The sequence below is a fragment of the Rhizobium sp. N122 genome, assembly GCF_002211295.1.
Taxonomy (GTDB): Bacteria; Pseudomonadota; Alphaproteobacteria; order Rhizobiales; family Rhizobiaceae; genus Rhizobium.
In genome coordinates this window covers 224,850-281,742 of the sequence record NZ_LOKU01000023.1, presented here as the reverse complement: position 1 = coordinate 281,742, position 56,893 = coordinate 224,850, and the positions used below count along the sequence as shown (strand labels likewise).

Below are 56,893 nucleotides of genomic sequence, written 5' to 3'. Positions count from 1 at the left end.
TAGTCGAGCGCATAACCGAGCCCGATCGCCTGGACGATCGGCGGCGTGCCGGCCTCGAAGCGATGCGGCGGATCGTTGTAGGTGACCGCATCCTCGGCCACCTCGAAAATCATCTCGCCGCCGCCCTGGAAGGGGCGCATCTGTGAAAGCCGCTCCTTCTTGCCGTAGAGCACGCCGATGCCGGAAGGCCCGTAAAGCTTGTGGCCGGTCATCACGTACCAGTCGCAATCGATGTCCTGCACATCCACAGGCAGATGCACCGCACCCTGGCTGCCGTCGATCAAGACCGGAATGCCACGCTCATGCGCAATGCGGCAGACCTCCTTGACGGGAACGATCGTGCCGAGCGCATTCGACATATGGGTGATGGCGACGAGCTTGGTGCGCTCCGTCAAGCTTTTCTCGAAATCCTCGATATGGAAGGCGCCCTCGTCGTCCACCGGCACCCAGACAAGCTTGGCGCCCTGCCGCTCGCGAATGAAGTGCCAAGGCACGATGTTGGAGTGGTGCTCCATGATCGTCAGGACGATCTCGTCACCTTCTCCGATCTCAGGCATGCCCCAGCCATAGGCGACGGTGTTGATCGCTTCCGTCGAATTCTTGGTGAAGACGATGTCGTTGACCGAAGGGGCGTTGAGGAAACGGCGAACCTTCTCGCGCGCCGCCTCATAAGCATCGGTCGCGGCATTGGACAGATAATGCAGGCCGCGATGCACATTGGCATATTCGTGGCTATACGCATGCGAGATGGCGTCGATCACCACCTGCGGCTTCTGTGCCGAAGCGCCGTTGTCGAGATAGACCAGTGGCTTGCCGTGCACCTTCTCCGCCAGGATCGGAAAATCCCGGCGGATAGCTTCGACATCGTATGGCGTGGCCGGCACGATCTTGTCCATTGCTATATCCGATCAGGCGTGCTTTTCGAGCCAGGCCGAAATCACGCCTTCCAGCGCCTCGACCAGGGCCTCGTCTTCCAGTTCCTCGACGATCTCGGCGACGAAAGCGTTGACGAGCATCGCCCGCGCCTTGTTCTCCGGAATGCCGCGCGCCATCAGGTAATAGAGATGGTTGGCGTCGATATCGGTCACCGTCGCGCCATGGCCGCACTGCACGTCGTCGGCGAAGATCTCGAGTTCGGGCTTGACCGAGAATTCGGCATCGTCGGACATCAGCAGCGTGTTGCAGGCCATCTTGGCGTCGGTCTTCTGCGCATCCGGCGCCACCCGGATCATGCCCTGGAAAACACCTTTGGCACGGTCGAAGACGACGTTGCGGATCACTTCGGTCGAGCCGGTGTGCGGCACGTCGTGGCCGAGCACCATCGTCACGTCGGTATGGCTGTCTGCGCCAAGCAGGTTGATGCCGCGCAGCGTCAGGTCGGCACCTTCGCCCGTTACCTTGATATGCAGCTCCTGGCGCACCAGCTTGCCGCCGGCATTGATGACGAACAGGCGAAGTTTGGCGTCAGCACCGAGATCGATGCGGACCTGGCCGAGATGCGTATCCTCGGCCCCATGCTGCTGCAGGATGATCCAGGTCAGCTCGGCGCCCTCGCCGATTGTGATGTCGCTGACATGGGACACCAGCGCCGCATCGCCGGTCACTGCGCGGTGACGCTCGATGACGGTCGCCTTGACACCGGCGCCGAAGGCAACAGGAAGGCGAGTATGCGCCTGCCCGCCGGCATGAAGGAACTGAATTTCGAGCGGAGCCTCGAGCTCGGTCGCGGCGGGCACGTCGACGACATAGCCGTCGCGCACGAAGCTGCCGTTGATGCGGCCGACTGCGTCGTCGCTGCCGAGCGCATCGAGCCCGTCGGCGGCCGAGCCATCAAGCAACCGTTGTGAATAGGCCGAAATGCCGAGGCCGTCGGCGACGGCCTTCTGGTTGGCATGCCCCTGGATCACCGCCAGGGCCGTCGAGCCGGCAACCAGCGGCTCAAGCGCGTCGGAACCGGCGTCACCGATCTGCGGCGGCAGGGTGCGCAGCAGATTTTTCAGATCGGTGTAATGCCAGGCCTCGATGCGGCGCGTCGGCAGGCCGGCCTTCTTCAGGTCGTCGAGAAGCCGGTCGCGCAGCGCTGTCACCGCGCCATTGCCCGGCAGATCGCCGATCTGCTGGTTGAAGGCCTCGATCAGCGCCGTTTCGGCCGCGGTCAGGCGGCTCGTCGTCTGCATGTTCATGGACGTCGTCCTTTCCACCCGAACTCAGGCCGCCGCGCCGATGATATCGGCATAGCCGTTGGCCTCAAGCTCATGCGCCAGCGTCTTGTCGCCCGACTTGATCACCTGGCCCTTGTAGAGCACGTGGACGGTATCCGGCACGATGTAGTCGAGCAGGCGCTGATAGTGGGTGATGACCACGACGGCGCGATCCGGCGAACGCAACGCATTGACGCCGTCGGCAACGATCTTCAGCGCGTCGATGTCGAGGCCGGAATCGGTTTCGTCGAGCACGCAGAGCTTCGGCTCCAGCAGCGCCATCTGCAGGATTTCGGCGCGCTTCTTCTCGCCGCCGGAGAAGCCGACATTAAGCGGCCGCTTCAGCATCTCGGTGTTGATCTGCAGTTTGCCGGCGGCATCCTTGACCCGGCGCATGAAGTCAGGCGTCGTCAACTCGTCCTCGCCGCGCGCCTTGCGCTGCTCGTTCATCGCCACCTTCAGGAATTGCATGGTGGCGACACCCGGGATCTCGACCGGATACTGGAAGGCGAGGAAGACGCCCTTGGCGGCGCGTTCGGCCGGATCGAGTTCGAGAATGCTCTCGCCATTGAAGAGAATGTCGCCCTCGGTGACTTCGTAGTCGCTGCGGCCGGACAGCACATAGGAAAGCGTCGACTTGCCGGAGCCGTTCGGCCCCATGATCGCGGCAACTTCGCCGGCCTTCACCGTCAGGTTCAGTCCACGGATGATCTCGGTGCCGTCTTCGGCAATGCGGGCATGAAGGTTTCTGATTTCAAGCATCTTTGTCTTTCCTGTTATCCGGCGGATTTCAAGGACCCGCCCAATTGACCGTTCGCACCGGTCTAGATCCGTCATCCTCGGGCTAGTCCCGAGGATCTAAGCCCTCAATTATAATCGCTCCACTCCCGCGTATTCGGATGCGGTCGATAGACATTCTCAATTTCATCAATCCGCTCGTAGAGGTCTATCCAGGTTGGATTGAGCTCCTCTATGAGCTTGATTTTCCATTCACGCAGGTAGCGCTTCAGAGACTTCTCTCGCTGGATCGCCAACACGATATTCGGATGGTACTCAAACCAGACGAGATTTTTTGCTTTGTACCTCTGCGTGAAACCCTTCTGGATTTCGTTGCGGTGCTCCCATATGCGACCGTGCAGATCACTGGTGACGCCGGTGTAGATCACGCCCCGCGGTTTATCGGACATCATATAGACGAAACCAGTCATCCTTGTCCTCTGGCCGCAGCAGATCCTCGGGACAAGCCCGAGGATGACGGAGGTTGTGTTAGCCGACACTCCCCTCAAGCGAAATGCTGATCAGCTTCTGAGCCTCGACGGCGAATTCCATCGGCAGCTCCTGCAACACTTCCTTGACGAAGCCGTTGACGATGAGCGCGATCGCCGCCTCGGTCGGGATGCCGCGCTGCAGGCAGTAGAACAACTGGTCCTCGGAGATCTTCGAGGTCGTCGCTTCGTGCTCGAACTGCGCCGTCGAATTCTTCGCCTCGATGTAAGGCACGGTATGAGCGCCGCACTTGTCGCCGATCAAGAGCGAATCGCACTGGGTGAAGTTGCGTGCGTTCGATGCCTTGCGGTGGGCCGAGACCTGGCCGCGATAGGTGTTGTTGGAAACACCGGCAGCGATGCCCTTGGAGACGATGCGGCTCGACGTGTTCTTGCCGAGATGGATCATCTTGGTGCCGCTGTCGATCTGCTGATGGCCGTTCGACACGGCGATAGAATAGAACTCGCCTCTGGAGTCGTCGCCGCGCAGGATGCAGGACGGATATTTCCAGGTGATCGCCGAGCCGGTTTCGACCTGCGTCCACGAGATCTTCGACCGATCGCCGCGGCAGTCGCCGCGCTTGGTGACGAAGTTGTAGATGCCGCCCTTGCCTTCCTTATCGCCCGGGTACCAGTTCTGGACGGTGGAATATTTGATCTCGGCATCGTCGAGCGCCACGAGCTCGACCACGGCGGCATGCAGCTGGTTTTCGTCGCGCTGCGGCGCCGTGCAGCCTTCGAGATAGGAGACGTAAGCACCCTCTTCCGCGATGATCAGCGTGCGCTCGAACTGGCCGGTGCCCTTCTCATTGATGCGGAAATAGGTGGAAAGCTCCATCGGGCAGCGAACGCCCTTCGGCACGAAGACGAAGGAACCGTCGGTAAAGACCGCCGAATTCAGCGTCGCGTAATAATTATCCGAGGTCGGCACGACCGAGCCGAGATATTTCCGCACGAGATCGGGATATTCGCGGATCGCTTCCGAGATCGACATGAAGATCACGCCGGCCTTCTTCAGCTCCGCCTTGAAGGTGGTGACGACCGAGACGCTGTCGAAAACAGCGTCGACGGCAATCTTCGGTTTCTCGACGCCGGCCAGGATCTCCTGCTCACGCAGCGGGATGCCAAGCTTCTCATAGACCTTCAACAGCTCTGGATCGACCTCGTCGAGCGACTTCGGACCCGGCGTGCTCTTCGGCGCGGCGTAATAATAGATGTCGTTGAAATCGATCTTCGGATAGTCGACGCGCGCCCAGGTCGGCTCTTCCAGCGTCAGCCAGCGGCGATAGGCCTCGAGGCGCCATTCCAGCATCCATTCCGGCTCCTGCTTCTTGGCCGAAATGAAGCGGATAATGTCCTCGGACAGGCCTTTCGGCGCCTTGTCCATTTCGATGACGGTCTCGAAACCGTATTTGTACTGGTCGACATCGATCAGGCGAACCTGGTCGATCGTTTCCTGCACGGCAGCCATTTCGTTCTCCAATCTCGCCGGATACAAGGTCCGGCAGCTTGTAACGTACGGGCAATTCCTTGCCCTTGAGATCGGGCAAATTCTTGCCCTTGATATCGGGCAAATTCTTGCCCTTGATGTAAGAGGCCAAAAGGGACTTTTCAGCCCGGTTGGCAAGCAGAAATTTGCGTTTCCGCAAGTTTATGAGGCGGTCAGGCCGCCTCGCCCGCCGACCTGCGCCGGCAGGCGATCTTTGCAAAAGCGGCAATCGCCCGGTCGATATCCTCTTCCGTCGTCGAAAAGCCGAGCGAGATGCGCAAGCCCCCGAGCTTGGCGTCGCGGCCCATCGCCGTCAGCACATGGCTCTCGCCGAGCCGGCCGGACGAGCAGGCTGAGCCTGCCGAAAGCGCCACGCCTTCGAGATCGAAGGCGATCTGCCCGGTCTCGGCCTTCAGCCCCGGCAGGGTGAAGAAGATCGTATTGGCGACCCGCTCGCCGCCCTCGCCGTGGATCACCACATCGGTTGCCGCCTGACGCATGCCGGCTTCCAGCCGCTCGCGCAGCGCGCCGATCGCCGCATTGCGCGCCTCGACTTCGTCGGCCGCAGCCTCAGCCGCCGCGCCGAAGCCGATCAGCGCCAGTGAATTCTGTGTCCCCGAGCGGTGACCCCGCTCCTGCCCGCCGCCCTGGATCAGGGGCCGCGGCATCAGCGCTTCGCCGCGGGCAATCAGCGCCCCGGCGCCCTTCGGCCCGCCGATCTTGTGCGAGGAAACGATCATGAAATCGGCGCCGATCTTGCCGATATCGAGCCCGATGCGGCCGGCCGCCTGAACGGCGTCGACGACGAAGAGGCCGCCATGAGCATGGACGATCTTGGCTGCCGCCTCCACGGGCTGGACGATGCCCGTCTCATTGTTGACGAGCATAATGGCAACCATCGGCAGGCCGGCGGCCTTGTCATGCGCATTAAGCAGTCCATCAAGCGCATCGAGATTGACGATGCCGGCTGAAGTGACCGGAATCTCGGTCATCTTCTCCCTGGCGAAACGGCCGCCTTCGCGCACCGCCGGATGCTCGATTGCCGAAAAATAGAGGCGGCCGAGCTGAAGCGGCGTGCGGCCCATACGGAAATCCGGCGTCAGCACCAGATTGGCGGCCTCGGTTGCGCCGCTGGTAAAGATCACATTGCCGGCGTCGGTGCCGACCAGCGCCGCCACTTTGCGCCGTGCACATTCGATTGCGGCGCGGGCGGCACGGCCTTCGCCGTGAACGGAATTCGGATTGCCGAAAATGTCGATGGCGCGCATGATCGCCTCGCGGGCTGCGGGGTGCAGCGGCGCTGTGGCATTCCAGTCGAGATAAAGGCGTGGCGGCGCCATGATCTTCAGTCCTGCGCTTGACGAGCTTGCTTCAGCACCCGCGGCTCATTTTTCTTGAAATTTCCGCCGGGCTTGCCTTATGACACATTCACGATGCGTGGATCGCCATGCAAGTTTCGAATTGTTCTAAACTGCGTTTTAGAAAAGCTGACAACACTAGTCAAGTCATGTTGTCGTCCGACGCAGCGCGAACGCGAAATAAAACCCGGAGTACCAATGCCCGAAGTTATTTTCAACGGCCCAGCCGGCCGTCTTGAAGGCCGCTACCAGCCCTCCAAGGAAAAAAGCGCTCCCATCGCCCTGATTCTGCATCCGCATCCGCAGTTCGGCGGCACGATGAACAATCAGATCGTCTACCAGCTCTTCTACATGTTCCAGAAGCGTGGGTTCACGACGCTGCGCTTCAATTTCCGGGGCATCGGCCGCAGCCAGGGCGAATTCGACCACGGCGCCGGCGAACTTTCGGATGCCGCCTCGGCGCTCGATTGGGTGCAGAGCCTGCATCCTGATTCGAAGACCTGTTGGGTCGCCGGTTATTCCTTCGGCTCCTGGATCGGCATGCAGCTTCTGATGCGCCGGCCGGAGATCGAAGGCTTCATGTCGATCGCCCCGCAGCCGAATACCTACGACTTCTCCTTCCTGGCGCCCTGCCCCTCTTCCGGCCTGATCATCAACGGCGAGGCCGACAAGGTGGCGCCGGAAAAGGATGTGAACGGCCTTGTGGAGAAGCTGAAGACCCAGAAGGGCATTCTTATCACCCACCGCACGGTTTCCAATGCCAACCACTTTTTCAACGGCCAGGTGGAAACGCTGATGGGCGAATGCGAGGACTATCTCGACCGCCGCTTGAACGGCGAACTGGTGCCGGAGCCGGCCGCCAAGCGGATTCGCTGACGCCTTAGCGCTCACATCTATCTCATGCGGCGCGATCCGGGCCGCATGGGTCGATTGTCCCGAAACAGATCATCTACCGTGTTGCAATACATATTGCAGTGCGGTAGGTTCCTCGCGATCCTAACTAAAGCGAGGTCCGCAATGACCAAGTCGTTCGGGGAAGTCCTGGATAAGTATAGGGGTATTGGTCCGGGGTTCGACTTTCTTCGAATTGGGCTCGCCTTTTCTATCGTATTGACCCATTCCTTTTTGCTGACGAGGAATGATGCCTTCATCAGGGGCTCGGTATTCTGGTTCACTGAATACGCTCTTGTTCCGATGTTTTTCGCGTTGAGCGGATTTCTGATCGCCGGCAGCGCCCAGCGCCTGAGTCTGCGAAATTTCCTGATCAATCGCGGCTTGCGCATTGTCCCGGCACTGGCCGTCGATATCGTCGTTTGCTCGCTGATCATCGGGCCGATCGTCACGATCGTCTATCACGCCGACTATTTTACCGATCCGCGATTTTTCAAATACTTCCTGAATATCGTCGGCTGGATCCATTACGAGCTGCCTGGTGTTTTCCAGGACAATCCCAGCCAGCGTGTCAACGGCGCTCTCTGGACGGTTCCCTGGGAAATCTTCTGCTACATCATCATGTCGTTCCTGATGATCACCGCCATCGTGAAGACGCGCTACAAGCTGCTCGCCGTGACGGCCGCCTATATCGTCCTCGGCCTGATCGTGCAGAAGATGCCCTATCTGTTCCCAGGCTCGATCAAGCCGATCGCGCGCTTCCTGTTCATGAGCCGGGGCTCGCAGCTGATAACAGCGTTCATGATGGGCATCGTCGCCTTTCAGTTCAAAGCGGTCATTCCGCATTCCCGCTGGCTATTCGCCGCCGCCTGCCTGATCTGCATCACCGCCATTCTCACCCTCGACAGCCGCGCGGTGGAGTCGGTGATCAACCGGCCGATCGTCATCACTTCCCTTGTTTATATCACCGTCTTCATCGGTCTGTCGGAAGTGCCGATCCCATCCTTCTTCAGGAAAGGCGATTATTCCTACGGCGTCTATCTCTACCATGATCCCTTCTTGCAGATCTGGATCAGCGCGTTCCCCTCGGTGTTTCTCTTTCCGAAATATGGAGCGCTGGCGCTCTATCTCGTCGGCCTGCCCTCGGCCCTCGCCGTCGCGGTGCTGTCCTGGCACTTCATCGAGAAGCCGATCCTCGGCCTTCGCAAGAAGTTCTCGTTCATCGCCCAGGTCAGGGGCGTCGAGGACGGCAAGCAGGTTGGACGCGGATCCAATGTCCGGCCGATTGCCGCAAAGAGTTAGGGCTTTGCCAGTCGCATATCAGCGGTGAGCCGCGGTGCCTTCAAGATGTTCGTTGCGCTCATGGCCTTGCGAGCACACCGCCGCTGACGGGAGCGGCAACTCCGGTCGTGCCGGGAAACGTCAACGGCAGCCCGTCCAGTGAGCGGACGGCGAGATAGGCCCAGGCCTCTGCCTCCATCGCATCGCCATCGAAGTCGGCCTGCTCGGCGGTCAATACCTTCGAGCCCAGCGCTTCGGCCATCGCCGAAAACTCCGCCATCAACGTGACGTTCAGCCGCCCGCCGCCGCAGACGATATAGACAGATGGGATCTCGGGCAGAAAACCGGCGGATTTGATAATCGACGCGGCGGCGACATGCGCCAGCGTCCGGGCACCGTCTTCAAGGCTCGCCTCGCCATGATGAAGCGGCGCGAAGTCGCCGCGATCGAGCGAGCGGCGGACATTGCCGCGGAAGAACGGGTTATCAAGATAACGCTCCGCCAAGGCGACCACGACCTTGCCGCGTCCGGCAATCTCGCCGCCGGGATCATAGGTTCTGCCGGTCTGCATCTCCACCCACTGGTCGATCAGCGTATTGCCCGGGCCGCTGTCGAAGGCCGATATCCGCCCGTCGGTGCCGATGAAGGTCAGATTGGAGATGCCGCCGATATTGACGAAACAGACAGCCTGCCCGGCCTGCTGGAATTTTCCTGCCAGTGCGGCGTGATAGGCCGGCACCAGCGGCGCGCCCTGGCCGCCGTGGACCATATCGTTGGCGCGCATGTCGTAGACCACCGGCATGCCGGTTCGGCGCGCCAATTCCTCGCCGTCGCCGATCTGGATCGTCAGCCCCTCATCGGGTCGATGCAGCACCGTCTGGCCATGGAAGCCAAGAACGTCGACGGCATCGGCAGCAAACCCGAAACGTTCCAGGAATACCGTAACGGCAATTGCATGCCGTCGGGTCAACTCAAGCTCGATATCGCGAAGTTCACCGGGGCGGCAGTGCCTGTCAGTCAGCGGCCGCGCCAGTTCCAGCGCCCGTTTCAGCCGCCCCCGGAAATCGGCATCATAAGGCACGCCGATGAAAGGCCCGCGTTCGATGAAGCCGCGGCCGTCGGTCCTAATAAGCGCGACGTCGATTCCATCCATCGACGTGCCGCTCATCAGGCCGATCGCGGTTCTGATGACGTCCATGAGGCTTGCCTCCCATGCGATTCCCGGATGCACTTTCCTAAAAACAGTGCTAAACGCGCCGCGACAGATCAACAACAACGAACTTGCGCGAGCCCCATCGGTCAAGCGCAGACACCAAGAGACGAAAGCCATGTCCGAGTTCAAGTCCGATTTCCTCCGCACGCTGAAAGAGCGTGGCTTCATTCATCAGGTCTCCGATGAACGTGGCCTCGACGACCTGTTCGCCAAGGAAACCGTGACAGCTTATATCGGCTTCGATCCAACGGCGCCCAGCCTGCACGCCGGCTCGCTGATCCAGATCATGATGCTGCACTGGATGCAGAAGACCGGTCATCGCGCCATCTCGCTGATGGGCGGCGGCACCGGTATGGTCGGCGATCCCTCTTTCAAGGAAGAGGCCCGCCAGCTCATGACCGTGGATACGATCGAAGGCAACATCGCCTCGATCAAGCGTGTGTTCTCCAGTTACCTGAACTACGGCGACGGTCCGAAAGACGCGCTGATGATCAACAACGCCGAATGGCTGCGCTCGCTGAACTATCTCGAATTCCTCCGCGATGTCGGCAAGCACTTCTCGGTCAATCGCATGCTGTCCTTCGACAGCGTGAAAACGCGCCTCGACCGCGAGCAGTCGCTGTCGTTCCTGGAATTCAACTACATGATCCTCCAGGCCTACGACTTCGTCGAGATCGCCAAACGCTACGACTGCCGCCTGCAGATGGGCGGTTCGGACCAATGGGGCAACATCGTCAACGGCATCGATCTCGGTCACCGTATGGGGACACAGCAGCTCTACGCGCTGACCTCGCCGCTGCTGACGACATCGTCGGGCGCCAAAATGGGCAAGTCGGCGACGGGCGCGATCTGGCTGAACGCCGATATGCTGTCGGCCTACGATTTCTGGCAGTACTGGCGCAACACCGAGGACGCCGACGTCTCGCGCTTCCTGAAGCTCTACACGACGCTGCCGATGGATGAAATCGCCCGTCTTTCGGCACTCGGCGGTTCGGAGATCAACGAGGTCAAGAAGATCCTGGCAACCGAAGTCACCGCGATCCTGCACGGCCGTCCGGCCGCTGAGCAGGCGGCGGAAACGGCGCGCAAGACCTTCGAGGAAGGCGGGCTCTCCGAAAACCTGCCTTCGGTCGACATCCCAGCCTCAGAGCTCGACGCCGGCATCGGCCTTCTGTCGCTGATCGTGCGCGCCGGCCTCGCCTCATCGAACGGTGAAGCCCGCCGTCACGTCCAGGGCGGCGCGGTCCGCATCAACGACGAGGCAGTCAGCGACGAACGCAAGATGATCGGCAGCGACGAGATCACTGCCGACGGCATCATCAAGCTCTCACTCGGCAAGAAGAAACACATCCTGATCCGCCGCGCGGCGTAGGCGGGGTGGCAGCCGAACAACGACCAAAGCCGGCGGTTCAGCCGGCTTCTCGATTTTGTTGAGTGAGGCATCTGGCAACGTCAGTTTTCCGCGAGCCTCACCGATCGCGGTGGATTAGCCTCTCATTGTAGATGCTGAACAGCTTGACAATGACTCGAAGGAAAATACTGTCGTCTTTGACGTCAACGCCATCCAATTTCATCTCACGAGCAAGCAGTCCGAGTTTAACTCTGCTCTTTTCGCAGTTCTCCGTTTCCGGATAGCTGCGGAATTCGTTGTCGACAAAGCCATACAGGAATTCCGACTCGACTTGGTTTGTAAAGAATATGGCACTGGCGAGGTTCTCAGGATCGCCTTGAAGGGACGCCGCTTCTGTGGCTGGGACCGGGAGCCCGATGCTAAGTCCGGCAGCACTTTATTCTCGCTGACTCGATCGATTGGAGGATGCGGAAGGTTCTCTTGTTGTGCTGGTGCAAGGCTGACCCAACGTCTTCCACGAAACTCTCGGCGTATAGAAGTTTTGGGCCGCAAGAGGCTCAGATTACTCAACACCAGGCCGAGATATCGTATCCGTTCGTTCGACTTCCTGGAATACATAGGGCGGTGGATTGACGTCTGGAGCGGGTGTAATGCGTGACCACCAGCTGATCGAGAAGATCGGCGCGGTCACGGTAGCATCCAGCGGAACCATCAGCATATGGTCGGAACGGAGGCTCTGCAATGGCTTCAGTCGCTCGCCCTTTTCCGCCGAATAGGAAAGCTGCTGGCCGGTCGCGACCGCAATCACGGCGGCGGACGCAAAAGAGATTGTCCGGGCGCACAGCATGGCATTCTCCCCCGGCCGTCGTTCCGGCCGAAACCTATATTACATCAGAATACGCTAAAATGTTCCGGCAATAATGACGAAATTGCCTGCCGTAGTTTGCGGGCAGCCGCACGACAACCGCGGCTTTATCGGAACCTTTTCCGTCCGTCGGGATTTGCGACCAATTGGATTGGAGCGCCGGCATGATCAACGACCTCTGGTATAAGAACGCCGTCATCTACTGCCTGTCCGTCGAGACCTTCATGGATGCGAATGGTGACGGCGTGGGCGATTTTCAGGGGCTGATGCGACGCCTCGACTATCTCTCCGGCCTTGGCGTCACGGCGATCTGGCTGATGCCCTTCCAGACCTCGCCCGGCCGCGACGATGGCTATGATGTTTCCGACTATTACAATGTCGACCCGCGTTACGGTTCGCTCGGCGATTTCGTCGAATTCACCCATGGCGCCAAGCAGCGCGGTATCCGGGTGCTGATCGATCTGGTGATCAACCATACATCCAAGGACCATCCCTGGTTCCAGGATGCCAGGCGCGACCCGCAGTCACGCTATCGCGACTGGTACGTCTGGGCCGACAAGAAGCCTGCGAATGCCGATCAGGGCATGGTCTTCCCCGGCGTCCAGAAGACCACCTGGACCCATGACGAAAAGGCCAAGGCGTATTATTTTCACCGCTTCTACGACCACCAACCCGATCTCAACACCTCGAACCCTCAGGTACAGGCCGAAATACTCAAGATCATGGGCTTCTGGATCCAGCTCGGCGTCTCCGGCTTCCGGATGGATGCCGCTCCCTTCATCATCGCGACGAAAGGCGCAGACGTTGCCAAGCCGGTCGAGCAGTTCGACATGCTGCGGAAATTTCGCGAATTTCTGCAATGGCGCCTGGGCGATTCCATCATTCTCGCCGAGGCCAATATCCTGCCGAAGGACAATTTCGAATATTTCGGCGACGACGGCGACCGCATGCAGATGATGTTCAATTTCCAGGTCAATCAGGCGCTGTTTTACGCGCTCGCCAGCGCCGATACGCGGCCGCTGAAGACGGCGATGGAGACGATGAAACCGCGCCCGGCGACCGCCCAATGGGGCCTGTTTCTGCGCAACCATGATGAATTGGATCTCGGCCGGCTGTCGGAAAAGCAGCGCGACGCGGTCTTTGCCGCCTTCGGACCCGAAAAGGACATGCAGCTCTATGACCGCGGCATTCGCCGTCGCCTGGCGCCAATGCTCGGCGGCGACCGGCGCAGGATCGAGATGGCCTACAGCCTGCTGTTCTCGCTGCCGGGAACGCCGGTCATCCGCTACGGCGACGAGATCGGCATGGGCGACGATCTGGCCTTGCCGGAGCGCAATTGCGCCCGCACGCCGATGCAGTGGTCGACGGAACCGGAAGGCGGTTTCACCAAAAGCAGAAAGCCTGTCGCACCCGTCATCAAGGACGGCCCCTATGGCTTTGAGCATGTCAATGTCGCGGCGCAACGGCGCGATCCCAATTCACTGCTGAACTGGACCGAGCGGATGATCCGGATGCGCAAGGAAGCCCCGGAAATCGGCTGGGGCGATTACTCCGTAGTCGACACCGGTGACGACGGCGTGCTGGCGCTTCGTTACGACTGGCGCGGCAATTCCGTGTTGATCCTGCACAATCTGCATGCGCAGCCGGCGGAAGTGACTTTCGATCCGGACAGAGGCGAAGATGGCCGACAACTGATCGACATCGCCGATGGCGCCAGCAGCGAGGCCGACGAGAAAGGCTGCCACACCATCGTGCTCGATGCCTATGGCTATCGCTGGTACCGCGTCGGCGGCCTCGACTATCTCCTCAAGCGCAAGGAGATTTAGGTTGTGCCTACTGGAATTCGAAGATCTGCCGGAAGACACCCGGCGCGATGATCGACAGCGGATTGATCTGCAGGTTCGGCTGGTCGAACTTGCCGGTCAGTTTGAAGGTGATGCCGATCAGGCCGCGGTCGCTGCCATTGCCGAGGATGACGCCGATCAGCGGCAGTTCGGCAAACAGCCGGTTGAGGCCGTAGGCCGGCATGAAGGTGCCGGTCATGTCCATATTGCCCTTGCGGTCACGCACGACGCCCTGGAAGGTTGCGCCGATCTGGTCGCCGCGCAGCACGCCATTCTCGATGCCGACCATGCCACCCCGCGACACGACGCGGGCAAAGCCGCGCTGGAAGCGCTGCGACGAGGTGTCGATGTCGCGCTTGACGGCTTCGTTGAGGCTGCGCTGCTCGCTTCCGACAGGCGTCGAGACGATCGACTGCAATCGTTGTTCGTTGACGATCGAGAAGCGGCGCACGTCGAGCGAGCCGTCCCAGCCGCCCTGTGCCGAAAGCCGGATCGCCAGATTGAGCAGACCGCCCTGCATGTGCTGGTAGAGATCGGCGAAACGCGAGACTGCGCCGGCATCGCCGCTGGTGATGTTGATGACGCCACCGTCCTTCATCTGGCTGACCACGGCCTCGCCGCTGTCGGTCACAGCGGAAAAGTTCAACGCCTGCAGCTTGTCGCCGCGCAGTGACACCTGCGCCTGGAAATTGCCGATCTTCTCATCGTTGAAGCCGATGACGTTTTTCAGCCTGGCGCGCACCGATACCCCAGTGTCGCCGGCATCCCCGTCATCATCGCCATCGCCCGAGCCCGATTTCAACCGCGCGATCACAGGCCGCGCATCGGCGCTGTCGCCGGAGACCGAGACATCGAAATTCCCCTTGCTGCGTTTCACCGACAGGGCGAAATCGTCAAGCGAGGAGAGTTTGACGCTGTCGAAATCGGCCGAGATCAGCCCGCCTTTGCCGATGTTCATCGATCCGTTGGCGCCGAAACCGTCACCCTTCAGCCGGAAGTTCTTGATCTGGGTATTGTCGGCCGGGCCAGATGTTTCAAATTCCGCCGAAGCTGTAATGCCGCTGCCCTTCGACCAGCCGATCCACGGCAGGTCGAGTTGCGACCGGGTGAGGTCGAGCTGAACGTCCTGCCGGTCGTCGTCGATCCGCGTCAGCACCATCTTGACGCTGCCGCCGATGATGCCGGAAAGGCCGGGTATCAGCTTGTTGCGCTGCTCCTCGGAAAGCGTCGCGGTGATCACCCGCTGCCGCTTCGCGCTGTCGGATGCCTCGACCGGCTCAGTAAGATCGATATCGGCCGGGACGCCGTCTATCTGGGCCTTGGCATCCAGGGTGATCTGTTTCGGATTGCCGTTCAGCGTGCCGTCGAGATTGCTGATCGTTCGGCCGGAGAACGGCTTGGCAAGATCGATATCGGTAAGCTTCATATTCGCCGCCCATTCGGCCGGCGGCGGGTTCTGCGAGGACAGCAGGCCGAAATGCGCCTTCACATTCGCCTCGATCCGCCCCTTGAAATCGTCGGGCGTAAAGCCGGCGCGCTGCAGCACCCGGATCGGCCGGTAGGTCAGAAGCTCGCCGACGGCGTCTGCTGTCCCCGAGATCGCCAGATCGATATCGGCCATCAGCGGCTTGTCGTAGGTTGCCGGTATGGCGAAGGTTCCCTGCCCGAGACCGACAGATCGGCCGGAGGGGAAAAACGACGTGCCGCTCTTGATCGCGATCGTCGCAGTGGGGCCGGTCAGGTCGAAATGGGCCGCCATGTCGCGAACGGGCGGAATGTCGCCGGCGACGTTCATCCGTGCGTCCGCGATGTCGAAGCCGATGCGGATCTGGTTGGCGTCGAGCTTCAACCCCTTGCCGCCGGCGGCCTCGTCCAGCCTGCCGAAGGGAATGAAGACGGAGATGGAGGCGTTGGTGACGGTGCCGCCGAAGAGGTTGCCGTGTACCCAGGTGCGCACCTTCGGCGCCATCCAGAACGGCCACAGCTGCTTGATCGCCGTCGTCTGCAGCTGTGCCGACTGGCCGGCAAAGCTGATCTCCGGCGATTTGCCGCCGAGCTTGACGTGCAGTGCTCCGTAAAGCGCACCGAGCGGGCTGGAGACGGTCATGTTGGGAAACAGGAATTCCCGGCCGGCGACGAGGTAGCGCCCGGTCGCCTGGATGTCGAAGGCGACCGGCGGCTCGCCGGAGCCGCTGGGGGCTGCCGTGCCGCCGCTGACCAGAAGGTCGATGCCGAAGCCCTTTCCGGCCTGCGGATCGAGCTTGTCGAGATCGATCAGCGCGCCGTTGATTGGAACCGTGGTCGCGCCGAACCGTGCGTTCGACCGGGCGATTTCGAGGGTCTGCTTGGCGAAATCATAGACGAGATTGATCTGTCCGCCCGACAGTTCCTGCGGATCGCCGTCCGCATAGATCAGGCCGGGTTCGATATCGACGGTCGCCGCAAGCGCCGGCTGCACGCTATCACGCGCTCGCGTGGCCGATACCGTCAGGTCGGCGAAGGCGCTCAGTCCCTGCCGGATCACGCCCTGATCGTTGCGTTTCAGCGCAAAGGGCGTGAGGTCGGCATGCTTGAGCGTCGCCACGACCTTCGACACCTGGCGGTCTTCCTTCTCGGCCAGCACCTCGAGTTCGGCCACCTCGCCGTTCAGCGCCACCTCGCCGGTCAATTGCAGCGAGGATGGGCCGGCATGGGCAAAGACGAGATTGTCGACGACCAGCGACAGCGGCCCGTTGGCGGTGTCGGCAAGCTTGATGTTTATGCCGGAAATGCGCACCGAATTGGTCGAGCCGCGCGTCACGATACCGTCGAACATATCGAACTGCGAGAAGATCTTCTCCATCGCCGCCGGCATGGCGTCGATGCGCAGATCGTCGAGCGTCACGGGATTGCCGGAGGGCAGAAGCGCGGTATCGAGCGCGATATCGTCGGCTTCGATGTCGGTGACGGCGATGCGGCCGCGGAAAAGCTGCAGCGGATCGAGCCCGAGGCGCACCGAACCCGTCGTCGAAAGGTGCTGGCCGCTCTGCTCATCGATCATGTTGACGTTGCGCGCTTCCAGCGCCAGCCGGAAATCCGAGGTGAAGCGGATGACGGTGGAGCCGACCTCGGCGCGGTAGCGCGGTCCGGCCACGCCGTTCAACGCCGCCTGCGCCTGCTGCGACAGCGGCTTGTCGAACATGCCGCTCTCGACGGTGAAGACGACCGCGGCGAGAACAAGCAGAATCACCCCCAGAAACCCTGCGGCCAGCTTCGCCGTACGCCGCATCGGCGAACGCGGCGGCGGGCAATGGACGATGATCGGATCCTCGGCCTGGGCGGACGGCAAGCGGTCCAGCGCAACGATATCCTTCTTGCGAAACGTGACCTTTTCGCCGCGGATGGCTGACATGCGCCTTCGGGCTCTCCCTTAAATCGAAGAATTGAACCCGGTCATGCTGGACGGGTTTCCGTCCACTATATAATTCGGGGAGAGAAAGTGTCATCCACAAACCCGGCAAAAGAAAGGTTTTCCCAATGGCGGTTCCCGGCATCGGCGCCACGGCTCCTGATTTCAACCTTCCCCGCGATGGCGGCGGCCGCATCTCGCTGGCCGAATTCCAGGGCAGGCCGCTCGTGCTGTTCTTCTATCCCAAGGACGATACGACCGGCTGCACCGCCGAATCATTGGCTTTCACCGCGCTGGCAAGCGAGTTCGAGGCGGCGGGCGCAGCCGTCATCGGCATGTCGCCCGATTCGGCCGCCTGTCACGACAAGTTCATCAGAAAGCACCGTCTTTCGGTGGCGCTTGCCTCGGACGAGGAAAAGACGACGCTGCAGGCCTACGGCGTCTGGAAGGAAAAGAGCATGTACGGCCGTAACTTCATGGGCGTCGAGCGCACCACCTTCCTGATCCGCCAGGACGGCACGATCGCCACCATCTGGCAGAAGGTGAAGGTGCAGGGCCATGCCGAAACCGTGCTCGAGGCCGTGCGGAATCTCGCCGCGTGACCGGCGACCTCGCGATCACCTCGCTGCGCGGCGGCGCCATCGATGCCATCTGCTCCGCCGATCTCGACCGCAAAACGGCGCTTGCGCAGGAAAGCGCCACCCGCTGGTTCGCCCGCCGGGTGTCGCTGCGCTCGCCGCTCGATGCGGCCCTGCCGGAGAGGCCCGGCCGTCCCGACAGGCCGGTGCTGACGCCGCCGACCCAGGTGGAAAAGCGCTCGCTGCATACGCTGAAAGGCCGGATCGCCCTGCTCCATGCTATCGCCCATATCGAACTCAATGCAGTCGATCTGGCGCTTGATATCGTTGCGCGATTTGCCACCGAACAGGTGCCGAATTCCTTTTTCGACGGCTGGATGCAGGTTGCCTTCGAGGAGGCGAAGCATTTCCGTATGGTGCGCGCCCGCCTCAACGATCTCGGCGCCGATTACGGCGATCTCCCCGCCCATGACGGGCTCTGGCAGGCGGCCCATTCGACCCGCAACGACCTGACGGCAAGGCTCGCCGTCGTGCCCCTGATTCTTGAAGCCCGCGGCCTCGACGTCACGCCGTCACTGCAGGCAAAGATGCGCCAGACCGGCGACCTCGAAAGTGCCGATGTCCTCGACGTCATCTACAACGACGAGAAAGGCCATGTCGCCGTCGGCGCCAAATGGTTTCGCTTCCTTTGCGCGCGGGAGAAGCGCGACCCGGCCAAAGCCTTCCAGGAGCTGGTGCGCGCCAATTTCCGCGGGCCGCTGAAGCCGCCTTTCAATGATCTTGCCCGCGCCGAGGCCGGGCTGACACCATCCTTCTATCGCTCGCTGGCATCGATCAGCCACGCCTGAGATCATTGATATTATTGGCGCGCACAGCGATAAAGAAAGCATTCATTAACCATAAACGTGTCTAATTTCCCGAAAGAGGCGTAGAGCATCAGTCGGGAGAGCCTGCGTGAACAGCGGACATCAGCACCGGGTATTCGGCAGGCGGGCGCAGGAACATATCCTCATCCTCGCAAGCGGCGACAAGGTCCGCCACATGACGGTCCGGCCGTGGATGGCAGCCGTAGCCTTCTGTTTCGTCGGCGTTTTCTCGATCGGCTACCTGCTGGCCACCTCCTATCTCGTGCTGCGCGACGACCTGATCGGCGCCACGATGGCGCGCCAGGCCCGCATGCAACACGACTATGAAGACCGCATCGCCGCCCTTCGCGCCCAGGTCGACCGCATCACCTCCCGCCAGCTTCTCGACCAGCAGGTGGTCGAGGATAAGGTCGACAAGCTGATGGAACAGCAGATGGCGCTGACGTCGCGCCACGGCAAGCTCGACAATCTGCTCGACCGGGCCGAAAGCTCCGGCCTGACGGATAAGGCCGGCGCCCTGCCCGAGCCGTCTTCGCCGGTCCAGTCCTTTGCCCCCGACATCAAGGACAAGCGCGCTTCACTGACCGGCGGCGGCATCGAGGCGATCGAGAAACAGCTGGCGAGCGGCGCGCCCGCCGATGCGACGCCCGACAATTCGACGCTTGCCTATGTGCCCTCCGCCGAGACGGTCGGCGACCGCGCCGACCGCATCTTCTCCAACGTGACACTGTCGCTGAAGGGCGTCGAACAGGACCAGCGCAACCGCGTCGAGCAGTTGACGAGCGACGCCGGCAATGCCGCCAATGCGATCGGCAAGGTGCTGACCCGTTTCAAAATTCCGGTGCCTGAGGAGACTGCGACAAAGCAGGACGACGATGCCGTCGGCGGCCCCTATGTCGAACCTGAAAGCAACGACGATTTCAACAATTCGCTGGCAGCGCTCGACGGCGCGCTGACCCGGCTGGAGGCGGTGCGCAGCACCGCGGAATCCCTGCCCTTCCGCAATCCCGCTATCGGCAAGGACGTGACCAGCCCCTTCGGCAATCGCCGCGACCCTTTCCTCGGCCGCCTCGCGCTGCATTCCGGCATCGATTTCCGCTTCTCGCCGGGCGAGAAAATCCGCCCCTCGGCGCCGGGCAAGGTCATCGCAGCCGGCTGGACGGGCGGTTACGGCAACATGGTCGAGGTCGACCACGGCAACGGCATCTCGACGCGCTACGGCCATATGTCCCAGGTGCTGGTCAAGATCGGCGACACGGTCGGCCGCAGCGACGTCATCGGCCTTGCCGGCAGCACCGGCCGTTCGACGGGGACGCACCTCCACTACGAAGTGCGCCAGGACGGCCACGCGGTCGATCCAGTATATTTCATGAATGCCGGCCTTAAACTCGCCACCTATCTCAAGTAACTGCCATCAGGTAACCATCGCTTCACTCTGTACGGGGTGCGGCCTCTCTATTTCTTGACTTGCCGGCCATTCGGGGCTATGTCGCGCTGCATTGCGGCATGCAATCCCGCCGACTCGTTCAGAGCTCGGCCGAACCGGAACGGAAACAGTTTTCCCTTTGACGACATTCGCTGACCTTGGCTTGAGCCAAAAAGTGCTATCCGCTGTTACCGACGCGGGCTACACGATACCCACGCCTATTCAGGCGGGAGCCATTCCCTTTGCGCTCGAGCGTCGCGACATTTGCGGCATCGCGCAGACGGGCACCGGCAAGACGGCATCCTTCGTTCTGCCGATGCTGTCGCTTTTGGAAAAGGGCCGTGCCCGTGCCCGCATGCCCCGTACGCTGATTCTGGAGCCGACGCGCGAACTCGCCGCCCAGGTTGCCGAGAACTTCGAAAAATACGGCAAGAACCACCGTCTCAACGTCGCCCTTCTGATCGGCGGCGTTTCCTTCGAGGACCAGGACCGCAAGCTCGAGCGCGGCGCCGATGTGCTGATCTGCACGCCCGGCCGCCTGCTCGACCATTTCGAGCGCGGCAAGCTGTTGATGAGCGGCGTCGAGATTCTCGTTATCGACGAGGCCGACCGCATGCTCGACATGGGCTTCATCCCCGATATCGAGCGCATCGCCAAGATGATCCCGTTCACCCGTCAGACGCTGTTCTTCTCGGCAACCATGCCGCCGGAGATCCAGAAGCTCGCCGACCGCTTCCTGCAGAATCCCGAGCGCATCGAAGTGGCCAAGCCCGCCTCGGCCGCAAAGACCGTGACGCAGCGCTTCGTCGCCTCGCACAGCAAGGATTACGAGAAGCGCGCCGTTCTGCGTGATCTCGTCCGCGCCCAGACCGAACTCAAGAACGCCATCATCTTCTGCAACCGCAAGAAGGATGTTGCCGATCTCTTCCGGTCGCTGGAACGCCACGGCTTTTCCGTCGGCGCCCTGCATGGCGATATGGACCAGCGCTCCCGCACGATGACACTGCAGAGCTTCCGTGACGGCAATCTCCAGCTGCTGGTTGCCTCAGACGTCGCCGCCCGCGGCCTCGACATTCCCGATGTCAGCCACGTCTTCAATTTCGACGTGCCGATCCATTCCGAGGATTACGTCCACCGCATCGGCCGCACCGGCCGTGCCGGCCGCTCGGGTGCCGCCTTCACGCTGGTCACCAAGCGCGACAGCAAATTCGTTGATGCGATCGAAAAGCTGATCGGCGAAAAAGTCGAATGGCTGAGCGGCGATGTGAGCTCTCTGCCGCCGGCAGAAGAAAGCGCCGACAGCGACCGCCCGCGGCGCAACAGCCGCGAGCGTGGCGCAAAGGGTGAACGCGGCGAGAGAGATCGTAGTCGCGGACGCGGCAATCGCAGCGCCACCGGTCATAAATCTGATAACGACATCCAGGATAATGACGTCCAAGTGATCCAGGCAGCACCAGTAAAGGCCGACATCGTGAAGAACGAGCGCAGAGCAGAGCAGAAGCCGCAAAACAATGCGCGTAACAGCCGGCCTTATCCGGCAAACGATGACAGCCGCGACCGCCGCCGCCATCGCGACCACGATGACGGCCCCACCCCGGTCGGCTTCGGCGACGATATCCCCGCCTTCATGCTCATCGCCGGCAGCGCCAAGATCTGATCGCCATGGCTAAGCCCGGTCTCGATTTTCCGGGCTTCGGCGTCGGCCTGGTCATTCTGCGCGACGCCAAGGTTCTTCTCTACAAGCGCGTGCGCCCACCGGAAGCCGGCTACTGGAATATCGTCGGCGGCAAAGTCGATCATATGGAGCCGGCCGAGCAAGCCGCGCGCCGCGAGGCTGAGGAAGAAACCGGCCTCAGGATCGGCCGGATCGAGCGGATCGGCATGACCGAACAGATCATCGACACCGACCGCCAGCACTGGATTTCACTTCTCTATCTCGCTCGCGACGTCGAAGGCGAGCCGCAATTGACCGAGCCGGACAAGCTTTCCGATTTCGGCTGGTTTCCGCTGACGGATTTGCCGCAACCGCTCTCGGCCTTTACCAAGGCGGCGATCGCAGCCTTGCCGACTGCCGAACGCGGTCAGCTATCGGCGCGCAGCGACGCCTCGTAGGCAAGCCGCACCCATTTCGCCATCAGATCGGGATCGTCATAGGCCTCGTCGGGGATCGACCAGTAGGGCATCTTTACCGGCTTGCCCTTCTTGCCCTCGTAGCTCCATTGCGTGGCGCCGGCGGCGGCAAACTCCGGGGCGCTGGTCTCGTCGGCCTTCAGCAGCATCTCGTCCCGCACTTCGAGCGCAACGATGCGGCCGAGATGATAGATGCCCTTGCCGCCGAACATACGCTTGATCGTGACCGGGCCGAGCCCCTGAAACATTTCCTCGATGCCGGCATTGTCCATTCGCTATTCCCTCGAAATCCCGGCCGTGGAGGCCATCACAGCGCGTGATAATCCCGGTTCATATAGATGAGCGCCGGATGCTTTTCGCTGAAGCGCACGGCCGCGACCTCGCCGAAGATGACATTATGCGTCGGCATTTCCTTGATGTCGGTCACCCGGCAATCGAAGGCGGCGAGCGCATCGGCGAGCACCGGCGCGCCGGTGACCAGCGTCTCGAAGCGGGCGCTGGCGAAACGCTCGTCATCGGCAAGCGAGGTCCGTCCGGAAAAGGCGTCGGCAACGCCCTGATGATGGGCGCCGAGCGTGTTCAGCACGAAGACGCCGCTGCGGAAGAAGATTTCGTTTTTCGGATTGGTGTTGTTGAGGCAGACCAGCACGGAGGCTGGATTATCCGAGACCGAGCAGGCGGCGGTGATGGTGACGCCGCGGCGCAACTCGCCCAGCGCCGTCGTTACGAGTTGCACATGGCCGGCATAACGGCTCATGGCGTCTCGATAAAGACCGGGGTCGATATGCTGCCTGTTCAACACCTGCTTCTCCCGTGCGCTCTGCTGCCGACTGCATACAATTAGCAGCAATGCAAAGTGCTGCAGCGTCCTTTGCGTCACCGAAAGGCCGCCCCGCGCTGCAGTTCGACTTTCTATCGCGCCAATATGGCGAGCATCGGTTACCTTTTCTACAATAGGACCGGTGAAAAGCACTGCGGCACGCTTGTTTTTCTTTGACGATCGCGGCCTTGCGGATAAAAGGGCATGGACGATGGCTAGGGGATCTCCGCCTTTCATGATCAACCTGCGTGGCATAGCAGCCTTTCTGGCGCTGCTGGGAGCGGCGGCACCAGGCCATGCGGAGGGCGTGACGATTGGCGTCGTCGCCCCTCAGAACGGTTCGCTCGCTTTGCTCGGCGCCCAGATTGCCGCTGGCGCCGGTTTCGAGATCCAGCGATCAGGAAACACCCTCGTCGCCATTAACGAGACCTGTGAGGACAATAGCGGTGCTGCGGTTGCCGATGCGCTGGTCGCTGCCAAAGCGCAGGTCGCGATCGGCTTCCTCTGTAGCGAGACGCTGGAAGGCGCGCTGCCGAAGCTGAAAGACGCCGGCATTGCCGCCATCACCGTCTCGGTTCGCTCCCGCATCCTGATGGAGGATGCGCTGAAAAACGGCTGGCCGCTCTTTCGTCTCGCGCCCGCCGATGGCACCGAAGCGGCAAAGGTCAACGAAGTGATCCTCAAGGACTGGGCCGCCGATCCGATCGCGTTGATCGAGGACGGCACCATCCATGGCCGTGAACTGACGGAAGCGGTGCGCAATGCGCTGGAGCAGAACGGCCTGAAGCCGGTCTTTACCGATACCTATCGCCCGGGACAGGAGCAGCAGGTTGCCCTGGTCCGCCGGCTGAAACGCGCCGGCGCCACCAGGGTCTTCATCGGCGGCGACCGCAACGATGTCGCCATCATCGCCCGCGACGCCAAGGCGGAAAACATCCCGCTCTCCATTCTCGGCGGCGATGCCATGCGTGCGGCCGACCAGCCGCTGCCGCTCGCGCCCGGCGTGCGCGCCGTTGCCCTGCCGGAATATGCGCTTCTGCCCGAAGGCACGGCGGCGGCCGAGGCGCTCGGCGCCAAGGGCATCGAGCCGGAAGGCTATGTCCTGCCGTCGCTCGCGGCAGCGCTGATTGCCGGCCAGGCCGGGGAAGCCGCCGCTGCGGCCGGCAAGCCTCTCCAGGCGTCGCTTGTCGGCACGACGTTCCAGACGCCGGTCGGCCCCATCGCCTTCACCGCCGCGCACGAACTTGCGCAGAACGCCTACCGCCTGCTCGAATGGCGGGGCAACGGCTTTTTTCCACCTGCCGCGCCGACGGAGTGAGCGGCCGCCAGTCTTGAAATCGGAGGCCGCGCTCAAATGGCGGCCCACAGGGAGTAAAACTTGATGACGCTGCCCATTCGCATTGCCCCCTCGATCCTCGCGGCGGATTTCGCCAGGCTCGGCGAGGAGGTGCGCAACGTCACGGCCGCCGGCGCCGACTGGATCCATCTCGACGTGATGGACGGGCATTTCGTGCCGAACATCTCCTTCGGCCCCGATGTCATCAAATCGCTGCGCTCCTATACCTCGGCCACCTTCGACTGCCATCTGATGATCTCGCCGGTCGACGACTATCTCGAAGCCTTCGCCAAGGCCGGCTGCGACCGCATCACCGTCCATGCCGAAGCCGGGCCGCATCTGCACCGCTCGTTGCAGACCATCCGCAATCTCGGCAAGAAGGTCGGGGTGACGCTCAATCCGGCGACCCCGCTCAGCGCCATCGAAAACGTGCTCGACGATGTCGACCTCATCCTGATCATGTCGGTCAATCCCGGCTTCGGCGGGCAGAAGTTCATTCCGGCAATGGCGGCGAAGATCGCAGCCGCGAAGTCACTCATCGGTGACCGGCCGATCGAACTCGAGGTCGACGGCGGCGTCACGGTGGAAACAGCGCCGGCAATCGCCCGCGCCGGCGCCAACGTCCTGGTCGCCGGCTCGGCAATTTTCAAGGGCGCCACGGTCGAGGATTATCGCCGGACCGTCGCCGATCTGCGTCAGGCAGCCGAAGGGGCACAAACGTGACAAAGAGTCTGATCATCGGCGGCATGCTTGCCGCCGCATTGGCCGGCCTGCCCGGCCTGTCACTGGCGGGCGACATCGCCAATATCCAGCCGATCGGCTTTTCCGCCGATGGCAAAGTGTTCGGATTTCAGGAGTTCGGCATCAAGGAGGAAGGCGGCGCTCCCTACTCCAACACCTATTTCGTCGACACCGAAAACGGCCAGTATATCGAGGGCACGCCCTTCCGCACGGAGATGACCGAGAAGGACGCCAATCTTTCCAAGGCGCGGCGGCAAAACCTGACGGCGGCGCGCAGCCAGATGGATAAGTACGATCTCTTGACCAATCCCGGCCTGATCGCCGCGTTCAATCCGCCGACCGAACTCGGCTCCCCCTCGAAGACCATCCGTTACACCACGCTTGCGACCGATGGCCCGCCGAAGTCACCTTATACGCTGGCGCTCAGCGAGATACCGGTGGCGACGCCGAAGGATTGCGCAGCAGTCGACAAGCGGGTCCTCGGTTTCAGCCTGCAGATGATCGAGAAACAGGGCGCTCCGAACCGCCAGGCGGCGCGGCAGGCGACGGCAGTTCCGGCCGAGCGCGCCTGTTCTGTCGAATACCGGATCGGCGGCGCGGTGGTCTATCAGCCGGAAGCCGGAGACCAGGTTCACATCGCCTTGATCCTCGCCTTCGACGCCGACCGGAACGGACGCTGGATAGCCGTTCCGGTTCATCCCTGAGCCCGGATCGCCCAGGGATGGATGGCCCGAGCCCGGATCACTCCAGCACAGTTCGACCGAGCCCGGACCGGCCTAGGACAAATCGCCCGATGAGGGATCGTCTGCGCGCTGCGCGGCCGTCCTACCCCGATCTGATTGCCGGCGCGCTGTTCTGGGGCATGCAGATGCTCGCCTCCGCCATGCTCGGCCTTTACCTCCGCAACGGCCTGCAGACGAGCCGGCTTACCGAGGTCGCCGCACTTTATTTCGCCGGCGGCCTGTTTGCCTGGCCCTTCGCCCTGCCGGTCGCCCGCTTCTTCGCGCATGACAGGCCGCCGGAAGCGCGTTTTGCCGCCTTCTTCGTGACCCTGACGGCAGCGACGATCGCCATGACGGCCTTTCTCTTCGCCATGGAATACCGGCTCTTCTATTCCCGCTGGCATGCGCCCTTCGGCAGTTTCGTCTGGGCTTTTCAGTTCGTCTTCACCAGCATCAGCGCCGTCTACCAGTTCCTGGTGATCGGTCTGCGCCTTTTCCTGCCGCTCGGCCTCGTCTGCCTTGTCGTCAGCAGCTATCATCTTGCCAAACGCATGCGTTGAGATTGCCGCCCGTCTTTGCTACAGGGGCACTAAAGCAGTTCCACGAAAAGTGCCCCGCGGTGTTCCGTCCGGAATTGCGTCAAAACGAAACGCTTAAACCTCTTGAAGTGAAGGCAGCCCGCCCATGATCCCGCGTTACTCCCGGCCCGAAATGGTCGCCATCTGGTCTCCCGAAACCAAGTTCCGCATCTGGTTCGAGATCGAGGCGCATGCCTGCGACGCGCTGGCCGAGCTCGGCGTCATCCCGAAATCGGCGGCAAAGACGATCTGGGAAAAAGGCGGTGCGGCCACCTTCGACGTCGCCCGCATCGACGAAATCGAGGCCGTCACCAAGCATGACGTCATCGCCTTTCTCACCCATCTCGCCGAGATCGTCGGCCCCGATGCACGTTTCGTCCACCAGGGCATGACCTCATCGGACGTGCTCGACACCTGCTTCAACGTCCAGCTGGTGCGCGCCACCGATATCCTCATCGCCGATATCGACCGCCTGCTCGCAGCGCTGAAAACCCGTGCCTTCGAACATAAGGACACCGTCACCATCGGCCGTTCGCACGGCATTCACGCCGAGCCCACAACCTTCGGCGTCAAGCTGGCGCTTGCCTATGCCGAATTCGAACGCTGCCGCCAGCGCCTCGTTGCCGCCCGCGAGGAAGTCGCGACCTGCGCCATCTCGGGCGCCGTCGGTACCTTCGCCAATATCGACCCGCGCGTCGAGGAACATGTCGCCGAAGCGCTTGGCCTCAAGGCCGAGCCGGTCTCGACCCAGGTCATCCCCCGCGACCGCCACGCCATGTATTTCGCCACCCTCGGCGTCGTCGCCTCGTCGATCGAGCGCCTGGCGACCGAAATCCGCCACCTGCAGCGCACCGAGGTTCTGGAAGCGGAAGAATATTTCTCGCCCGGCCAGAAGGGCTCCTCGGCCATGCCGCACAAGCGCAACCCGGTGCTGACCGAAAACCTCACCGGCCTCGCCCGCATGGTCCGCTCCTACGCCTTGCCGGCCATGGAAAACGTCGCCCTCTGGCACGAGCGCGATATCTCCCACTCCTCCGTCGAACGCATGATCGGCCCCGATGCGACCGTCACCCTCGATTTCGCCCTCGCCCGCCTTGCCGGCGTCATCGAAAAGCTGCTGGTCTACCCCGAGAATATGGAGAAGAACCTCAACAAATTCCGCGGCCTCGTCCACTCCCAGCGCGTCCTCCTGGCACTAACCCAGGCCGGCGCCTCCCGCGAAGATGCCTATCGTCTGGTACAGCGCAACGCCATGAAGGTCTGGGAACAGGGCAAGGATTTTCTGGAGGAACTGCTGGCGGATTCGGAGGTGCGCGCAGCGTTGTCGGAAGAGGACATCCGCGAAAAATTCGACCTCGGCTATCATACGAAACATGTCGACACGATTTTTCGCCGCGTCTTCAAAAACGCTTGAGAGATTCCCAACCTTTCGACGTCATCCTCGGCCTTGTGCCGAGGATCTGCCGCAAATCAACGGCAATAGATCCGGTAGGCATTGTTTTAGCTCATTGTTTTTATGCATTCGTTACCTGGAACCGCCGCACACTTCCGGACGACGTGCATTAGCAATCTGGCGTCACCCTGCAGGGCCGCCTTTCTATGTGATTGCGGACTGTATTTAGTTCTTCTCAAGCGGCCGTTGTTTCCCCTTCGAGGCTTTGGCGTTCACCGGGCGTTTGCGCACCTCGGTCTTTTTCGACGGCATCGCCTGCACTGTCTCCGCCTCCACCGTCCTGCAAGCCTCCGTCTCGCCCCTGCCCTTGGCAGCCTTGGCGACCAGCTCGTCAAGACGCTTCAGCTCCTCCTCGTCGAGATTCTCGATGCCGATGAAGCGGTTCTCGGCATGGCTCGTCAGGATGATTTCGTTGAGTTTGGCCTGGATCGCCCTGGTGTCGCGCGTCTGGGCGTTCTGCAGCACGAAGACCATCAGGAAGGTGATGATCGTCGTGCCGGTGTTGATGACCAACTGCCAGGTTTCCGAATAATCGAAGAAGGGACCGAGTGCCGCCCAGATGATGACGGCGATGAGCGCCAGGATGAAGACAATGGGTTTGCCCGCCCATTCCGAGACCTTGGTTGCGAAGCGGGCAAACAGATGCTTCATCGACACCTCTGAAATCCTCCCAAAAAGCCGGTCACAAATAACGCGGCGAGAGGTCTCGAGGTTCCGGGAACTGGCGAAGCTTACCCCCCGGGGATCACGAGAGTTCGAGATCCCCGGAAATGTTTGACTACGCGGCTTCCCGCGCAATCAGCTTACGATAAAGATGCCAGGTCGCATGGCCGAGGATGGGAATGACGAGCGCAAGCCCGGCAAAGACCGGGATCGTGCCGATGACGAGCAGGGTTGCGACGATCAGGCCCCAGAGCAGCACTGGCACCGGATTGGCGATCGTCGCGCGGATCGAGGCGACGACGGCGGCCACCGCGCCGACATCGCGGTCGAGCAACAGCGGAAAGGTGATGACGGTCGTCGCCAGCACGACGAGCGCGAAGACGAAGCCGATCAGATTGCCCCAGATGATCAGCTGCATGCCTTCGGGCGTGCCGAAGACCTGGCGGAAGAAATCCGCCATGCTGCGGGGAAATACTTCGCCGAGCAGATTGCTGTAGAGCGTCTGCGCCGTCACCAGCCAGACGACGAAAAGGCCGCAAAGCATCAGCCCGACCGCGACGATCGACGGCAGCGCCGGCGAATGGCGCACCTCGAGCGCATGCGTCCACGAGGTGTCAACGCCGGCCTCGCGCCGGCGGCTGATCTCATAGAGGCCGATCGCTGCGATCGGGCCGATCAGCACGAAACCTGCCATCAGCGGAAAGACCATCGGCAAAAGATTGGCGCCGGATGTCCACAATGTCAGGAAGACGCCGGCAATCGGGTACATCAGGCACAGGAACACGTAGTGGGACGGTTTCTCCATGAAATCGTCGTAACCGCGCTTCAGCGCGTCGAAGACGTCGGCGATACCGATGCGATTGACAACGGGCCGCGCGAAGTTTTCGCCTGCACCCGTCATGACATGAAATGCCGCCATGGCTTTCTCCTCCTCAGCCGAGACCTGGTCGGCGGCGGACACGCAATCGGCGGGCAAGCCGACACGAAATCCGCAACCGGCACTGGAGCAATATAGCAAACCAAAACGGCCGTGTCGCTCTCTCCCTTCACATCCCCTCTTGACATCGCGGGCAAGCCTTCTCACATCGGCGGCACTATGAAAGCCTCAGACGCAGATATCCTCATCATCCCCGGCTACACCAATTCCGGCCCTGGCCACTGGCAGAGCCGCTGGGAGGCAAAGCTCAGCACGGCGCGGCGCGTCGAACAGGCCGAATGGACTAAACCGGTCCGAGAGGACTGGATCGCCCGTATCGCCGAGGAGGTCAACGCCTCGACACGCCCGGTCGTTCTCATCGCCCATTCGCTGGGCGTGGCCTCGACTGTGCATGCCATCCCGCATTTCCGCAAGCCGGTGGCGGGCGCCTTCTTCGTCGCCCCGCCCGATGTCGCCAATCCCGACATCCGGCCGAAGCACCTGATGACCTTCGGCCCCTATCCGCGCGATCCGCTGCCCTTCCCGTCGATCACGGTGGCGAGCCGCAACGATCCGTTCGGCAGCTACGAACATGCCGACGATATCGCCAGCAGCTGGGGCTCCTTCCTCGTCGATGCCGGCGAGGCAGGCCATATCAATGCCGATTCCGGTCACGGTCCCTGGCCCGAGGGCACGATGGTCTTTGCCCAGTTTCTCAGCCGGCTCTCCGCCTGATCAGGTAAAACCGGCTTTCTCGTTAATTAAGCGAATGCTTTCTAAGTCTTTCTTAATGGAATGACAGCAGACTGCACCGAGATGAATTAAGCGAGAATGCCCGTGAAGAAAGCCCATCCACAGGCCGATAATGCCGCAGCGGCCAAGGCAGGCGTCGGCAACGGGGCGGATGACGATTCCGACCTGGCGGAGCGGGAGAGCCGGTGGAACCATGCGCTCGTCGGCTCCGGCCTTGGCGTCTGGGACCACAACTACCGTCTCGGCCGGAAATATTATTCTAAGACGTGGAAGACCATGCGCGGCATGGCGCCCGACGAGGAGGCCGCCGGCGATTACGACGCCTGGCTGGCCCTCGTCCATCCCGATGACCGCGATTTCGTCGTCCATGCCATCGACCGGCAGAATGCCGGCGATCCGGATTTCCAGATCTTCGAATATCGCGAGCGTCACAGAGACGGCCACTGGATGTGGATCGACTGCCGCGGCGCCTGCGTGGAATGGGACGAGAGCGGCGTGCCGACCCGCATCGTCGGCACGGATACGGATATCACCGCCCGCAAGGAGGCCGAGGATACGCTCTCGCGTCTGTCGCGCCGGCTCGATCTGGCGCTGGAGATTTCCCGCATCGGCGTCTTCGAGGCGGATATCGAGAATGATACCGTCGAATGGGACGAGCGCCTCATCGCCATTTACGGTCTGAAGGGCGCCTCGCGTCCAATCGCCAGCGACATCTGGGCGAAAAGCCTGCATCCCGACGATCGCGAGCGCGTACTGGGCTTGTCCGACCGCAGCGTCGAAAGCGGCAGTGATTTCCAGCAGGAATACCGCATCATCCGCGGCGATGGCGCCGAACGTGTCATCCGCGCCAGCTCGGCCTTCTTCGTCGACGGCAACGGCCACCGCAAGCTGATCGGCGCCAATTGGGACGTCACCGATGAGGTCGCGCTCCGCAACGAATTGCAGCGCGCCAAGGATCTGGCCGAGGCCCACAACCGCGAACTCGAAGCCGCCAAGGAGAGCATCGAGCGCCTGGCGCTGCACGATTATCTCACCGGCCTGCCGAATCGCCGCTATCTCGACAAGATGCTGGGCGAGCGCTCGGCCGAATGCCGGGCCAAGGGCCTGGGGCTGGCGATCCTGCATATCGATCTCGACCGCTTCAAACAGATCAACGACACGCTCGGCCACCGGGCGGGTGATGCCATGCTCCAGCATGCCGCAAGCGTGCTCAGACATTCCGTCCGCGCCGCCGATTTCGTGGCCCGCATCGGCGGCGACGAATTCGTCATCCTCTGTACCGTCGATCCGGCGTCGAAGAAGATCGCCGGCCTTGCCGAACGTATCATTCGCGAATTGCGCAAACCGGTGAGATATGAAGGGCACGACTGTCGTTTCGGGGCCAGCATCGGCATCGCCGTCGACAGCGGACCGACGCTCGATGCCAAGCAGACACTGCTCGATGCCGATATCGCGCTCTATCGCGCCAAGGGTCTGGGCCGCAACCGCTTCGAATTTTTCTCGGCCTCTGCCCGCCGCGACGTCATCTCGGCCAAGCACCTCGCCGACGAGATCCTGATCGGCCTCGAGCGCAATGAATTCGTGCCCTTCTATCAGCTGCAGTTCGACGCCCGCACGCTCGATGTCGTCGGCGTCGAAACACTTGCCCGCTGGCAGCACCCGGTGCACGGGCTGCTGGCGCCAGACCGTTTCCTCGATATCGCCGAGGATCTCGACGTCGTCTCGACCATCGACGCCCTGATCCTGGAGCGCGCCATCGCCGATCGCCGCGCCTGGATCAAGGACGGGCTGGCCGTTCCGAAGATATCGGTCAACGTTTCCGCCCGGCGGCTTGCCGATCCCGATCTTGGCAAGAAGCTTCGCGCCCTGAAGATCGCGCCCGGCACCTTCGCCTTCGAATTGCTGGAATCGATCTCGCTCGACGATTGCGACGACGCGGTCACCGCCAACCTGAAAAAACTGCGCAAGCTCGGCATCGACATCCAGATCGATGATTTCGGCACCGGCCATGCCTCGATCGTCAGTCTGCTGCGCTTGAGCCCGAAGACGCTGAAGATCGACCGCGAGCTGATCCGCATGCTGCCGCAATCGGCCGAGCAGCGCAAACTCGTCGGCTCGATCATCGATATCGGCCGCTCGCTGAATATCCTCGTCATCGCCGAGGGTGTCGAGACTTCAGATCATATCCGCATTCTCGAAGAACTCGATTGCGACACGCTGCAGGGTTATGCGCTGGCCCGGCCGATGCCGGCCATGCAGATCCCCTCCTTCATCCGTGCCGGCAGCTGGCGCCACGGGCAGGTCGCCGCGCGCGCCCTGCAGACGCAGCTCCGTCGCGCGCTGCGAAGCAGAGCCGCCAAATAAACATCTGCACAAGCAGCCCGCCATTTCGCCGTCATTTCGCCGTACAGGAAAAGGCGCTAAACTCGCCCTGCGAATTCATTCGATTCTCTTGGCGGTATTCCGTAAAATCCGGAACGGGCCACGAAATCCGGAAACGGGGGAAGCAACGACAGGCGGATTGTGAAACCTACTCTTTTCCTTTAAGGGGACGCCACGAGATCGATCCACTCGCGCTATCCCAAGAGCGCCAACAATAGAGAATGACCACGATGAACCGTCGCCGCCGTATCTACGAGGGCAAGGCAAAGATTCTGTATGAGGGTCCGGAACCGGGCACTTTGATCCAGTTCTTCAAGGACGATGCCACTGCCTTCAACAAGAAGAAACACGAAGTCATCGACGGCAAGGGCGTCCTTAACAACCGCATTTCCGAATATATCTTCAGCCATCTGAACAAGATCGGCATCCCCACCCATTTCATCCGCCGGCTCAACATGCGCGAGCAGCTGATCAAGGAAGTGGAGATGATCCCGCTGGAGATCGTCGTGCGCAACGTCGCCGCCGGCTCGCTCGCCAAGCGTCTCGGCATCGACGAAGGCGTGGTGCTGCCGCGCTCGATCATCGAATTCTATTACAAGTCCGACGCGCTCGACGATCCGATGGTCTCCGAAGAGCACATCACCGCCTTCGGCTGGGCCAATCCGGCCGAGCTCGACGACATCATGGCGCTTGCCATCCGCGTCAACGACTTCATGACCGGCCTCTTCCTCGGCGTCGGCATCCAGCTCGTCGACTTCAAGATCGAATGCGGCCGCCTCTTCGAAGGCGATCTGATGCGCATCATCCTCGCCGACGAGATCTCACCGGACAGCTGCCGGCTCTGGGATATCGAAACCCATGAGAAGATGGATAAGGACCGCTTCCGCCGCGATCTCGGCGGTTTGCTCGAAGCCTATTCCGAAGTTGCGCGCCGTCTCGGCATCATCAATGAAAACGAGCCTGTGCGCGGCACCGGCCCGGTTCTGGTCAAGTAAGGCAGGAAAGACAAAGTGATCAAGGCTCGTGTCACCGTCACGCTGAAAAACGGCGTTCTCGATCCGCAGGGCAAGGCCATCGAAGGCGCGCTCGGCGCCCTCGGCTTCTCGGGCGTCGGCCACATCAGACAGGGCAAGGTCTTCGACCTTGAGCTAGAAAGCGCCGACAAGGCCAAGGCCGAAGCCGACCTCAAGGCCATGTGCGAAAAGCTCCTCGCCAACACGGTGATCGAGAACTACGCGATCGCAATCGACTGACGATCGCCGCCCGTCATCCGGCGGACTTTGAGGATTTGGCGTCATGACGCAGGCAAAGCTGGAGACGGAAGTCTCGAAATATATGAGCTATGTTTTGCGTCATGCGCCTGAAGCCGCCGGTTTGACGCTTGATGCCGAGGGCTGGGTGTCGTTCGATGAACTTGAAAAAGCGCTGACGTCGAAATACGACGTTTCCCGCGCCGATATTGTCGCGGTCGTCGAAAGCAATCCGAAGAAGCGCTTCACCATTATCGACAACAGAATTCGCGCCAATCAGGGTCATAGCGTCGACGTCGACCTCGCATTGAACCCGGTGGAACCGCCTGCCACGCTTTTTCACGGCACGTCCCTGGCGAACAGGCAGTCGATCGAGCGCGAAGGCTTGCAGAAGATGCAGCGCCACCACGTTCATCTCTCGGCGGATGTCGAAACCGCGAAAATCGTCGCAACGCGCCGCAAGGGTGAATATCTCATCCTGCGTGTGGATGCGGCCCGCATGTTTTCAGAGGGTCATTCTTTCTTTGTCTCCGACAATGGAGTATGGCTCGCCGAAAGCGTTCCAGTTCAATATCTTTCGCCAGACGCGGGGACCCCATGAAATCAGCCGTCGTTCAACTTCCGGGCCTCAACCGCGACCGCGACATGATCGCCGCCTTGACCAAGATTTCCGGAAAACCGCCGGTGACGATCTGGCAGACGGAAACCGAGATCCCCGATGTCGACCTGATCGTCATCCCCGGCGGCTTCTCCTATGGCGATTACCTGCGCTGCGGCGCGATTGCCGCCCGCATGCCGGTCATGCAGGCGATCATCGACAAGGCGGCAAAGGGCGTGAAAGTGCTCGGCGTCTGCAACGGCTTCCAGATCCTCGTCGAGGCCGGCCTGCTGCCCGGCGCGCTGATGCGCAATGCCTCGCTGAAATTCGTCTGCCGCGAGATCAAGCTTGAAGTCGTCAATGCCGAAACGGATTTCACCCGCGCTTATGCGCAGGGCCAGGTCATCCGCAGCCCGGTCGCCCATCACGACGGCAATTATTTCGCCGACGAAGCCACGCTGACCAGGATCGAAGGCAATGGCCAGATCGTCTTCCGTTATGCCGAGGGCACCAACCCGAACGGCTCAATCAACGACATCGCCGGCGTGATGAACGAAAAAGGCAACGTGCTCGGCATGATGCCGCATCCGGAAAACCTGATCGAAGCCGCCCATGGCGGGTCGGACGGCCGCGGCCTCTTCGCCTCGGCGCTCGACGTCGTCGCTGCTTGAGCTTGGCTGGAGCAAGATCGATGCGCGCTTACGTCACCATCGCCAACGCCGCCCTGCTTGCCGCTCTCGCAGCCATGGCTGCGGCCTGCCAGTCCACGCCGGCGCCGTCAGGTCCGAACCGGGCCGCGCTGCCGACGATGGAGCGCGTGGCTCTCGGCGCCAATGCCTGCTGGTTCAAGTCGGGCGATCCGGCCTTTGCTGCTTACAAGCTCGCGCCGGAGCTCAATTCCTTCTCCGGCCGCCCGCGCATCCTGCTCGTCCATAAGGGCAGCCCGGAAAGCCGCCCGCTGCTCGTCATCCAGGCCGAAGGAAGCCCGGCGCGCCTGCAAGCCTTCGGCCCGGTAATGTCGGAACCGGTCGCCGGCCGCATTGCCGCCGACGTCAATCGCTGGTCGGCAGGCAACAAGGCCTGCAGCTGATCGCTGCCGGCAATCCCCGCGGGATCAGTCCCAGAAGAACGACTTGCTGATTTCGCGCGCGGCGTCGGACTGCGACACGCCGATATCCTTGAGTTCGCTCGCCGTCAGGCCTCTCAGCGCCCGGCGGCCTTCCCGCTTCTGATGCCAGACAAGCACCGCCGCCCAGATCCGCCCCAAGCGAGTCGTCGCCTTGGCAGGTGCCTCGGGAAGGACGATCTGCCTCCTGTCTTCATAGGAGACAATAGGTACAATTGGCATTTTGATCTCAGGCAAGGCAGACATCCCAGGAATCCTCTCGGTTATCCGTTGGAATTGACTCTTAATCTTGACAGAGACAATGTGACAATATAGTCAATTGTCACCATGACAAATTGGCTTCCTGATCTTTCCCGCGGTTCCGGGCCGGTCTATCTCCGGCTTGCCGACAGCATCGAATCCGCGATTTCAACCGGCGCCCTGCCCGCTGGCAGCAAATTACCGCCGCAACGCAACCTCGCCTATGATATCGGGGTGACAATCGGCACGATCGGCCGCGCTTATGCGCTGGTGCACGAACGTGGCCTGGTCGCCGGCGAGGTCGGGCGCGGCACTTATGTGCTCAACCGCTCGGAGACGCCACCCGGCGAACAGGCCGACCCGTTGACGGTTTCGCTCGGCAGCACCCGCCTCCGGGATGCGCCGGCAAACAAGATCCGCTTCGACACCACCGCCGCCCCCGATCTCGGCCAGGGCAAGATCATAGCGGGCATCCTTTCCGAGATCGGCGAGCAGCATCTTGCCGAAATCTCCTCCTATTCCCGCAGTTTTCCGGGCAACTGGTTCGAGGCCGGCCGCCGCTGGCTTGCCCGCAGCGGCTGGACGCCGGAAGCCGAAAACATCGTGCCGACGCTCGGCGCCCATGCGGCGGCGGTCGCCGTCATCGCCGCTGTCTCGGTCCCGGGCGACAAGATCGTCTTCGAGGATCTCACCTATACCCAGGTCAGCCGCAGCGCCCGCCTTCTCGGCCGCCGCACGCTGACGGTCGATTCCGATGAACACGGTGTGATCCCGGAGGATTTCGAGCGGCTCTGCCAGCAGCAGCATCCGAAGCTCGCCTTCCTTATGCCGACCATCCACAATCCCACCGTGACGATCATGCCCTATGAACGGCGTGCGGCAATTGCTGCAATCGCCAGGAAACACGGCGTCTGGCTGATCGAGGACGATCTCTACGGCGGCATGGCCGACGACGACACGCCGCTCATCGCCTCGCTAGCACCCGATCGCACCTTCCTCGTCAGCGGCCTGTCGAAATCCGTCGCCGCCGGGGTACGCGGCGGCTGGGTCGCCTGCCCGCCGCATTTTGCCCAGCGCATCAGGGTAACGCACAGGATGATCACCGGTGGCCTGCCCTTCATCCTGGCGGAAACCTGTGCGCGTCTCGTCGAAAGTGGCACGGCGCACGAAATCCGCAAACAGAGTGTCGAAGAACTCTCCCGACGCGTCCGGCTTGCCCGCGAGCAACTGCAAGGCTTCGATTTCCAATCGCACCCGCACGCGCCTTTCCTCTGGCTGAAACTGCCGGAGCCATGGATGTCCGGCACGTTCAAGAACGCCGCCTACCGCGATGGCGTCCTGGTCGATGACGAGGATGAGTTCAAGGCAGCGCGCGGCGAGAAAATCTATCACCGCGTTCGCATCGGCTTCTCCTCGCCGAAATCGGAGCAGGAACTGGTCTCCGGCCTGATGATCCTGCGCCGGCTGCTGGAAAATGGCGGCTCCGCCTATGATGGTGAAATATGAGGTGTTGCAGATACACGTCATAAATCGGAAAAACGCTGAAGCCTGTTCGTAGTCGCATCAGCGACTCAACCTCCATGCTACGTCTTTGTTATTCCCGCCTGACGCGAATCAAAGGACAGCAAATGAGGGTCGACTTTGGAAGGATCGCGTCGCGTTTTTTGAGTACGGTGTCGTTGGCGGCGGTGGCCGGCACCCTGCTGGCAGGCTCGGCGAATGCCGGCGAGCAGATATTCGATGAGCTGCGTTTCGGCCTCTCGACCTCGGTGCAATCCGGCCACTCCAGGGAAGACGGCGTCTTTCCCGAGATCACCGCTCTTTTCGATCCTTTCGGCTACGACGCTGCCGCCGGCTGGCAGCAGCAGTTGCTGCATCCCCGCGTCCATCTCGGCACTTCGATCGGTACATCAGGCGAGGCCACGCAATTCTTCACGGGCTTCACCTGGACCGTCAACTTCAACGAGAGGCTTTTTGCCGAAGCCGGCTTCGGCGGCGTCATCCATACCGGCGACCTCGAGGGCGATGGTGATGGCCCTGAACTCGGCTGTCGCGTTCTCTTCCACGAATATGCCGGCGCCGGCTACCGTTTCACCCCGCATTGGAACGTGATGGCGCAGATCGCCCATTCCTCGCATGCCAATCTCTGCGACGGCCCCAACGACGGCATGACACGTGCCGGCCTGCAGATCGGCTATAAGTTCTGAGCGGCGAGAGCCTTTCTGAGAAAGGCCTGCCTGCCCCTGTGAACTGCCCCGAAGTTGGGGGTCCAACTTCGGGAGTCTTTCACTGTGTTGACGGCGGGCTTTTTTCTGTCGCGCATCGCCGCGACATAAGCTAAAGACAGCGCAAAACGCGCCAGGGACTTTCCGCTCATGACCATTCCAAACACCATCGCGATCACGCCGGAACTCATTGCGGGCCATGGCCTGAAGCCGGACGAGTACCAGCGCATTCTGGATCTGATCGGCCGCGAACCGACCTTCACCGAGCTCGGCATCTTCTCGGCCATGTGGAACGAGCACTGCTCTTACAAATCCTCGAAGAAATGGCTGCGCACGCTGCCGACCAAGGGGCCGCGCGTCATCCAGGGCCCGGGCGAAAATGCCGGCGTCGTCGATATCGATGACGGCGATTGCGTCGTCTTCAAGATGGAGAGCCACAACCACCCCTCCTATATCGAGCCTTACCAGGGGGCTGCGACCGGCGTCGGCGGCATCCTGCGCGACGTCTTCACCATGGGCGCCCGCCCGGTCGCCGCGATGAACGCCTTGCGCTTCGGCGAGCCGGATCATCCGAAGACCCGCCACCTCGTCTCCGGCGTCGTCTCCGGCGTCGGCGGTTACGGCAATTCCTTCGGCGTGCCGACGGTCGGCGGCGAAGTCGAGTTCGATGCCCGCTATAACGGCAATATCCTTGTCAACGCCTTTGCCGCCGGCATCGCCAAATCCAACGCCATCTTCCTGTCCGAAGCTAAGGGCGTCGGCCTGCCGGTCGTCTATCTCGGCGCCAAGACCGGCCGCGACGGCGTCGGCGGCGCGACGATGGCCTCGGCCGAATTCGACGAATCGATCGAGGAAAAGCGCCCGACCGTTCAGGTCGGCGACCCCTTCACCGAAAAATGCCTGCTCGAAGCCTGCCTCGAACTGATGCAGACCGGCGCCGTCATCGCCATCCAGGACATGGGTGCCGCCGGCCTCACCTGCTCGGCCGTCGAAATGGGCGCCAAGGGCGATCTCGGCATCCTGCTCGAACTCGACAAGGTGCCGGTGCGCGAAGAACAGATGACGGCCTACGAAATGATGCTGTCGGAAAGCCAGGAGCGCATGCTCATGGTTCTGCAGCCGGAGAAGGAAGCGGAAGCCAAGGCGATCTTCGTCAAATGGGGCCTCGACTTCGCCATCGTCGGCAAGACCACGGATGATCTGCGCTTCCGCGTGATGCATCAGGGCGAGGAAGTCGCCAACCTGCCGATCAAGGATCTCGGCGATCAGGCACCGGAATATGATCGCCCTTGGCGCGAGTCCGGCAAACATGCCCCCCTGCCCGCCAACCTCGTCGCAGCCCCTCAGGATTACGGCCAGGCGCTGCTCCAGCTCGTTGGCTCCGCCAACCAGTCGAGCCGCCGCTGGGTCTACGAGCAGTATGACACGCTGATCCAGGGCAATTCGCTGCAGCTTCCGGGCGGTGACGCCGGCGTCGTGCGTGTCGACGGCCACCCGAGCAAGGCGCTCGCCTTCTCCTCCGACGTGACGCCACGTTATGTCGAGGCCGATCCCTTCGAAGGCGGCAAGCAGGCGGTCGCCGAATGCTGGCGCAACATCACCGCCACCGGCGCCGAGCCGCTTGCCGCCACCGACAATCTCAACTTCGGCAATCCCGAAAAGCCCGAAATCATGGGCCAGTTCGTCGAGGCGGTGAAGGGCATCGGCGAAGCTTGCCGCGCCCTCGATTTCCCGATCGTCTCAGGCAACGTCTCGCTCTACAACGAGACCAACGGCGTCGCCATCCTGCCGACCCCGACGATTGCAGGCGTCGGCCTGCTGCCGGATTGGCGCAAGATGGCCCGCATCGGCGCCGCTAATAACGGCGACAAGGTGATCATGATCGGCGTCGACGGCAGCCATCTCGGCCAGTCGGTCTATCTCCGCGATGTGCTCGCCAGCCGCGAAGGTCCCGCCCCCGAGGTGGATCTGTTTGCCGAGCGCCGCAACGGCGATTTCGTCCGTTCCGTCATCCGCAACGGCCAGGCGACCGCCTGCCACGACATCTCCTCTGGCGGCCTTGCCGTAGCGCTCGCCGAAATGGCGATGGCGTCGGACAAGGGCCTGACGATCGATCTCAGCGAAAGCAAAGGTGCGCCGCATGCGCTGCTCTTCGGTGAAGACCAGGCACGATACGTGCTGACGATCCCGGCCGATGTCGCCGATTTCGTCTGCGCCAATGCCGAAGGCGCGGGCGTTCCTTTCCGCCGTCTCGGCACGGTCGGGGGAACGTCGCTTGCCGTCGGCGATCTCATCGCGCTGCCGATTCAGCAATTGCGCGATGCCCATGAATCGTGGTTCCCTGATTTCATGGAAGGCCGCGGCGAACTGGCTGCGGAATAATGCGCAAGGAGTAACGATCATGGCCATGAAACCCGGCGATATCGAAGACATGATCAAGGCTGGGATTCCCGGTGCCAAGGTGACGATCCGCGATCTGGCGGGCGACGGCGACCACTACGCCGCCGAAGTCGTCGCCGAAGCCTTCCGCGGCAAGAGCCGCGTGCAGCAGCACCAGATGGTCTACGAAGCACTGAAGGGCAATATGGGTGGCGTGTTGCACGCACTCGCGCTGCAGACCTCGGCGCCGGATTGAACGGCTGCGATGAACCGGCCCGGCAGGAAGACTTTTCCTGCCGGGCCCTTGTTTTTTTTGCGGACGCGCGGTGATTCCCAAAGACGTCCGGATTTATAGCGCCCTCAGTTCCAACCTCCCTCATTCCTGTCCTCGGGCTTTGACCCGAGGGATGTCACAGGAATCCAGCCACCGCGCGTCGGCGCGGTGATTGACTCACCTGTTTCGAAGGTCTTTCGCGCCCAAGGACTTGGCGCACTGGATTCCTGTGACGAGCACAGGAATGAGGAGTGCGGGGTAGCGGTCTACCCTAAATCGAGCACTTCGCGTGAGGACTGCTCTTGCCTAAAAGGCTCGACGTGTCTCCCAGCATCTCGCTACCCGGATAGCACGACCCTCACCCGGGCATTCTCTTAGCGTCCGAATCGGCAAACACCGACGCCGGCATCGGACCCGATGTCATCAGCGTGAAGTCGAAAGGCGCCTGCAGATCCGGCCCCAGCACATATTGCCGGTGGACGCGCAGCTGGTCCTTGCGGATCCTACGGTAGCGCTCGCGTGTCAGCATCTGCTTGACGCGGATCAGGATCATCTTTGCCGGCGGTGCATCGGCATGGCCGGACACGGCGACGACCGGCACCTTGTAGAAATTGATCGAATCCGTCAGGCACTGCACGTCGAGCCAGGAAATGTCCGGACAGCGGGCGATCAGCCCGACACGGGCGCGCAGCACCCTTGCCGATGACAGCAGCGCGCACTGCAGAATGGCGCTGCCGAGGGTTGCAAACACCACGCGTTTGCCCTTGAAAATCTCCGGCTCCCTTTCCAGCAAGATGCCGATGACATGGGCGGCCACATTCGATCCCATGCTGTGCGAGGAGATCACATACTCGTCTGCTTCTTCGGTGAGGACCTCACGCACGGCCGCCGCCCGGTCTTCCAGCCAGTCGTTGAAATCGGCCCGATCCATCCGGCCGAGCGCCACCGCCATTTTCCAATCGGCAAAAAGATGCAGGGTATGAAAGCGTTCGGAAAACGGCAGGAAGGCGAAGATGAAGAAGCAGAGCCCCAGCGGCCCGCTCCAGAGCATGTGCCAGGGAGAAAAGCCGAGACTATAGGGCATGACGGCGATCTGCGCCGTCAGCGCGATCGCCAGTGCAGTCAGCAGGAACGGAAAGAGGAAGAACAGGCCGAAGCGCCAGGCATGACGGAAATATCCCCGCATCCCGCCTTCGAGCATGATGTGAGCGCAGCTCCGAAAGCCTGCAATGATCTGGCTCACAGTGTTGCCGCTGCGCAGGCTGCGGACGAACATATCGTGATCGACCATGTGGATCCGGCTCTTCGCCTGCCAACCGGGAGAACCGGTTTCCCCGGACGCCGCATCGCCGGCTGTCCCGGACGCCGCACCGCCGGCTGTCCCGGACGCCGCATCGCAGGCTGTCCCGGACGCCGCGTTGCAGGCTGTCCCGGACGCCGCGTTGCCGGCTGTCCCGGGCGCCCCGCCACCGTCCGTCGTGACTTCGAAACTCAGGGGATCGATTCCCGCCGCAAAAGGTCCGATCTCAACCGAATAGCCCCAGACAGCAGCGCTCTGCTTGGCTGAACGTTCGTAGCGCGCCCGGTGGGCGGCGCCATCGAGCGGCTCGAAGCCGGGGAAATGCAGGACGACCCGCTTCTCGATCAGTTTCATTCCACCTTCCGGCCCGGCGAATGGCCGGCATGTTGCTGCGATCCGGCTGCTCCGCCGCCAATATCGGCAAAAATGCAGCTTTGGTCTCGAAGCCGCCTTGCTAACCGAACTCATCCGGAATTCAATAGCAGGCATGTCGTTTCCACCATGAACGGAGGGGTTTTGTGGCCGATCTTGTCAAAGAATTGATATCGGGCGTCGTCGACAGCGTGCTGAAGGAAATCCTGAAGAAAACCACCGGCCGCACCGCGACGAAGCGCAAGAAGCGTAAAACGCGCAATGCATCGGCGACAGCCGCAGCGCGCGAGCCAGGCTCGACCGCCCGCAAGACGGCGGCGACACGCAAACCCGCCCGCAAACAGGTCAGCAAGCGCCGCACCGCCGCCGTCCGCAGCCGTCAGCGTCGCGGTTGAGGCTGGCGCGCAGCGCCTATCTCGCCCATCAACCGTAACGCGACGGCAACAATCCCGGAGTGGCCTGACCAGATTGGTCTTTTTTTGGTTTGGGCGGGTGGAATTCCTGCCGCCACATGCTATCTAAAGACAACGATTGAAACGGCGGGCCTTTAACCCGCCTGTTGAAAGGATCAGGTTCTATGAGCGGCATTCACGAATTCATCGACAACGAAATCAAGAGCAACGACGTCGTCCTCTTCATGAAGGGCACGCCGCAGTTTCCGCAGTGCGGTTTCTCCGGGCAGGTCGTGCAGATTCTCGATTACATCGGCGTCGACTACAAAGGCGTCAACGTGCTCGCCGATTCGGAGATCCGCCAAGGGATCAAGGAATATTCCAACTGGCCGACGATCCCGCAGCTTTACATCAAGGGTGAGTTTGTCGGCGGCTGCGACATCGTCCGGGAAATGTTCCAGGCCGGTGAGTTGCAGCAGCATCTCCAGGAAAACGGCATCACCGTGCGCGGCGCCGCCTGACCGGTCACCGGACGTCCGCCCGGTTTCCAAATCTGTAATCTTGAGTCCGAGGCGCTGCGGCTAGCAGCGCCTTAGCCTGTTTATGGGAAATTCATTGTGACAGATTCATCACAAGCCGTGTCCGCGGGCCGCCTGCCCATGGGCAAGCGTGAATTTATCGCGCTTGCCGCCTTTCTCATGGCCGTCAACTCCTTGGCGATCGATATCATGCTGCCGGCCCTGCAGCAGATCGGCGCGAGCCTCGGCGTCGAGAGTGAAAATCACCGCCAGTTCGTCGTCTCCACCTATCTGCTCGGCTTCGGCTGTGCCCAATTGTTCTACGGGCCGCTGTCTGACCGTTTCGGCCGCCGCACGCCGCTGTTGGTCGGTCTCGTCATCTACATTCTTTCCGCCGTCAGTATCGTCTTCGTCCCCTCCTTCGCGGGCTTGCTCGCCCTGCGCTTCGTCCAGGGCGTCGGTTCGGCGGCAACCCGTGTCATCACCGTCTCCATTGTGCGCGATATCTATGGCGGCCGGCAGATGGCCGAAGTCATGTCGCTGATCATGATGGTCTTCATGATCGTGCCGGTGATTGCACCCGGCACCGGCCAGATCGTCATGTTCTTCGGCAACTGGCACCTGATCTTCCTCTTCATCGCCGCCATGGCGACTGCAATCGCCGTCTGGGCCTATCTCCGCCTGCCGGAGACCCTGCATCCGACCAATGTCCGCCCCTTCACCGCCCGCTCGATCTTCGGCGCCTTCAAGCTGGTGCTGACCAATCGCATCGCCCTCTGCTACACCATCGCCAGCACCTTCATCTTCGGCGCGCTGTTCGGCTTCATCAATTCGGCCCAGCAGGTCTATGTCGGCATTTACGATCTCGGCGTCTATTTCCCCTTCGCCTTTGCCGGCGTGGCGATCTTCATGTCGCTGTCGTCCTTCTTCAACTCGCGCTTCGTCGGCAAGCTCGGCATGCGCCGCCTGTCGCACGGTTCGCTCATCGGCTTCATCACCATCAACACCATCTGGCTGATCGTCCAGATGGCGAGCGCCGAGCCAATGCCGTTTGCTCTGTTCATCTCCTTCTTCGGCCTGGCCATGTTCCAGTTCGGCTGGATCGGCTCGAACTTCAATTCGCTCGCCATGGAGCCGCTCGGCCACGTCGCCGGCACCGCCTCCTCCGTCCTCGGCTTCATGAGCACGGTCGGCGGCGCCCTGATCGGCGCCGGCATCGGCCAGGCCTTCGACGGCACCGCGCTGCCGATGGTCGCCGGTTATTTCATCGTGTCGATCATCGGGCTTATCTTCGTGCTGATCGCCGAAAGGGGCCGCCTCTTTCAACAGCAGAATCCTGCCGTCTGAATGGCCCACCTCCTCCGCATCCGGGATTTCACCACATGACGCCGCCGCATAAACCGCACCAGGAAAACCAGGGCTCCCGCCGCATCGGCATGGGTTTCGGCGAGTTCGTCGTCACCATTGCCATCATGACCGCCAGCATCGCCATGGCCATCGACAGCATGCTGCCGGCATTGCCCAATATCGGCCATTCCCTCGGCGTTACCAACACCAACGACGCGCAGCTGATCATCGGCGTGTTCTTTCTGGGCTTCGGCGTCTCGCAGATATTCTTCGGCAGCCTTTCGGATACGTTCGGCCGCCGCAACATCCTGCTTGGCGGCCTGGTTTGCTACGTGGTTGGAATGTTTGCCGCCGCAGCAACCGGCAGTTTCGAAATGCTGCTCCTCATGCGCTTCGTTCAGGGCGTGGGCGGTGCCGCCGTGCGCATCACCACCATGGCCATCGTGCGCGACTGCTTCGGCGGCCGCGAGATGGCGCGTGTCATGTCCTATGTCATGATCGTCTTCATGATCGTACCGATCGTCGCCCCATCCATCGGCCAGCTCATCATCCTCTATGCCAACTGGCACTGGATCTTCATCCTGCTCGGTATCACCGCCACCATCCTGTTCATCTGGGCATTCCTGCGCCTGAAGGAATCGCTGCCGCCGGAAGAGCGCCTGCCGCTGTCGGTCGGTTCCGTCGTCGACGGCTTCAAGACCGTGCTCACCAACCGCATCACCTGCGGCTACATGGTTGGCCTCACCATGTTCACCGGCGTCATCAGCGCCTATGTGATTTCGGTGCAGCAGGTTTTCGGCGAGGTCTATGGCCTTGGCGACTGGCTGCCGATCGCCTTTGCGGCGACCGCCGGCGGCATCGCCGTCGCCAATTTCGCCAACGGCTTCTTCGTCCGCAAATTCGGCATGCGCCGCATCTCGCACGCCGCCCTGCTGATCTTCACGGCGCTGTCGGCTCTCGGCTTCTTCATTTCGCTGGCCGCCAAGCCGGATTTCGCCATCGCCTATGGCATCTTCACCATCGTGCTGATGATGTTTGCCGTCATCGCCACCAATTTCACCGCCATCAGCCTGGAGCCGATGGGCAATCTCGCCGGCACCGCCACCGCCGTCACCGGCTTCGTCTCAACGACATTCGGAGCCATTCTCGGCGGCCTGGTCGGCCAGATGTTCAACGGCACGGTCCAGCCCCTCTTCGGCGGCTTCGCGCTGTTCGGCGTGGTGACGATCGCCGCCACCCTCTGGGCTGAAAACGGAAAGCTCTTCACCCACCCGGGCGACAGCCCGCAGCTTGATCCAGGTGCCGCCCACTTCTAAGATTGAAAACTACGGTCCCACGCATAAGAAAAGGTGCGACGGTAAAGAGAGCCCTCATGGTGAGGAGGCCCGAAGGGCCGTCTCGAACCACGAGGGCGGGTACGAAGAAGACCCCCAAGCGGAATCTGCCTTCAGACCGTGACGACCTCACGGCGCAGCAGCTCCCACGAGGCCTTGTCGGGCGCAACCAGCAGCCCGCCATCGAGATGGTGCGGCAGGTACGGAGAACCGTCGAAACGGGCGGCATGGGCGCCGGCCTCCTGCGAGATCAGCGTGCCGGCCAGATGATCCCAGGGCATCAGCTTGTTGTATATGAGGTAATGCACATGGCCACCCGCAAGGGTGCGGTATTCATGGGCCGCGCAGCGGTAGTTGGTGAGAAAACGCACCTTGGCGAGATTGCCGAGAATCTCGGCCCGCTTCTCCTGCGGCAGGTAGCCGGTCGAGGCCATGCCGACCATCTGGTCGAGCGCGACAGGCTCTGCCGCGCGCAGCCGCCGTGCCTCGCCATCCGGCCGCCGCAGCCAGGCGCCGGCGCCCTTTTCCGCCATCACCCAATCGTCGCCCATCGGATCGTAGATGATGCCGGCAATCGTCTCGCCGCCTGAAATGACCGAAGCCATGACGCCGAAAGCCGGGATGCCGGACGCGAAATTGAACGTGCCGTCGACCGGATCGACGACGATGGCGAGATCGGCATCCGCGAGCCTGCCGAGCAGCGCCGGCTCGGCAGCGACCGTTTCTTCGCCCACGAATAGCGCGCCTGGCCAACGCCGCTCTGCTTCCGCCTTGATCATCCGTTCAGCCTGCTCATCGGCCTCAGTGACGAGATCGGTCGCCTCGCTCTTGGCGCGCACCTCGTCCTGGCCGAGCCGGCGAAAGCGCGGCAGGATTTCCGCCTTCGCCGCGCGGCGCAACAGATCGGCAAGAACGGTCACGTCGACAGTCGCAGTCATGTCAAATCCTTTCGGTCCTGCCTCTTAGTAAGGCTCGAATCAGATGCCGATGATCTCGCGGCGGATCAGCTGCCAGCTTTCCCTGTCGGGTGCAGAGATAATGCCGCCCGTCGTCTCGCCGGGGCGGTAGGGCGTGCCGTCGAATTTCGCCGTATGGCCGCCCGCCTCCTGGTGTGCGAGCACGCCGGCCAGGTGATCCCAGGGCATCAGCTTCGCATGGCCGATGAAATGCAGCTTGCCGGAGGCGACCATCCAATATTCATAGGCCGAGCAGTTGAAAGCGAAGGTCATTTTGATCTTCGCCATGTTCGCGGAGATGCGCGAGCGATCCGGGTCGTCCATATGGCCCCAGGAGATGCCGCCGACCATCTGGTTCAAGGCGGCAGGCTCGGCCACTCCAAGCCTGCTCGATTGCCCATCCTTCCGCGTCAGGAAGGCGCCCGCTCCCTTGATCGCCATCACCGTATCGCCGAGGACGGGATCGTGAATGATGCCGGCGACCGTTTCGCCCCTGACGGTGACCGCCAGCATCGTCCCGAAGACCGGAAGCCCGGCGGCGAAATTGAAGGTGCCGTCGACCGGATCGATGACAAAGGCGAGTTCGGCATCGGCAAGTGCCGGCACGACGGACCGGTCGGCGTCATAGGCTTCCTCACCGACGACGAGGGCGGCGGGAAAGCGCTCTTTCAGCGCCGCGGTAATCCTGTGTTCGGCGAGCAGATCCGCCTGCGTCACCACGTCGATTGCCGAGGTCTTTTCCGAAACGTCGGCCGTGCCGAGATTGCGGAAACGCGGCATGATTTCAGCGCGCGCCGCCTCCTTCACGCAATCGCCGAGAAAGAGAATATCCTGATCTGAAATGCTCATACGAAATCCTGCTCTTCATAGAATAGCCAGCTGCTTAGCCGGACTTTCATGAAGGATCGGTGACATTAAGGTTGGAAAAGTCGAAGAGTTTCGGATCGAGCAGGTGCGACGGGTTCACATGCGACAGCGCACGCAGCATCGTGTCCTTGCGCCCCGGCATGCGCCGCTCGATATCGGCAAGCATATCCTTCATCGCGTTGCGCTGCAGCCCGTCCTGCGAGCCGCAGAGATCGCAGGGAATGATCGGAAATTGCATCGCAACGGCGAACTTGGCGAGGTCGTCCTCGGCGGCATAGGCGAGCGGGCGAAGCACCATCAGGTCGCCCTCATCGTTCAGAAGCTTCGCCGGCATGGAGGCCAGCCGCCCGCCGTGGAAGAAGTTCATGAAGAAGGTTTCGAGAATGTCCTCGCGGTGGTGGCCGAGCACCAGCGCATCGCAACCTTCCTCCCGGGCGACGCGATAGAGATTGCCGCGCCGCAGCCGCGAACAGAGCGAGCAGTAGGTCGCGCCTTCCGGCACCTTCTCTTTCACAATCGAATAGGTATCCCGATACTCGATGCGGTGCCGCACGCCGATCTTCGTCAGATAATCCGGCAGCACATGTTTGGGAAAGTTCGGCTGCCCCTGGTCGAGGTTGCAAGCGATCAGCTCGACCGGCAGCAGGCCGCGCCATTGAAGATCGAGCAGCAGCGCCAGCAGCCCGTAGGAATCCTTGCCGCCGGAAAGGCCGACCAGCCAGCGCTTTTGCCCCTTCAGCATGTCGAAATCGTCGAAGGCCTGGCGCACCTGCCTCAGCAGCCGCTTGCGCAGCTTGTTGAAGGAGACCGAATGCGGCGCATCGGCAAACAGCGCATGGCCGCTGGTCACGGCCTCGCCACTCTCCAATTCGTCGGCAATGTTGGTTGCGATATTCATTGCTTCGCCCTATCGAGATCTGTCTGCCTTAGCAGAAACGCGTTCGGCAACACAGCGTCAATCGCCGAAAACCGACCAACCGGTGCGCGCCGCCAGCATTTCCAGCGCCACGGCGCCGAGCTGCGAGTTGCCGACCTTGTTCAGTCCCGGCGACCATACCGCAATCGAGGCAATGCCGGGCGCAACCGCGAAGATGCCGCCGCCCACACCGCTCTTGCCGGGCAGACCGACATGATAGGCGAAGTCGCCCGAGCCGTCGTAGTGGCCGCAGGTCAGCATCAGCGCATTGATGCGCCGCGCCCGCTTCGGCGACACGACGGAATGGCCCGTCATCGGATTGCTGCCGCGCGCTGCGAGGAACAGCCCGGCGCGGGCCAGCTGCTCGCAGCTCATCGACAACGCACATTGGTGGAAATAGACGCCGAGCACGTGCTCGACGGGATGGTCGAGATTGCGGTAGGCGCGCATGAAGTTGGCGAGCGCGACATTGCGATATCCGGTCTGCGTTTCCGAACGCGCCACCTTGTCGTCGATGGTGATCGACTCGTCATCGGCGAGATAACGCACGAAGCGCAGCAGCTCGCCGATTGCCTCGCGCGGCGCATGCCCGGCCATGACGACGTCGGAAACGGCGATCGCGCCGGCATTGATGAAGGGATTGCGCGGGATGCCGCTCTCGTGCTCGAGCTGGACGATCGAGTTGAAAGCCGATCCGGACGGTTCGCGCCCGACACGCTTCCACAGGCCCTCTCCAACCTTGCCAAGCGCCAAGGTCAGCATGAAGACTTTGGATATGCTCTGGATCGAGAAGGCGATATCGGCATCGCCGACACGATAGACCTTGCCGTCGACGGTAACGATCGCCATGCCGAACTGCCGTGGATCGACCTTGGCCAACTCCGGAATATAATCGGCGACCTTACCCTCGCCGACCCGCGGCAGGATATCGGTGTAGATGCTATCGAGGGTCGCCTGCAAATCCGCCATCGCTTCTCTCCGGATAACAAAAAAGCCGCCCGAAAGAGCGGCTTTTCCATAAGCGAAAACGCCTGGTTCTTCTTAACGCGAATAGAATTCGACGACCAGATGCGGTTCCATGACGACCGGGAACGGAACGTCGCTCAGCGTCGGGACGCGGCCGAAGGTAGCGACCATCTTGTTGTGATCGACTTCGATATAATCCGGAACGTCGCGCTCTGCGAGGCTGACGGCTTCCAGAACGGTTACCAGCTGCTTCGACTTCTCGCGAACTTCGATGACGTCGCCGGCCTTGCAGCGGTACGAACCGATGTTGACACGCACACCGTTGACGGTGACGTGGCCATGGTTGACGAACTGACGGGCAGCAAAGACCGTCGGAACGAACTTGGCGCGGTAGACGATCGCGTCGAGGCGCGATTCGAGCAGGCCGATAAGGTTTTCCGAGGTGTCGCCCTTGCGGCGGTCGGCTTCGGCGAAGATCGCGCGGAACTGCTTTTCGCGCAGGTCACCGTAGTAGCCCTTGAGCTTCTGCTTGGCGCGCAGCTGCACACCGAAGTCCGAAAGCTTGCCCTTGCGGCGCTGGCCGTGCTGGCCCGGGCCGTATTCGCGGCGGTTCACCGGGGACTTCGGACGGCCCCAGATGTTTTCGCCCATGCGGCGGTCAATTTTGTACTTGGACGATTCGCGCTTGCTCATCGTATTTCCTTTCAAAGGTTTATGCCGGTTTGTTGCCAAACCGCGCAAAGGAAACACGCCCTCCTCTGATCTCTGCCGAGATCTGACAGGATGTTTCGGTTACGCGAACAGAAACGATCCACGGGACATGTCAAATGAAACACCGGACATTGCTGCCCGGTGCTTAGCGCGGTCTTTAGAGGCCCGTCATGAAAATGTCAACAGCCCGAGATGCCATCAACCAACTTTGCGAATATCGCGCCAACGCTACCGATCTCATCCAGCAACAGGCTGGATTGTTTTCGCCATCTCGGAAGTTTGCACCCACCCTGTTCGGTCATAGAGCGGTCGTCCCGCCTTCCTCGTGTGCAGAATGGCGTAGGTGATTCCGCGCTGCCTGAATTCCCGATCTGCGGCATCCATGAGCAGGCGTGCTATGCCGCGTTCGCGTTGCTCATGCTCGACGAACACGTTCAACACGTAGCCTCGATGATCATCGCTCGGGTGGGAGGGATGCGGTGGCCACTCGACAAGCATCAGACCAACGCCTCCCACCGAATGCCCGTCGTGTTCGGCAATGAAGCCGAAATATCGGCCATCTTGAAGGCGCGGCTTGAGCCAATCTCGAAAAGCGGGATTCATTGCAGCGATCTCACGCGCATCCCTGCCAGCTTCGGCAAACATCGCTTCGCGGTGACGGCATATGAGATCGAGGTCTTTCGGTAAAACAGGACGCATTTTGATCATTTGGCTTCCCTGCAATGTCTTCCCAAGCAGAGGGCATGGGCCGTTCCAAGGCATGCACTACATCGAATCGGAACCTGCCATCTACTCCGCAGCCAGCGGCTGATCGCCACCGGCATCGGGCGCGTTGGCGTCGCCCGGCGCCGTCTGGCAGCCCATATCCGGGAAGGCGACGATACGCTTGCCGGAAAAATCCGTGTGCACGACGATGCTGCCCTGCTCCTCGAAATAGCCGAGCAGGCGCCGTGCCCGGCGGGCGGAATGGGTGCCGTAGGCGCGGGCGATGCGGGCGTCCGACGGGCACGGCTCACCGCAGACGGCGGCCTTGGCGAGCATCAGGAAGACGCCCTGCAGATCGTCGGTGACACCAGATGACAGCGATAGCGCCGTCGCCCACTCGTCGGTCGCGGCCGTCGCCGCATCGACACCGGAGCGCGAGATCGCCACACGCCGACGGAAATCCGGCAGCGCGATCGGCGGTCCCGGCACGCGGCGCATGCGCAGCCGCACGAGAAAATCCTGGTAGAGCACGGCATCGGTGCGGAAGGCGGAGGTTGGATCGTCGAGGATTTCGGCAAGCACGCCGGTGAGGCGCTCCTCGCGCTCCTCGGCGGAGACCTCCACCTGGCTCGCCCTCGCCTCGACAGGTGCCGGTGACGCCGCCGGCGTCGAGCGCGAGAGTTCCGCCAGTATATCCGTGGTCGGCCGCGGCGCCGGCGGGACGCGGCGCACGAGCGGACGTTGAAATTCCTCCGGATCGGGCGTGAAGATCAGGTCCTCGACATCCTGTGGCGCATCCGGCAGCGGCATCAGCTTTGGGCTGGAGGAACGCGCCGAGGTTTCCACCGCGCCGATCTGGATCGGCAGCGGCCGGCGCGACAATGCGGGGCCGAGGGCGACGAAATTGCCGCGCTTCAGGTCGCGGAACATCTCCGCCTGGCGCCGGTCCATGCCGAGCAGGTCGGCAGCGCGCGCCATGTCGATATCGAGAAAGGTGCGGCCCATCAGGAAGTTCGAGGCCTCGGCAGCGACGTTCTTGGCGAGCTTGGCAAGCCGCTGCGTGGCAATGACGCCGGCAAGCCCGCGCTTGCGGCCGCGGCACATCAGATTGGTCATCGCGCCCAGCGACATCTTGCGCGCATCTTCCGAAACGTCGCCACCGACGGACGGCGCAAACATCTGCGCTTCATCGACGACGACAAGAACGGGATACCAGTATTCGCGGTCGGCATCGAACATGCCGTTGAGGAAGGCGGCGGCCGCGCGCATCTGCTGCTCGATATCGAGACCCTCAAGCGTCAGCACGCAGGACACGCGATGCTGGCGGATGCGGTTGGCAATACCAGCCAGCTCCGCCTCGGTGCGTTCGCCGTCGACGACGATATGACCGAACCTGTCGCTGAGGGTGACGAAATCCCCCTCGGGATCGATGATGACCTGCTGCACCCATTGCGCCGATTGCTCGAGCAGACGCCGCAACAAATGCGATTTACCCGATCCGGAATTACCCTGCACGAGCAGACGGGTCGCCAGCAGCTCCTCGATATCGAGCGTCGCCGGGCTGCCGGACGCCAATCCCATATCGATGCCAACTTGCAATGCCGATCCTCGCGACGAAGAGACTCAGATGAACGAAACGCCATTCTTCCGAAACGGCAACGCCCCGTCTATCAAAGAATCTGCTGATTTTCAGGGCCGGATTTCGCCAACCCACAGGACAATTCCCGGCTTCACCCGAGAAGCCGATCCATCGCCGCGATCGGCAGGACAAGCCGAAGCGCACCGAGCCTCCCCAGCATCGGCATCAGGCGCCTTGCGCGCTTCCGAATTCCTCCTGATTTTAAGTATCCGTCGCCCCGTCATCGAGGCTTCAGGCGATCTCCGACAAAAATCGTTTTGCGCGGTCGGTCTTCGGATTGTCGAGGAACGCGCGAGACGTTCCCTCCTCGATTATTTCGCCGTTTTCTAGAAAGACAATATGGTTTCCAACTGCCCGCGCAAAGCCCATTTCATGGGTGACGACGACCATCGTCATGCCTTCCTTTGCAAGGTCCTGCATCACCGACAGGACGCTGCCACGCAATTCCGGATCGAGCGCGGATGTCGGCTCATCGAAGAGCATTGCAAGCGGCTTCGTCGCGATGGCACGCGCGATAGCGACCCGCTGTTTCTGTCCACCTGATAGTTGCCCGGGGTAGTGCTCTGCCCGTTCGGCAAGACCGACTTTGGAGAGCTCTTGTTGTGCGGCCTCCCTGGCCTGCGCGCTGGAAAGCCCTTTTGTGTGAATAAGACCGCACATAACGTTTTGCAGCACGGTCATATGGGGGAAAAGATTGAAATGTTGGAAGACCATTCCGGTTTCCCGGCGAAGCCTTTGGAAGTCGCGCTTATAGTGACGTTCCTTGGAGCGGGTACCGTGATAGGTTTTGGCATCCCACTCGACGGACCCTACCCTCAAATGCCCCTCATCCGGTATGGTAAGGAGATTGAGACACCTCAACAGCGTGCTCTTGCCCGATCCGCTGGGTCCGAGCAGAACAACCACATCCCCTTCGAGAACATCGAGCGAGACCGAGTTTAAGCCCCGGACGCTTGGTAGATCGGGGCTAGGGAACCATTTGCTTGCACCCCGTAAGGAGATGACGGTTTTCTTTGTATCGACTTGTTCCAATTTTTTGCTCCCTGCCGAAGCAGAGGCGGCCTGGTTGAGCCTGAGCCGCCCCTGAAAGGCGACTAGGCTTCAATCCGAAGTGGGCTGCCGCCAGGGCCGACTGCGAGATAAGGCAGACCCGCCGCGATGGCATCCTTGCCGATATATTCGCGGAACAACGAGTTGATGATCCCGCCGGCGGCGTTGAACAACAGCCAGTTGGTCACAAACATATACATTTTGATATCGCCGGTCGGCATGAAGAACGTGTTGTGATCGACATAGGCCGGCTCCTTGCCGACGATTGCGAGATTGATACCCTGTTTTTTGGTATTCACGATTGTGAACAGCGATTGCAGGGTCGCATTGGCACGACCAGACATCACCTCGCCAATAGCCCCGGTTTGATCAGGAAACACCGATACCGAGGCGCTGGGATAGAGCGCTCGGATCTTTGCTTCTTGTGAACTTCCCTGAAGGGCCGCGAATTTGAAGCTGGAGTTGTTCATCTGGTCGAAAGTCAGTTCCGCAGCCTCGCGTCCTACGATGTAGACGGGCTGGAAAGTTACAGCGCAGCCTGCAAACCATCCGCGTAGCGAGCGGCTTGGCAAGATCGTGCCGGTGGTCATCATGTCGGCACGGCCCGACTCGACTGCCGCGAACATTTGACCGAAGTCCATATCCGTGAATTCCACCTCTATATCCGGGGAGATATCCTTCATCATTCGACGGATGATGGCGATTTCGTAGCCATCCGGTTCGCCCTTGTCGTTGATGTAGAGGTTCGGCGGGTACTTCAGGCTGGCCGCTACGATGATCTTCTTGGTCCGGATCACCTTGTCCAGCACGGACTCCTTGTTGGCGTCCTGAGCTTGGGCGGCACCAGTAGAACCGAGTGCGACGGCCGCAGCGCCTCCCGCAAACAATCCCGCAGTCAGAAGAGAACGGCGGCTTGACTGTATTTCATTGTCTTTCTTCGTATCCATGAGCATTCCCCTTTTCTACCTTTTAGGCTTGCGACCCCATAGCAATGGGTTGCAATTGTCAGGCGGTAAGACCGCCGTCGACTGTCAGCTGCGCCCCACTGACGTAGCTGGCATCCTCGCTTGCCAAGAACAGAATAGCCTTGGCAATTTCCTCGTAGGTTCCTAAGCGACCAAGCGGGACCGTCGGCGCAAAGCGCTGATCACGTGCCAGGACCTGATCCGGAGACATGCGCGTCAGCCGATCGGCCATGACGCTTTCCAGGACGCCGGGGCAGATCGCATTTGCGCGAATACCCCGGGCTCCGTAGTCTCGTGCGATGCCGCGCGTCAGCATGATGAGGCCGGCCTTAGAGACGCCGTAAACGGACTCGGCTGTTGAGGCACGTTGACCGGCGATCGACGCCGTGTTGACGATCACCCCTTTGCCAGCATTGATCATGTGTGGAATGGCTTCGCGGCAAAACAGGTATGCCGACTTCAGGTTGACGTCCAAGGCCTGCTGCCAGGTCGCCGGATCGGTCTGGGAAATCGAGCCCGTCGGATTGATCCCGGCGTTATTGATCAGGATGTCAAGCTTGCCGAAGTGCCGAAGCGTCAGGCCGATTGCTTCCTTGGAAGTCCGCTCCTCCGCGACGTCGCCGACGATGCAGATAGCGTCGCAGCCACGCCTGTGAAGATCTGCGACGAGGTCGTCTAGCGGTTCTTTTGCGCGATCAACGAGGGTCAGCCGCCCTCCCTCAGCTGCTAGTGCTTGCGCTACCGCCCGTCCCAGGCCGCTTGCGACGCCCGTGATGAGAACAGCCTTTCCTGAAAAACGCATCATCCATCCAATCTGCCTTGACCAGACCTCAAGAAGGTCTTCTTCGCCACATCTATGGACCAAATCTATCTGACTTGCAATACGAAATCATATATGATCTTGACGGGATCAATGTCGCGCGGTATCGGTGAGATGAGAAGCTCACCAAAACGGGCCTTAAGAAAAGGGAACGAAAATGGATCTCGATTTCTCGATTATCCTGGCGCAATCGCCGCGCCTTCTCTGGGGGCTGGCGTATGATCTGTATTTTGCGCTGGCCGGATTCGCGATCGGCTGCATTATCGGGTTCATTTCGTATCTAGGGTCCGCATCGCGATCTAAGATCGCAAACGGGATTTCCTATGTGTACGTGCAGATTGTCAGAGGTCTGCCGATGTATCTCCTACTTTTGTGGATCTACTTTGGCATTGCTACGAAGTTTGGCCTAGCGTTGTCTGGTCCGCAGGCAATCATCACCGCCATCGGGATCATGAGCTCGGCTTTTGCATCTGAGATTTTTCGCACGGGCTATAATTCGATCGACATCGGACAGATCGAAGCCGGCAAGGCGCTCGGTCTCTCGGATTACCGCATCAACCGCATGGTCCTGTTTCCTCAGGTAATCAGAGTGGTAATCCCACCTTTGCTCAATGTGTTCGTGATCTGCTTCAAAGCGTCCACCTATGCGGCTGTCGTCGCGGTACCAGAACTTATTTTCGCGGCTCAAGACATCAGCCTCAACCACTACAGGCCATTCGAAGCCTATATTTCTGTCGCAGCACTCCTGATCACGACCATGCTCCTTCTTTCGATGCTGGTGAACATTGTCGAAAACCGTATGCCCGAAAGCAGGGGGCTGTGAGCGCCATGAACAGCTGGTTACCCATTCTGAACTACCTGCCCGCGATGCTTTACGGTCTCCGCTACACGTTTCTGATCGCATTGATTACTCTCGCCTGCTCAATGGTTTTCGGCGGAGTGATCGTTTCCCTATTGCGAAGCAGGTCTCCTGTCGGCCGGTCTATCGGTTTTCTCTATGTTCAGATCTTCCGCTCACTCTCTCCTTACGTCTATGTGCTCCTGGTTTACTTCGCCCTTGCGGGCGTAACTGGCTGGAAAATGGATCCGCTGACGGCGGCCATCATCTCCTTGACACTTCTCAACACCGCCTACGTCGCCGAGATCTATCGATCTGCACTCCTCACAATCGACGGGGGCCAATGGGAAGCAGCCGCCGCCATGGGCATGACCACGTGGAAGACGAGTTCAGTCATCATCTGGCCGCAAGCACTCCGAACCGCTATTCCGCTGCTCTTGAATCAGTTCATCGTGATATTGAAGGATTCCGCCATCGTCGGCGTTATCGGCGTCAAAGATATCGTCTATGTCGCCAATGCCCAGGCAGCCATCACCTACAAGCAGTTCGAGTATCTGACCGCAGTTGGACTGATTTTCATCGTCATCGTCTTTGC

Annotated in this window: 56 protein-coding genes (2 of these 56 only partly in view); 31 read left to right on the top strand and 25 right to left on the bottom strand. The window is 61.5% G+C overall.

What is annotated here, in order from left to right; all coding sequences use genetic code 11:
• The 6 genes from ATY75_RS18145 to ATY75_RS18120 form a co-directional block, all read right to left on the bottom strand.
• Positions 1-896, bottom strand: the 5' portion of a protein-coding gene (locus ATY75_RS18145) for a cysteine desulfurase (protein WP_088938646.1). Its footprint begins 346 nt before the window's first position; the window shows 896 of its 1,242 coding nt (coding positions 1-896); it begins with the start codon at positions 894-896; its stop codon lies beyond the left edge, outside the window.
• Positions 897-908: 12 nt separating this feature from the next.
• The gene (gene sufD, locus ATY75_RS18140; protein WP_088938645.1) at positions 909-2,183 is read right to left on the bottom strand and encodes a Fe-S cluster assembly protein SufD; all 1,275 of its coding nucleotides are present in this window, start codon (positions 2,181-2,183) and stop codon (positions 909-911) included.
• 24 nt (positions 2,184-2,207) lie between these two features.
• Positions 2,208-2,963: a Fe-S cluster assembly ATPase SufC gene (sufC, locus tag ATY75_RS18135; RefSeq protein WP_088938644.1), complete on the bottom strand. Its 756-nt coding sequence runs from the start codon at positions 2,961-2,963 to the stop codon at positions 2,208-2,210.
• A 104-nt stretch (positions 2,964-3,067) separates the two neighbouring features.
• Positions 3,068-3,409, bottom strand: coding sequence for a GIY-YIG nuclease family protein (locus tag ATY75_RS18130; protein WP_085737361.1), 342 nt, complete (start codon positions 3,407-3,409; stop codon positions 3,068-3,070).
• A gap of 58 nt (positions 3,410-3,467) precedes the next feature.
• The gene (gene sufB, locus ATY75_RS18125) at positions 3,468-4,937 is read right to left on the bottom strand and encodes a Fe-S cluster assembly protein SufB (RefSeq protein WP_003568892.1); all 1,470 of its coding nucleotides are present in this window, start codon (positions 4,935-4,937) and stop codon (positions 3,468-3,470) included.
• Positions 4,938-5,128: 191 nt separating this feature from the next.
• Positions 5,129-6,295: a cysteine desulfurase family protein gene (locus ATY75_RS18120; RefSeq protein WP_088938643.1), complete on the bottom strand. Its 1,167-nt coding sequence runs from the start codon at positions 6,293-6,295 to the stop codon at positions 5,129-5,131.
• 216 nt (positions 6,296-6,511) lie between these two features.
• Here ATY75_RS18120 and ATY75_RS18115 point away from each other — a divergent pair, with 216 nt between their 5' ends.
• Positions 6,512-7,189, top strand: a complete 678-nt coding sequence (locus ATY75_RS18115; protein WP_003568896.1) for an alpha/beta hydrolase — start codon at positions 6,512-6,514, stop codon at positions 7,187-7,189.
• Between the two features lie 141 nt (positions 7,190-7,330).
• Positions 7,331-8,506, top strand: a complete 1,176-nt coding sequence (locus tag ATY75_RS18110; RefSeq protein ID WP_064838601.1) for an acyltransferase — start codon at positions 7,331-7,333, stop codon at positions 8,504-8,506.
• A gap of 58 nt (positions 8,507-8,564) precedes the next feature.
• Here ATY75_RS18110 and ATY75_RS18105 read toward each other — a convergent pair whose 3' ends face one another.
• On the bottom strand, positions 8,565-9,683 hold the full coding sequence (locus ATY75_RS18105; RefSeq protein WP_088938642.1) for an anhydro-N-acetylmuramic acid kinase: 1,119 nt from the start codon (positions 9,681-9,683) through the stop codon (positions 8,565-8,567).
• Positions 9,684-9,813: 130 nt separating this feature from the next.
• Between ATY75_RS18105 and tyrS the strand changes: the two genes are divergently transcribed.
• Positions 9,814-11,070 carry a tyrosine--tRNA ligase gene (tyrS, locus tag ATY75_RS18100; RefSeq protein WP_088938641.1) on the top strand — a complete coding sequence of 419 codons (1,257 nt, stop codon included), beginning with the start codon at positions 9,814-9,816 and terminating at the stop codon, positions 11,068-11,070.
• Between the two features lie 541 nt (positions 11,071-11,611).
• Here tyrS and ATY75_RS18095 read toward each other — a convergent pair.
• Positions 11,612-11,896, bottom strand: a complete 285-nt coding sequence (locus ATY75_RS18095) for a hypothetical protein (protein WP_088938640.1) — start codon at positions 11,894-11,896, stop codon at positions 11,612-11,614.
• 182 nt (positions 11,897-12,078) lie between these two features.
• On the opposite strand from ATY75_RS18095, the gene ATY75_RS18090 reads away from it, so the two are divergent.
• On the top strand, positions 12,079-13,740 hold the full coding sequence (locus tag ATY75_RS18090) for an alpha-amylase family protein (protein WP_088938639.1): 1,662 nt from the start codon (positions 12,079-12,081) through the stop codon (positions 13,738-13,740).
• A gap of 7 nt (positions 13,741-13,747) precedes the next feature.
• On the opposite strand, the gene ATY75_RS18085 is transcribed toward ATY75_RS18090, so the two are convergent.
• On the bottom strand, positions 13,748-17,149 hold the full coding sequence (locus ATY75_RS18085; RefSeq protein WP_088938638.1) for an AsmA-like C-terminal domain-containing protein: 3,402 nt from the start codon (positions 17,147-17,149) through the stop codon (positions 13,748-13,750).
• Between the two features lie 125 nt (positions 17,150-17,274).
• On the opposite strand from ATY75_RS18085, the gene ATY75_RS18080 reads away from it, so the two are divergent.
• The 5 genes from ATY75_RS18080 to ATY75_RS18060 all read left to right on the top strand — a co-directional run bounded on the left by ATY75_RS18080 (position 17,275) and on the right by ATY75_RS18060 (position 22,128).
• Positions 17,275-17,748 (top strand): peroxiredoxin, encoded by a 474-nt coding sequence (locus tag ATY75_RS18080; protein ID WP_012557791.1) that lies wholly within the window; start codon positions 17,275-17,277, stop codon positions 17,746-17,748.
• Positions 17,745-18,572, top strand: coding sequence for a ferritin-like domain-containing protein (locus tag ATY75_RS18075; RefSeq protein ID WP_064838606.1), 828 nt, complete (start codon positions 17,745-17,747; stop codon positions 18,570-18,572). Before ATY75_RS18080 ends, ATY75_RS18075 begins: the two co-directional genes overlap by 4 nt.
• 106 nt (positions 18,573-18,678) lie before the next feature.
• Positions 18,679-19,998, top strand: a complete 1,320-nt coding sequence (locus ATY75_RS18070) for a peptidoglycan DD-metalloendopeptidase family protein (RefSeq protein ID WP_065092363.1) — start codon at positions 18,679-18,681, stop codon at positions 19,996-19,998.
• A gap of 157 nt (positions 19,999-20,155) precedes the next feature.
• Positions 20,156-21,673, top strand: a complete 1,518-nt coding sequence (locus ATY75_RS18065; RefSeq protein ID WP_088938637.1) for a DEAD/DEAH box helicase — start codon at positions 20,156-20,158, stop codon at positions 21,671-21,673.
• Positions 21,674-21,678: 5 nt separating this feature from the next.
• Positions 21,679-22,128: an NUDIX domain-containing protein gene (locus ATY75_RS18060; protein ID WP_088938636.1), complete on the top strand. Its 450-nt coding sequence runs from the start codon at positions 21,679-21,681 to the stop codon at positions 22,126-22,128.
• Here the strand turns inward: ATY75_RS18060 and ATY75_RS18055 are convergent.
• Positions 22,098-22,418, bottom strand: a complete 321-nt coding sequence (locus tag ATY75_RS18055) for a TfoX/Sxy family protein (protein WP_064838610.1) — start codon at positions 22,416-22,418, stop codon at positions 22,098-22,100. The two genes, ATY75_RS18060 and ATY75_RS18055, sit on opposite strands and share 31 nt — an antisense overlap.
• A gap of 35 nt (positions 22,419-22,453) precedes the next feature.
• Entirely contained in the window at positions 22,454-22,948 is a 495-nt protein-coding gene (locus ATY75_RS18050; RefSeq protein ID WP_088938635.1) for a flavin reductase, read from the bottom strand.
• A 253-nt stretch (positions 22,949-23,201) separates the two neighbouring features.
• Between ATY75_RS18050 and ATY75_RS18045 the strand changes: the two genes are divergently transcribed.
• The 5 genes from ATY75_RS18045 to purB all read left to right on the top strand — a co-directional run bounded on the left by ATY75_RS18045 (position 23,202) and on the right by purB (position 27,757).
• A complete protein-coding gene (locus ATY75_RS18045) occupies positions 23,202-24,284 on the top strand; it encodes an ABC transporter substrate-binding protein (protein ID WP_088938634.1) in 1,083 nt (360 codons plus the stop codon).
• Positions 24,285-24,347: 63 nt separating this feature from the next.
• Positions 24,348-25,025, top strand: coding sequence for a ribulose-phosphate 3-epimerase (gene rpe / locus ATY75_RS18040; protein ID WP_088938633.1), 678 nt, complete (start codon positions 24,348-24,350; stop codon positions 25,023-25,025).
• On the top strand, positions 25,022-25,747 hold the full coding sequence (locus ATY75_RS18035; protein WP_088938632.1) for a DUF2259 domain-containing protein: 726 nt from the start codon (positions 25,022-25,024) through the stop codon (positions 25,745-25,747). Before rpe ends, ATY75_RS18035 begins: the two co-directional genes overlap by 4 nt.
• 89 nt (positions 25,748-25,836) lie before the next feature.
• Positions 25,837-26,325 (top strand): hypothetical protein, encoded by a 489-nt coding sequence (locus ATY75_RS18030; RefSeq protein WP_088938631.1) that lies wholly within the window; start codon positions 25,837-25,839, stop codon positions 26,323-26,325.
• 124 nt (positions 26,326-26,449) lie between these two features.
• A complete protein-coding gene (purB, locus tag ATY75_RS18025) occupies positions 26,450-27,757 on the top strand; it encodes an adenylosuccinate lyase (RefSeq protein WP_088938630.1) in 1,308 nt (435 codons plus the stop codon).
• Between the two features lie 204 nt (positions 27,758-27,961).
• On the opposite strand, the gene ATY75_RS18020 is transcribed toward purB, so the two are convergent.
• Together ATY75_RS18020 and ATY75_RS18015 are read right to left on the bottom strand one after the other, a co-directional pair.
• On the bottom strand, positions 27,962-28,447 hold the full coding sequence (locus ATY75_RS18020) for a low affinity iron permease family protein (protein ID WP_088938629.1): 486 nt from the start codon (positions 28,445-28,447) through the stop codon (positions 27,962-27,964).
• A 127-nt stretch (positions 28,448-28,574) separates the two neighbouring features.
• Entirely contained in the window at positions 28,575-29,378 is an 804-nt protein-coding gene (locus tag ATY75_RS18015; protein WP_064838618.1) for a DUF2189 domain-containing protein, read from the bottom strand.
• A 177-nt stretch (positions 29,379-29,555) separates the two neighbouring features.
• Between ATY75_RS18015 and ATY75_RS18010 the strand changes: the two genes are divergently transcribed.
• From ATY75_RS18010 to ATY75_RS17980, 7 genes are all read left to right on the top strand, one after another.
• Complete coding sequence (locus ATY75_RS18010; RefSeq protein WP_064838619.1) at positions 29,556-30,110, top strand: alpha/beta hydrolase; 555 nt, start codon at positions 29,556-29,558, stop codon at positions 30,108-30,110.
• Positions 30,111-30,206: 96 nt separating this feature from the next.
• On the top strand, positions 30,207-32,492 hold the full coding sequence (locus ATY75_RS18005) for an EAL domain-containing protein (protein ID WP_088938628.1): 2,286 nt from the start codon (positions 30,207-30,209) through the stop codon (positions 32,490-32,492).
• A 248-nt stretch (positions 32,493-32,740) separates the two neighbouring features.
• On the top strand, positions 32,741-33,505 hold the full coding sequence (purC, locus tag ATY75_RS18000; RefSeq protein WP_003568927.1) for a phosphoribosylaminoimidazolesuccinocarboxamide synthase: 765 nt from the start codon (positions 32,741-32,743) through the stop codon (positions 33,503-33,505).
• Positions 33,506-33,520: 15 nt separating this feature from the next.
• The gene (gene purS, locus ATY75_RS17995; protein WP_064691749.1) at positions 33,521-33,763 is read left to right on the top strand and encodes a phosphoribosylformylglycinamidine synthase subunit PurS; all 243 of its coding nucleotides are present in this window, start codon (positions 33,521-33,523) and stop codon (positions 33,761-33,763) included.
• A gap of 43 nt (positions 33,764-33,806) precedes the next feature.
• Positions 33,807-34,361: an RNA 2'-phosphotransferase gene (locus ATY75_RS17990; RefSeq protein WP_088938627.1), complete on the top strand. Its 555-nt coding sequence runs from the start codon at positions 33,807-33,809 to the stop codon at positions 34,359-34,361.
• The gene (gene purQ / locus ATY75_RS17985; protein ID WP_088938626.1) at positions 34,358-35,029 is read left to right on the top strand and encodes a phosphoribosylformylglycinamidine synthase subunit PurQ; all 672 of its coding nucleotides are present in this window, start codon (positions 34,358-34,360) and stop codon (positions 35,027-35,029) included. Before ATY75_RS17990 ends, purQ begins: the two co-directional genes overlap by 4 nt.
• Positions 35,030-35,049: 20 nt before the next feature.
• Positions 35,050-35,448, top strand: a complete 399-nt coding sequence (locus ATY75_RS17980; protein WP_088938625.1) for a hypothetical protein — start codon at positions 35,050-35,052, stop codon at positions 35,446-35,448.
• A 24-nt stretch (positions 35,449-35,472) separates the two neighbouring features.
• Here the strand turns inward: ATY75_RS17980 and ATY75_RS17975 are convergent, their stop codons facing one another.
• Positions 35,473-35,730 (bottom strand): DUF1127 domain-containing protein, encoded by a 258-nt coding sequence (locus ATY75_RS17975; RefSeq protein ID WP_088938624.1) that lies wholly within the window; start codon positions 35,728-35,730, stop codon positions 35,473-35,475.
• Positions 35,731-35,811: 81 nt separating this feature from the next.
• Between ATY75_RS17975 and ATY75_RS17970 the strand changes: the two genes are divergently transcribed.
• The 4 genes from ATY75_RS17970 to ATY75_RS17955 all read left to right on the top strand — a co-directional run bounded on the left by ATY75_RS17970 (position 35,812) and on the right by ATY75_RS17955 (position 40,584).
• Positions 35,812-37,230, top strand: coding sequence for a PLP-dependent aminotransferase family protein (locus ATY75_RS17970; RefSeq protein ID WP_088938623.1), 1,419 nt, complete (start codon positions 35,812-35,814; stop codon positions 37,228-37,230).
• A 122-nt stretch (positions 37,231-37,352) separates the two neighbouring features.
• Positions 37,353-37,931, top strand: a complete 579-nt coding sequence (locus tag ATY75_RS17965) for an acyloxyacyl hydrolase (RefSeq protein WP_088938622.1) — start codon at positions 37,353-37,355, stop codon at positions 37,929-37,931.
• Between the two features lie 168 nt (positions 37,932-38,099).
• Entirely contained in the window at positions 38,100-40,331 is a 2,232-nt protein-coding gene (purL, locus tag ATY75_RS17960; protein ID WP_088938621.1) for a phosphoribosylformylglycinamidine synthase subunit PurL, read from the top strand.
• Between the two features lie 19 nt (positions 40,332-40,350).
• Complete coding sequence (locus tag ATY75_RS17955; protein ID WP_004676237.1) at positions 40,351-40,584, top strand: BolA family transcriptional regulator; 234 nt, start codon at positions 40,351-40,353, stop codon at positions 40,582-40,584.
• Positions 40,585-40,960: 376 nt separating this feature from the next.
• Here the strand turns inward: ATY75_RS17955 and ATY75_RS17945 are convergent, their stop codons facing one another.
• A complete protein-coding gene (locus tag ATY75_RS17945) occupies positions 40,961-42,256 on the bottom strand; it encodes a hypothetical protein (protein ID WP_088938619.1) in 1,296 nt (431 codons plus the stop codon).
• A gap of 164 nt (positions 42,257-42,420) precedes the next feature.
• On the opposite strand from ATY75_RS17945, the gene ATY75_RS17940 reads away from it, so the two are divergent.
• From ATY75_RS17940 to ATY75_RS17925, 4 genes are all read left to right on the top strand, one after another.
• Positions 42,421-42,669: a hypothetical protein gene (locus tag ATY75_RS17940; RefSeq protein WP_088938618.1), complete on the top strand. Its 249-nt coding sequence runs from the start codon at positions 42,421-42,423 to the stop codon at positions 42,667-42,669.
• 182 nt (positions 42,670-42,851) lie between these two features.
• The gene (gene grxD, locus ATY75_RS17935; protein WP_003586231.1) at positions 42,852-43,187 is read left to right on the top strand and encodes a Grx4 family monothiol glutaredoxin; all 336 of its coding nucleotides are present in this window, start codon (positions 42,852-42,854) and stop codon (positions 43,185-43,187) included.
• Positions 43,188-43,325: 138 nt separating this feature from the next.
• Entirely contained in the window at positions 43,326-44,531 is a 1,206-nt protein-coding gene (locus ATY75_RS17930; protein WP_088938725.1) for a multidrug effflux MFS transporter, read from the top strand.
• A gap of 35 nt (positions 44,532-44,566) precedes the next feature.
• On the top strand, positions 44,567-45,847 hold the full coding sequence (locus ATY75_RS17925) for a multidrug effflux MFS transporter (protein ID WP_088938617.1): 1,281 nt from the start codon (positions 44,567-44,569) through the stop codon (positions 45,845-45,847).
• Between the two features lie 131 nt (positions 45,848-45,978).
• Here the strand turns inward: ATY75_RS17925 and ATY75_RS17920 are convergent, their stop codons facing one another.
• The 10 genes from ATY75_RS17920 to ATY75_RS17875 all read right to left on the bottom strand — a co-directional run bounded on the left by ATY75_RS17920 (position 45,979) and on the right by ATY75_RS17875 (position 55,445).
• Complete coding sequence (locus tag ATY75_RS17920; protein ID WP_088938616.1) at positions 45,979-46,803, bottom strand: inositol monophosphatase family protein; 825 nt, start codon at positions 46,801-46,803, stop codon at positions 45,979-45,981.
• A 39-nt stretch (positions 46,804-46,842) separates the two neighbouring features.
• Positions 46,843-47,670 carry an inositol monophosphatase gene (locus ATY75_RS17915; RefSeq protein WP_088938615.1) on the bottom strand — a complete coding sequence of 276 codons (828 nt, stop codon included), beginning with the start codon at positions 47,668-47,670 and terminating at the stop codon, positions 46,843-46,845.
• 46 nt (positions 47,671-47,716) lie between these two features.
• On the bottom strand, positions 47,717-48,586 hold the full coding sequence (gene ttcA, locus ATY75_RS17910) for a tRNA 2-thiocytidine(32) synthetase TtcA (protein ID WP_088938614.1): 870 nt from the start codon (positions 48,584-48,586) through the stop codon (positions 47,717-47,719).
• Between the two features lie 57 nt (positions 48,587-48,643).
• Positions 48,644-49,573, bottom strand: coding sequence for a glutaminase (locus ATY75_RS17905; RefSeq protein ID WP_088938613.1), 930 nt, complete (start codon positions 49,571-49,573; stop codon positions 48,644-48,646).
• 72 nt (positions 49,574-49,645) lie between these two features.
• Positions 49,646-50,263: a 30S ribosomal protein S4 gene (rpsD, locus tag ATY75_RS17900; RefSeq protein ID WP_004676212.1), complete on the bottom strand. Its 618-nt coding sequence runs from the start codon at positions 50,261-50,263 to the stop codon at positions 49,646-49,648.
• A 255-nt stretch (positions 50,264-50,518) separates the two neighbouring features.
• A complete protein-coding gene (locus ATY75_RS17895) occupies positions 50,519-50,989 on the bottom strand; it encodes a GNAT family N-acetyltransferase (protein WP_088938612.1) in 471 nt (156 codons plus the stop codon).
• 81 nt (positions 50,990-51,070) lie between these two features.
• Entirely contained in the window at positions 51,071-52,585 is a 1,515-nt protein-coding gene (locus ATY75_RS17890; protein ID WP_088938611.1) for an ATP-binding protein, read from the bottom strand.
• A gap of 271 nt (positions 52,586-52,856) precedes the next feature.
• Entirely contained in the window at positions 52,857-53,657 is an 801-nt protein-coding gene (locus ATY75_RS17885) for an amino acid ABC transporter ATP-binding protein (RefSeq protein WP_280950603.1), read from the bottom strand.
• A 62-nt stretch (positions 53,658-53,719) separates the two neighbouring features.
• Positions 53,720-54,622 carry a transporter substrate-binding domain-containing protein gene (locus ATY75_RS17880; RefSeq protein WP_190241377.1) on the bottom strand — a complete coding sequence of 301 codons (903 nt, stop codon included), beginning with the start codon at positions 54,620-54,622 and terminating at the stop codon, positions 53,720-53,722.
• A 58-nt stretch (positions 54,623-54,680) separates the two neighbouring features.
• Positions 54,681-55,445, bottom strand: coding sequence for an SDR family NAD(P)-dependent oxidoreductase (locus tag ATY75_RS17875; RefSeq protein WP_088938609.1), 765 nt, complete (start codon positions 55,443-55,445; stop codon positions 54,681-54,683).
• A gap of 172 nt (positions 55,446-55,617) precedes the next feature.
• Between ATY75_RS17875 and ATY75_RS17870 the strand changes: the two genes are divergently transcribed.
• Both ATY75_RS17870 and ATY75_RS17865 read left to right on the top strand, forming a co-directional pair.
• Positions 55,618-56,283 carry an amino acid ABC transporter permease gene (locus ATY75_RS17870; protein ID WP_088938608.1) on the top strand — a complete coding sequence of 222 codons (666 nt, stop codon included), beginning with the start codon at positions 55,618-55,620 and terminating at the stop codon, positions 56,281-56,283.
• Positions 56,284-56,288: 5 nt separating this feature from the next.
• A protein-coding gene (locus ATY75_RS17865) for an amino acid ABC transporter permease (RefSeq protein WP_088938607.1) crosses the window boundary here: on the top strand, positions 56,289-56,893 show its 5' portion. Its footprint extends 52 nt past the window's final position; the window shows 605 of its 657 coding nt (coding positions 1-605); the start codon lies at positions 56,289-56,291; its stop codon lies beyond the right edge, outside the window.

Bases quoted from the DNA above. Each gene is read 5' to 3' on its own strand.
- ATY75_RS17880 (WP_190241377.1), bottom strand. From the start codon at position 54,622: ATGGATACGAAGAAAGACAATGAAATACAGTCAAGCCGCCGTTCTCTT.
- rpsD (WP_004676212.1), bottom strand. From the start codon at position 50,263: ATGAGCAAGCGCGAATCGTCCAAGTACAAAATTGACCGCCGCATGGGC.
- ATY75_RS18055 (WP_064838610.1), bottom strand. From the start codon at position 22,418: ATGGACAATGCCGGCATCGAGGAAATGTTTCAGGGGCTCGGCCCGGTC.
- ATY75_RS18005 (WP_088938628.1), top strand. From the start codon at position 30,207: ATGCCCGTGAAGAAAGCCCATCCACAGGCCGATAATGCCGCAGCGGCC.
- ATY75_RS17980 (WP_088938625.1), top strand. From the start codon at position 35,050: ATGCGCGCTTACGTCACCATCGCCAACGCCGCCCTGCTTGCCGCTCTC.
- ATY75_RS18115 (WP_003568896.1), top strand. From the start codon at position 6,512: ATGCCCGAAGTTATTTTCAACGGCCCAGCCGGCCGTCTTGAAGGCCGC.
- ATY75_RS18090 (WP_088938639.1), top strand. From the start codon at position 12,079: ATGATCAACGACCTCTGGTATAAGAACGCCGTCATCTACTGCCTGTCC.
- ATY75_RS18060 (WP_088938636.1), top strand. From the start codon at position 21,679: ATGGCTAAGCCCGGTCTCGATTTTCCGGGCTTCGGCGTCGGCCTGGTC.
- ATY75_RS17970 (WP_088938623.1), top strand. From the start codon at position 35,812: ATGACAAATTGGCTTCCTGATCTTTCCCGCGGTTCCGGGCCGGTCTAT.
- ATY75_RS17870 (WP_088938608.1), top strand. From the start codon at position 55,618: ATGGATCTCGATTTCTCGATTATCCTGGCGCAATCGCCGCGCCTTCTC.
- sufD (WP_088938645.1), bottom strand. From the start codon at position 2,183: ATGAACATGCAGACGACGAGCCGCCTGACCGCGGCCGAAACGGCGCTG.
- purQ (WP_088938626.1), top strand. From the start codon at position 34,358: ATGAAATCAGCCGTCGTTCAACTTCCGGGCCTCAACCGCGACCGCGAC.
- ATY75_RS18120 (WP_088938643.1), bottom strand. From the start codon at position 6,295: ATGGCGCCGCCACGCCTTTATCTCGACTGGAATGCCACAGCGCCGCTG.
- ATY75_RS18130 (WP_085737361.1), bottom strand. From the start codon at position 3,409: ATGACTGGTTTCGTCTATATGATGTCCGATAAACCGCGGGGCGTGATC.
- ATY75_RS18095 (WP_088938640.1), bottom strand. From the start codon at position 11,896: ATGCTGTGCGCCCGGACAATCTCTTTTGCGTCCGCCGCCGTGATTGCG.
- ATY75_RS18105 (WP_088938642.1), bottom strand. From the start codon at position 9,683: ATGGACGTCATCAGAACCGCGATCGGCCTGATGAGCGGCACGTCGATG.
- purB (WP_088938630.1), top strand. From the start codon at position 26,450: ATGATCCCGCGTTACTCCCGGCCCGAAATGGTCGCCATCTGGTCTCCC.
- ATY75_RS17920 (WP_088938616.1), bottom strand. From the start codon at position 46,803: ATGACTGCGACTGTCGACGTGACCGTTCTTGCCGATCTGTTGCGCCGC.
- ATY75_RS17915 (WP_088938615.1), bottom strand. From the start codon at position 47,670: ATGAGCATTTCAGATCAGGATATTCTCTTTCTCGGCGATTGCGTGAAG.
- sufB (WP_003568892.1), bottom strand. From the start codon at position 4,937: ATGGCTGCCGTGCAGGAAACGATCGACCAGGTTCGCCTGATCGATGTC.
- ATY75_RS18030 (WP_088938631.1), top strand. From the start codon at position 25,837: ATGAGGGATCGTCTGCGCGCTGCGCGGCCGTCCTACCCCGATCTGATT.
- ATY75_RS17895 (WP_088938612.1), bottom strand. From the start codon at position 50,989: ATGATCAAAATGCGTCCTGTTTTACCGAAAGACCTCGATCTCATATGC.
- ATY75_RS18020 (WP_088938629.1), bottom strand. From the start codon at position 28,447: ATGAAGCATCTGTTTGCCCGCTTCGCAACCAAGGTCTCGGAATGGGCG.
- ATY75_RS18085 (WP_088938638.1), bottom strand. From the start codon at position 17,149: ATGTCAGCCATCCGCGGCGAAAAGGTCACGTTTCGCAAGAAGGATATC.
- ATY75_RS17905 (WP_088938613.1), bottom strand. From the start codon at position 49,573: ATGGCGGATTTGCAGGCGACCCTCGATAGCATCTACACCGATATCCTG.
- ATY75_RS17990 (WP_088938627.1), top strand. From the start codon at position 33,807: ATGACGCAGGCAAAGCTGGAGACGGAAGTCTCGAAATATATGAGCTAT.
- ATY75_RS18010 (WP_064838619.1), top strand. From the start codon at position 29,556: ATGAAAGCCTCAGACGCAGATATCCTCATCATCCCCGGCTACACCAAT.
- ATY75_RS18015 (WP_064838618.1), bottom strand. From the start codon at position 29,378: ATGGCGGCATTTCATGTCATGACGGGTGCAGGCGAAAACTTCGCGCGG.
- ATY75_RS17875 (WP_088938609.1), bottom strand. From the start codon at position 55,445: ATGATGCGTTTTTCAGGAAAGGCTGTTCTCATCACGGGCGTCGCAAGC.
- ATY75_RS17930 (WP_088938725.1), top strand. From the start codon at position 43,326: ATGGGCAAGCGTGAATTTATCGCGCTTGCCGCCTTTCTCATGGCCGTC.
- grxD (WP_003586231.1), top strand. From the start codon at position 42,852: ATGAGCGGCATTCACGAATTCATCGACAACGAAATCAAGAGCAACGAC.
- ATY75_RS18045 (WP_088938634.1), top strand. From the start codon at position 23,202: ATGATCAACCTGCGTGGCATAGCAGCCTTTCTGGCGCTGCTGGGAGCG.
- ATY75_RS18110 (WP_064838601.1), top strand. From the start codon at position 7,331: ATGACCAAGTCGTTCGGGGAAGTCCTGGATAAGTATAGGGGTATTGGT.
- tyrS (WP_088938641.1), top strand. From the start codon at position 9,814: ATGTCCGAGTTCAAGTCCGATTTCCTCCGCACGCTGAAAGAGCGTGGC.
- ATY75_RS17975 (WP_088938624.1), bottom strand. From the start codon at position 35,730: ATGTCTGCCTTGCCTGAGATCAAAATGCCAATTGTACCTATTGTCTCC.
- rpe (WP_088938633.1), top strand. From the start codon at position 24,348: ATGACGCTGCCCATTCGCATTGCCCCCTCGATCCTCGCGGCGGATTTC.
- ATY75_RS17955 (WP_004676237.1), top strand. From the start codon at position 40,351: ATGGCCATGAAACCCGGCGATATCGAAGACATGATCAAGGCTGGGATT.
- sufC (WP_088938644.1), bottom strand. From the start codon at position 2,963: ATGCTTGAAATCAGAAACCTTCATGCCCGCATTGCCGAAGACGGCACC.
- ttcA (WP_088938614.1), bottom strand. From the start codon at position 48,586: ATGAATATCGCAACCAACATTGCCGACGAATTGGAGAGTGGCGAGGCC.
- purC (WP_003568927.1), top strand. From the start codon at position 32,741: ATGAACCGTCGCCGCCGTATCTACGAGGGCAAGGCAAAGATTCTGTAT.
- ATY75_RS17965 (WP_088938622.1), top strand. From the start codon at position 37,353: ATGAGGGTCGACTTTGGAAGGATCGCGTCGCGTTTTTTGAGTACGGTG.
- ATY75_RS17945 (WP_088938619.1), bottom strand. From the start codon at position 42,256: ATGAAACTGATCGAGAAGCGGGTCGTCCTGCATTTCCCCGGCTTCGAG.
- ATY75_RS17925 (WP_088938617.1), top strand. From the start codon at position 44,567: ATGACGCCGCCGCATAAACCGCACCAGGAAAACCAGGGCTCCCGCCGC.
- purL (WP_088938621.1), top strand. From the start codon at position 38,100: ATGACCATTCCAAACACCATCGCGATCACGCCGGAACTCATTGCGGGC.
- ATY75_RS18080 (WP_012557791.1), top strand. From the start codon at position 17,275: ATGGCGGTTCCCGGCATCGGCGCCACGGCTCCTGATTTCAACCTTCCC.